Origin of the sequence: Streptomyces sp. CB00316, assembly GCF_001905595.1 — a bacterium.
GTDB lineage: Bacteria > Actinomycetota > Actinomycetes > Streptomycetales > Streptomycetaceae > Streptomyces.
On sequence record NZ_LIXI01000015.1, the window covers coordinates 1 to 57671 of the forward strand.

General features: G+C 69.4%; 42 protein-coding genes and 3 pseudogenes. 21 read left to right on the forward strand and 24 right to left on the reverse strand.

Annotation, left to right across the window (positions count from 1 at the left end):
* Positions 1–278: 278 nt before the first annotated feature.
* The 4 genes from AMK21_RS31045 (at position 279) to AMK21_RS31060 (ending at position 7346) form a co-directional block, all read left to right on the forward strand.
* Positions 279–1136, forward strand: a complete 858-nt coding sequence (locus AMK21_RS31045; RefSeq protein ID WP_143194889.1) for an ETEC_3214 domain-containing protein — start codon at positions 279–281, stop codon at positions 1134–1136.
* A 269-nt stretch (positions 1137–1405) separates the two neighbouring features.
* Positions 1406–3388 carry a pentapeptide repeat-containing protein gene (locus tag AMK21_RS31050; protein ID WP_324613928.1) on the forward strand — a complete coding sequence of 661 codons (1983 nt, stop codon included), beginning with the start codon at positions 1406–1408 and terminating at the stop codon, positions 3386–3388.
* 155 nt (positions 3389–3543) lie between these two features.
* Complete coding sequence (locus AMK21_RS31055; RefSeq protein ID WP_073882490.1) at positions 3544–5541, forward strand: ATP-dependent nuclease; 1998 nt, start codon at positions 3544–3546, stop codon at positions 5539–5541.
* Positions 5538–7346 (forward strand): UvrD-helicase domain-containing protein, encoded by a 1809-nt coding sequence (locus AMK21_RS31060; RefSeq protein ID WP_073882491.1) that lies wholly within the window; start codon positions 5538–5540, stop codon positions 7344–7346. The genes AMK21_RS31055 and AMK21_RS31060 overlap by 4 nt, the downstream gene beginning before the upstream one ends.
* Before the next feature lie 39 nt (positions 7347–7385).
* Here the strand turns inward: AMK21_RS31060 and AMK21_RS31065 are convergent, their stop codons facing one another.
* Both AMK21_RS31065 and AMK21_RS31070 read right to left on the reverse strand, forming a co-directional pair.
* The gene (locus AMK21_RS31065; RefSeq protein ID WP_079181282.1) at positions 7386–7997 is read right to left on the reverse strand and encodes a hypothetical protein; all 612 of its coding nucleotides are present in this window, start codon (positions 7995–7997) and stop codon (positions 7386–7388) included.
* A 383-nt stretch (positions 7998–8380) separates the two neighbouring features.
* Positions 8381–9856, reverse strand: coding sequence for a DNA cytosine methyltransferase (locus tag AMK21_RS31070; RefSeq protein WP_073882493.1), 1476 nt, complete (start codon positions 9854–9856; stop codon positions 8381–8383).
* Positions 9857–10144: 288 nt separating this feature from the next.
* On the opposite strand from AMK21_RS31070, the gene AMK21_RS31075 reads away from it, so the two are divergent.
* The 4 genes from AMK21_RS31075 to AMK21_RS31095 all read left to right on the forward strand — a co-directional run bounded on the left by AMK21_RS31075 (position 10145) and on the right by AMK21_RS31095 (position 13491).
* Positions 10145–10519 (forward strand): hypothetical protein, encoded by a 375-nt coding sequence (locus AMK21_RS31075; RefSeq protein WP_073882494.1) that lies wholly within the window; start codon positions 10145–10147, stop codon positions 10517–10519.
* 268 nt (positions 10520–10787) lie between these two features.
* The gene (locus AMK21_RS31080; protein WP_073882495.1) at positions 10788–11432 is read left to right on the forward strand and encodes a hypothetical protein; all 645 of its coding nucleotides are present in this window, start codon (positions 10788–10790) and stop codon (positions 11430–11432) included.
* A gap of 400 nt (positions 11433–11832) precedes the next feature.
* Positions 11833–12444: a hypothetical protein gene (locus AMK21_RS31085; RefSeq protein ID WP_073882496.1), complete on the forward strand. Its 612-nt coding sequence runs from the start codon at positions 11833–11835 to the stop codon at positions 12442–12444.
* A gap of 825 nt (positions 12445–13269) precedes the next feature.
* Positions 13270–13491: a hypothetical protein gene (locus AMK21_RS31095; protein WP_073882498.1), complete on the forward strand. Its 222-nt coding sequence runs from the start codon at positions 13270–13272 to the stop codon at positions 13489–13491.
* 86 nt (positions 13492–13577) lie between these two features.
* On the opposite strand, the gene AMK21_RS31100 is transcribed toward AMK21_RS31095, so the two are convergent.
* The 6 genes from AMK21_RS31100 to AMK21_RS36410 all read right to left on the reverse strand — a co-directional run bounded on the left by AMK21_RS31100 (position 13578) and on the right by AMK21_RS36410 (position 29172).
* On the reverse strand, positions 13578–25343 hold the full coding sequence (locus tag AMK21_RS31100; protein WP_073882499.1) for a DEAD/DEAH box helicase family protein: 11766 nt from the start codon (positions 25341–25343) through the stop codon (positions 13578–13580).
* Positions 25344–25411: 68 nt separating this feature from the next.
* Positions 25412–25702 (reverse strand): hypothetical protein, encoded by a 291-nt coding sequence (locus tag AMK21_RS31105; RefSeq protein WP_143194891.1) that lies wholly within the window; start codon positions 25700–25702, stop codon positions 25412–25414.
* A gap of 476 nt (positions 25703–26178) precedes the next feature.
* Entirely contained in the window at positions 26179–26919 is a 741-nt protein-coding gene (locus tag AMK21_RS31110) for a hypothetical protein (protein WP_073882501.1), read from the reverse strand.
* A 278-nt stretch (positions 26920–27197) separates the two neighbouring features.
* On the reverse strand, positions 27198–27473 hold the full coding sequence (locus tag AMK21_RS36975; protein WP_324613929.1) for a DUF6233 domain-containing protein: 276 nt from the start codon (positions 27471–27473) through the stop codon (positions 27198–27200).
* A gap of 52 nt (positions 27474–27525) precedes the next feature.
* The gene (locus tag AMK21_RS31120; protein ID WP_073882620.1) at positions 27526–27879 is read right to left on the reverse strand and encodes a hypothetical protein; all 354 of its coding nucleotides are present in this window, start codon (positions 27877–27879) and stop codon (positions 27526–27528) included.
* Positions 27880–28833: 954 nt separating this feature from the next.
* Positions 28834–29172, reverse strand: coding sequence for a hypothetical protein (locus AMK21_RS36410; RefSeq protein WP_234422086.1), 339 nt, complete (start codon positions 29170–29172; stop codon positions 28834–28836).
* 184 nt (positions 29173–29356) lie between these two features.
* Between AMK21_RS36410 and AMK21_RS36415 the strand changes: the two genes are divergently transcribed.
* Positions 29357–29632 (forward strand): hypothetical protein, encoded by a 276-nt coding sequence (locus tag AMK21_RS36415; RefSeq protein WP_234422087.1) that lies wholly within the window; start codon positions 29357–29359, stop codon positions 29630–29632.
* 183 nt (positions 29633–29815) lie between these two features.
* Here AMK21_RS36415 and mobF read toward each other — a convergent pair.
* Positions 29816–30651: pseudogene (gene mobF, locus AMK21_RS36420) on the reverse strand (MobF family relaxase).
* Positions 30652–31003: 352 nt separating this feature from the next.
* Between mobF and AMK21_RS31135 the strand changes: the two are divergent.
* A complete protein-coding gene (locus AMK21_RS31135; protein WP_073882503.1) occupies positions 31004–31306 on the forward strand; it encodes a hypothetical protein in 303 nt (100 codons plus the stop codon).
* A 57-nt stretch (positions 31307–31363) separates the two neighbouring features.
* On the opposite strand, the gene AMK21_RS31140 is transcribed toward AMK21_RS31135, so the two are convergent.
* Positions 31364–32172, reverse strand: a protein-coding gene (locus AMK21_RS31140; protein WP_420712532.1) for an IS5 family transposase whose coding sequence is annotated in 2 segments (ribosomal slippage) — positions 31364–31824 and positions 31824–32172 — 810 coding nt in all. Because the reading frame shifts where the segments join, the coding sequence is not laid out codon by codon here.
* Positions 32173–32692: 520 nt separating this feature from the next.
* Between AMK21_RS31140 and AMK21_RS31150 the strand changes: the two genes are divergently transcribed.
* Together AMK21_RS31150 and AMK21_RS31155 are read left to right on the forward strand one after the other, a co-directional pair.
* Positions 32693–32875, forward strand: a complete 183-nt coding sequence (locus AMK21_RS31150) for a hypothetical protein (protein WP_143194893.1) — start codon at positions 32693–32695, stop codon at positions 32873–32875.
* Positions 32876–33371: 496 nt separating this feature from the next.
* Complete coding sequence (locus AMK21_RS31155) at positions 33372–34241, forward strand: helix-turn-helix domain-containing protein (RefSeq protein WP_234422108.1); 870 nt, start codon at positions 33372–33374, stop codon at positions 34239–34241.
* A gap of 386 nt (positions 34242–34627) precedes the next feature.
* Here AMK21_RS31155 and AMK21_RS31160 read toward each other — a convergent pair.
* From AMK21_RS31160 to AMK21_RS35590, 10 genes and pseudogenes are all read right to left on the reverse strand, one after another.
* Positions 34628–34918, reverse strand: a pseudogene (locus AMK21_RS31160) (HNH endonuclease); the annotation flags it as partial.
* Positions 34919–35290: 372 nt separating this feature from the next.
* Entirely contained in the window at positions 35291–36562 is a 1272-nt protein-coding gene (locus AMK21_RS31165) for a hypothetical protein (protein WP_073882507.1), read from the reverse strand.
* Positions 36563–36931: 369 nt separating this feature from the next.
* Positions 36932–37858 carry an ankyrin repeat domain-containing protein gene (locus tag AMK21_RS31170; protein ID WP_073882508.1) on the reverse strand — a complete coding sequence of 309 codons (927 nt, stop codon included), beginning with the start codon at positions 37856–37858 and terminating at the stop codon, positions 36932–36934.
* 30 nt (positions 37859–37888) lie between these two features.
* Positions 37889–39949: a hypothetical protein gene (locus AMK21_RS31175; protein ID WP_073882509.1), complete on the reverse strand. Its 2061-nt coding sequence runs from the start codon at positions 39947–39949 to the stop codon at positions 37889–37891.
* Positions 39946–40281, reverse strand: coding sequence for a helix-turn-helix domain-containing protein (locus tag AMK21_RS31180; protein WP_073882510.1), 336 nt, complete (start codon positions 40279–40281; stop codon positions 39946–39948). The genes AMK21_RS31175 and AMK21_RS31180 overlap by 4 nt, the downstream gene beginning before the upstream one ends.
* A complete protein-coding gene (locus AMK21_RS31185; protein ID WP_324613930.1) occupies positions 40275–41351 on the reverse strand; it encodes a tyrosine-type recombinase/integrase in 1077 nt (358 codons plus the stop codon). Before AMK21_RS31185 ends, AMK21_RS31180 begins: the two co-directional genes overlap by 7 nt.
* A 220-nt stretch (positions 41352–41571) precedes the next feature.
* Positions 41572–41955 (reverse strand): annotated as a pseudogene (locus AMK21_RS31190) (HNH endonuclease); the annotation flags it as partial.
* A gap of 444 nt (positions 41956–42399) precedes the next feature.
* Entirely contained in the window at positions 42400–43254 is an 855-nt protein-coding gene (locus AMK21_RS31195) for a hypothetical protein (protein WP_073882511.1), read from the reverse strand.
* Positions 43251–43823, reverse strand: a complete 573-nt coding sequence (locus AMK21_RS31200) for an RNA polymerase sigma factor (RefSeq protein ID WP_073882512.1) — start codon at positions 43821–43823, stop codon at positions 43251–43253. The genes AMK21_RS31195 and AMK21_RS31200 overlap by 4 nt, the downstream gene beginning before the upstream one ends.
* On the reverse strand, positions 43820–43975 hold the full coding sequence (locus AMK21_RS35590; RefSeq protein WP_199863315.1) for a hypothetical protein: 156 nt from the start codon (positions 43973–43975) through the stop codon (positions 43820–43822). The genes AMK21_RS31200 and AMK21_RS35590 overlap by 4 nt, the downstream gene beginning before the upstream one ends.
* 549 nt (positions 43976–44524) lie before the next feature.
* Here AMK21_RS35590 and AMK21_RS31205 point away from each other — a divergent pair.
* Together AMK21_RS31205 and AMK21_RS31210 are read left to right on the forward strand one after the other, a co-directional pair.
* On the forward strand, positions 44525–45256 hold the full coding sequence (locus tag AMK21_RS31205) for an HNH endonuclease family protein (protein WP_234422089.1): 732 nt from the start codon (positions 44525–44527) through the stop codon (positions 45254–45256).
* A 92-nt stretch (positions 45257–45348) separates the two neighbouring features.
* Complete coding sequence (locus AMK21_RS31210; protein WP_073882514.1) at positions 45349–45564, forward strand: DUF6207 family protein; 216 nt, start codon at positions 45349–45351, stop codon at positions 45562–45564.
* 234 nt (positions 45565–45798) lie between these two features.
* On the opposite strand, the gene AMK21_RS31215 is transcribed toward AMK21_RS31210, so the two are convergent.
* Both AMK21_RS31215 and AMK21_RS31220 read right to left on the reverse strand, forming a co-directional pair.
* Positions 45799–46803 (reverse strand): NADP-dependent oxidoreductase, encoded by a 1005-nt coding sequence (locus tag AMK21_RS31215; RefSeq protein WP_073882515.1) that lies wholly within the window; start codon positions 46801–46803, stop codon positions 45799–45801.
* A 139-nt stretch (positions 46804–46942) separates the two neighbouring features.
* Positions 46943–47635, reverse strand: a complete 693-nt coding sequence (locus tag AMK21_RS31220; RefSeq protein ID WP_073882516.1) for an SDR family oxidoreductase — start codon at positions 47633–47635, stop codon at positions 46943–46945.
* Positions 47636–47756: 121 nt separating this feature from the next.
* On the opposite strand from AMK21_RS31220, the gene AMK21_RS31225 reads away from it, so the two are divergent.
* A complete protein-coding gene (locus tag AMK21_RS31225) occupies positions 47757–48338 on the forward strand; it encodes a TetR family transcriptional regulator (RefSeq protein WP_073882517.1) in 582 nt (193 codons plus the stop codon).
* Positions 48339–48389: 51 nt separating this feature from the next.
* Here the strand turns inward: AMK21_RS31225 and AMK21_RS31230 are convergent, their stop codons facing one another.
* Positions 48390–48992: a TetR/AcrR family transcriptional regulator gene (locus tag AMK21_RS31230; RefSeq protein ID WP_073882518.1), complete on the reverse strand. Its 603-nt coding sequence runs from the start codon at positions 48990–48992 to the stop codon at positions 48390–48392.
* A 134-nt stretch (positions 48993–49126) separates the two neighbouring features.
* Between AMK21_RS31230 and AMK21_RS31235 the strand changes: the two genes are divergently transcribed.
* Both AMK21_RS31235 and AMK21_RS31240 read left to right on the forward strand, forming a co-directional pair.
* Positions 49127–49651, forward strand: coding sequence for an RICIN domain-containing protein (locus tag AMK21_RS31235; RefSeq protein WP_073882519.1), 525 nt, complete (start codon positions 49127–49129; stop codon positions 49649–49651).
* Positions 49652–50320: 669 nt separating this feature from the next.
* Entirely contained in the window at positions 50321–50770 is a 450-nt protein-coding gene (locus AMK21_RS31240; protein ID WP_073882520.1) for an SRPBCC family protein, read from the forward strand.
* 36 nt (positions 50771–50806) lie between these two features.
* Here AMK21_RS31240 and AMK21_RS31245 read toward each other — a convergent pair whose 3' ends face one another.
* Positions 50807–51712, reverse strand: coding sequence for a DNA-3-methyladenine glycosylase family protein (locus AMK21_RS31245; RefSeq protein ID WP_073882521.1), 906 nt, complete (start codon positions 51710–51712; stop codon positions 50807–50809).
* 171 nt (positions 51713–51883) lie between these two features.
* Here AMK21_RS31245 and AMK21_RS31250 point away from each other — a divergent pair, with 171 nt between their 5' ends.
* The 4 genes from AMK21_RS31250 to AMK21_RS31265 all read left to right on the forward strand — a co-directional run bounded on the left by AMK21_RS31250 (position 51884) and on the right by AMK21_RS31265 (position 57642).
* Positions 51884–52819: a Ku protein gene (locus AMK21_RS31250; protein WP_073882522.1), complete on the forward strand. Its 936-nt coding sequence runs from the start codon at positions 51884–51886 to the stop codon at positions 52817–52819.
* A 43-nt stretch (positions 52820–52862) separates the two neighbouring features.
* Positions 52863–53798, forward strand: coding sequence for a non-homologous end-joining DNA ligase (gene ligD / locus AMK21_RS31255; protein WP_073882523.1), 936 nt, complete (start codon positions 52863–52865; stop codon positions 53796–53798).
* Positions 53799–53899: 101 nt separating this feature from the next.
* Positions 53900–57352: a DNA polymerase III subunit alpha gene (locus tag AMK21_RS31260; RefSeq protein ID WP_073882524.1), complete on the forward strand. Its 3453-nt coding sequence runs from the start codon at positions 53900–53902 to the stop codon at positions 57350–57352.
* On the forward strand, positions 57349–57642 hold the full coding sequence (locus tag AMK21_RS31265) for a hypothetical protein (protein WP_073882525.1): 294 nt from the start codon (positions 57349–57351) through the stop codon (positions 57640–57642). Before AMK21_RS31260 ends, AMK21_RS31265 begins: the two co-directional genes overlap by 4 nt.
* The last annotated feature ends 29 nt before the right edge of the window (positions 57643–57671 follow it).

Here is a 57671-nt window from a genome sequence, read left to right on the forward strand (position 1 = left end):
ACCACCACACACCCCCACAACGAAGCGACGACCACCCCCTGGGTGAACCCGCACCGGACAGCGCACGAGCAACCCGCGCCGCAGCGGCGGCGCGCACCGGGAAGCCTCGAAGCAGCCAGGTGTCGGACAACTGCCGAAGGGCCTGGAAGGTGCGCGCCAAGGGCCCGGGGGGCACCACCTTCCGTCGCGTTCGGCCCCGCCGCAAAAGCTGTCTCTCCGAGGGGCTAGCCCGTCAACCCCGTGAGCGTGTATGCAGGACGGCACGGCAGGATGTGTGCGTGCCCTTCTCTCCCGTGGTCGACACCAAGTTGAACGTCTGGACGCTGGCAGCCGTCCTCACCGCCCTTTACGGCCTTTACGGCATCGCACGGGGGTGGTGGCATGCCTCCCTCGGGAAGCGCCACCGGCTGATCCGGGCCTACCGGCGCATCGCACCGTACGTGCGCCACGACTACGTCACAGAGCAGTTCGGCGAGCCCGCCTGGCTGCACAAGCGGACGGTCCGGATGTACGGGAGCGGTGCCGAAGAGGATGAGTCCCCTGTCGTTCTCGAAGACGTCGAGCTGACGGTGCGAACATGGCCGCTGGGACTGCTCGGCTACCTCGTCACCTGGTGCAACGAACACGACGAAGTGCTGATGTACTCCCTCACCACCCGCAGCCGGCTCTTCCGTCCACGAGTGCCCATCGGCCCCCACAGGATCACGCTCGGAAAGACGCCACTGTCCGCTCTGCCCAGCACGGCCCCGGAGGACGACGGACCGTGGCACGCGCTCGGGGCCCGCCGCTTCAGCTACGCCGAGCAGCACTACTACGGGAACCCAGGCGGCTACCTCCACTGGGCGGTGGGAGTGAGCGATGCGGGCTCCCCTCTGGCGCCACCGATCGGCTGCCAGGGAGACTCATGGGCTGCCGAAGATGTTGCTGCCTACCGCCGCACGGCCCGGATCAACTCCGTACTCATCGTCGGCCCCGCGATCAATCTGGAGGACGTCCTCCCCCGCGGCATCGCACCCGATCTCGACACCGTCCGGCTCCTCGAACTCCGACACCCCGCCCGCGTCGCGCTCGCCTCGCGATACCACTCCGCACGGAGAGCAATCGAGCAACGGATGACCCGTAGCAAGAACGAGTAAGGCAGGAGCCGGAGGGAGGTGCCAGACCCAGCGCTCCTGGACTCCTCCTGGGACCACACGCAACCTGCTGTTTCCCGGGGGGCAGTGACGTCCCTCGGTGAAACGACTGTCCGGAAGGGATCACATCACCGGATCGGGCTGCGTGTTCCTTCACGCTGCGGACTCGGGCGGAGGGTGGGCAACTATGAGCCGCACCAGCTCGTCCTCCGGGTATGACATACCCGACCCCTGTACCGTCTTTGTGGCCGCGCTGCGGTCACGGCCCCACCGTGGAAAAGCCAGCTGGCTGCCCCGGCGTCGACGTCCGTGGCCAGGCCACCTGTCTCGCCCACCTGGCGGACGCCGACCGTGACGGCTACCTGGCCAGCCTGACCGCCAGCAGCAGAATCGACCACCGTGGCACCCCCTTCACACAAGACCTGCTGAACCGGTTGCTCGGCGCCCTGATCGACCCCGCAACCGGGCGCCCTCGCCTGGGCGACGCCAAGTTCAGATCGGCGACCTTCGAAGGCAACGCTGGATTCGAGGCGGTGACTTTTGAGGGCGACGCCGACTTCCATTCGGCGACCTTCAAGGGCGATGCCACGTTTGATTCGGCGACGTTCGCAGGTCGAGCTGGCTTCGACTCGGCGACCTTCGAGGGCCAAGCAGACTTCGGTTCGGCGACCTTCGAGAGCACTACCGGCTTTGAGTGGGCGACCTTCAAGCATGCCGTCGGGTTCGATAAGGCAAGATTCGAGGGACACAGCGGGTTCAGGTCGGCGACCTTCGAAAATCATGCCCACTTCCTGTCGGCACTCTTCAAGGACACCGCCCGGTTCGTGGGGGCAACCTTCAGAGGTCCCGCCTGGTTCCACAAGGTGGTGTTCGAAGGCGTTGTCGCCTTCGACTCAGCGGACTTCGAGGATTACGCCGACTTCACTTCAGCGGCCTTCAAACGTACGGCTTGGTTCGAGTCGACAGCCTTCGAGGACGACGCCGGGTTCAAGGAGGTGGCTTTCGAGGGCGATGCCAGGTTCGATTCGGCGGCCTTCAAGGGACGCGCTACGTTCAAATCGGCGACCTTCAAGCACGTCTCCGGGTTCGAGTCGGCGACCTTCACGGGGGATGCCGGGTTCGAGTCGGCGACCTTCGAGCGCTCGGTCAGCCTCGGGCCGTTGGTGTGCCTCGGCGGGGTGGTGTTGTCCGGAGCGACGTTCAACGGCCCGGTGACGATCCTGCTTGCGGCGCGTCGCCTCGAGTGCCGGCGAACGCGCTGGTCGACTACCGCGGAGGTACGGCTGCGCTACGCCTCGGTGGACTTCGCGCAAGCAGTCTTCGAGTACCCCCTCACGATCGCGGCCGAAGCAGACACCTTCTTGCTCCCTGGCGGTGGAGCGGTGGACGAACAGGATCTTGCGGGTGCGCCCGATGCCATGGTGCGGATAGCTTCGCTGCGAGGCGTGGACGCAGCCCACCTGGTCCTGTCCGACGTTGACCTGTCGGGGTGTCTGTTCACCGGGACTGTGCACCTGGACCAGCTCCGCCTGGAGGGAGCCTGTTCCTTCGTCGGAACCCCGCACGGCTGGCACAGGCGGCAGTTGCTTCACAGGCGTCCCTCCTGGTTCACCCGGCGGCGCACCCTCGCCGAAGAGCATCACTGGCGCGCGGGCCAGCCGAACGCGGTACAGGGCTGGCATGCGCCAGTGGTGGGCGCCGGCCAGGTTGGGCCCGCGCAGCTCGCACCGGTGTACCGGGCGTTGCGCAAAGCATTCGAGGACGGCAAGAACGAGCCGGGGGCTGCGGACTTCTACTACGGCGAGATGGAGATGCGCCGCCATGACACCACCGGCACTCCCCGTGCCGAGCGCGGTCTCCTGTGGGGCTATTGGTTGCTGTCCGGCTACGGCCTGCGGGCTTCCCGCGCTCTCATTTGGCTTGCCCTCGCCATGTCCGTCACCATCCTGATGCTGATGTGGTGCGGGCTCCCGCAGAGCGCCCCAAAGCAGGTAGCGACCGGCACCGTGCCACCAAGTGGAGGCAGGATCACCTTCGAGATCGACAAGGCCGACCCGCAGAACCCCACCGGGTGCTGGGTCACCGGCGAGCGCTTCGAGAAGGCTTTGAACGTCACGCTCAACTCTGTGGTGTTCCGTTCCTCCGGACAGGACCTGACAACCACCGGCACCTACACCGAGATGGTGTCCCGCGTGGCCGAACCCATCCTGCTGGGCCTGGCCGTGCTCGCCATCCGCAACCGCGTCAAACGCTGACCACTCCGAAGGCTCTCGGCTGGGGTTGCCGTCCTCCACCATCCGCACCCCCGCGTCGAAAGCTGAGGAAGGCGCTCGAACACCCACTCTCCCGTGAATATGACAGTTCTAACCTGCCCGGGCGTTGTCCCCAGTACGCTCCAGCTCTGGGGACATTGGGGGAGAAGTTGTATCTGAGGACAGTCAAGGCCGAGGGCTTCAAGTCGCTGCTGAACATGCACGTCCCGTTGCGTCGAGGCGTCACGGTCATCGTGGGGGAGAACAACGCAGGAAAATCGAACTTTATCGATGCTCTGAGACTGCTGACCGATCCGCTCGATGGCCGGCGAAGCCGCTGGTGGGAGGTCGAGGACGTACACCCGTGGGCGGGTGGCAATGCGCACTTGACTGCTGTGTATGGAGGCTTGGAGGACGTCGAGGCGGGAACGCATCTTCAGGCGCTGGTGTCTGCGCAGGACGAGCCTGTGGTGGATCAGGGGTACCACGCCCGTTACTCGGTCAGTTTCGCCCGTCCTGTCGAGGGCGAACGCCCTCAGCGGCCGGTCTGGTCGGCGGGGCGGCTGTTGGATGATCCCGAGCCCGATGCGCGCCGTAGTGTGAGGCACGTCTATCTCCCCCCGATGCGCAATGCCCAGCAAGAGCTGGCTTCGAGTTCCGGTAACCGCCTCAGGCTCATCCTCGCCGCCGAGCTGGGGAGCAAAGATGCCATCAAGGCCTTCGAGGCCGAGCAGGCCAAGCACTTCCACGACCTGGAGGACCACCCCAAGATCGCAGACGTGCGTAAGCGGATCAATGCTCCGTTGAACCGGTTGACGGCTGGGGCGCATCCTCAGCACATGGGGTTGTCATTCGCAGAGCCCTCGCTGGTCTCCATCGCTCGGGCTCTGCGGACTCGCATGAGTGACGAGGGCCTGGACGTCGAGGACATCAACCGGTCAGGTCTGGGATACGCCAATCTCTTGTACATCTCCACCGTTCTGGCCGAACTTGAAGCCGCACGCGGAGCAGATCTGACCCTTTTCCTGGTGGAAGAGCCAGAGGCGCACCTTCATCCCCAGCTGCAGAATCTGCTGCTGGACCACCTGCATACACGGGCGTTGCAGTCGCACGAGTATCAGCCTGAGACCGAAGGGGCGCCACTGGGCCGGATTCAGGTGGTCATCACCACGCACTCCCCCGTGCTCGCGGCAGCGACCAGCGTGAAAGACCTAGTCGTCCTGAAAAGGCAGCGCACCCGCCTTCCCGAAGTATCTTCGGGAACTACCGCCACCACCGACTCGACTATGTCGGAAGTGAGTCCCTTTGCCTTCACTACGGCTGCGGTTCCCGTCGCTGCGATCCCTTTCACCAAGCATGAGCCGGCCAAACTCGATCGCTATCTGGACATCACCAAGAGCGCCATGCTGTTCGGCACACGGGTAATTCTGGTAGAGGGACTGGCCGAGGCGCTACTGGTGCCAGCCTTCGCCCACATCGTGCTGGACACCATTGCCGACGATGCTGCCCGCACACGCGCTAAGGCGGTGTTCCGGGGCAGCTGCATCGTCGCCGTTGACGGAGTCGACTTCACTCCCTACCTTCGGGCCTTGCTGGCCGACGTAGGCGGCGTGCGAATCGCCGACCGGGTGGTCGTCATCACTGATCAGGACCCCACGAAGAAGGCGGGCGAGCCGGATGACGACCTCGTGCTGCCCAGCCAAGGCGAAGCGGCCGAGGAGGCCGCTCCCGTCCCTGCCACGGAGAAGGAGCAGGCAGCGGAGGAGGAAGTCCCCGGATTCAACCGGGTTGTCTTCCTGAAAGGCCACCTAGATTCCTGGAACGTGCCGGAGAGCACTTACCACCTCGCGGAGAGCAGACCCACGCTCGAACCCGAGCTGATGCGAGCCGAGAACTTCAATCTGCTCGCCGAAGTCTTCTACGACCTGCGTCCTAAGTCCGGGCACCGCTGGAAGACCGTCGCTGAAGCCGAATCAGCTGAAGCGCGAGCAGTAGCGTTCGGCGATCTATTCACCACTGGTACCAAGCTACCTAAGGGCGATTACGCCTACCGACTCGCGGAGCGACTGAGCACCAAGCCCGACGGCTTCATTGTGCCTGAACATCTGGCCGCCGCGATCCGATGGATCGCTGATGGGGACGGTGGGCGCCCGTGAACGCCATCGACGATCGACGTACGCAGGCCGAACAGCGCCAGCACCAGGCAGTGCACGCTGCAGCCCCCCTGTTCATCCGTGCCTGCCCCGGGGCCGGGAAGACCCGGGTCCTGGTTGACCGTCACTACCAGACGCCCCCCGGCCCGAAGCGTGCCGGCAGGGCCATGCTGTCCTTCACCAACAGGGCCGCCGACGAACTGAGAGACCGCTGCTCCGGCAGCCGGCCCGATCTGACAGCGTTCCCTCACTTCATTGGCACCTTCGACAGTTTCCTCTGGCGTTACCTTGTCCGTCCCTTTCTCCCAGCGACGCCTGCTTGGAAGCATGTCCTGTCGTGGGATCAGGTTCCGGCTGCCGTCGTCGGATACCGCAAGGTCCCCCTGTCGTCCTTCGACTTCCGCTACAACCCAATCACCCGGGCTACACAAGTCGACTGGCCCGAGGCCGCCAGATTTCTGACCAACTCGAACCAGTCCAAAGCCGACTACATTCGATTTGCCAAGAACCGGCGTGACCTGCTGTGGCAGAGCCGCGGCTACATGACAGGGCATGAGACCCGCATCGCCGCGCTCGACCACGTCAGAGATTCTTCGGTGACAAGGCTGCTGCGTCACCGCTTCTTCGAGATCGTCGTAGACGAGGCGCAGGACTGCTCGGAACTCGACCTCGCCATCCTCGAACAACTCCGTCACGCAGGTCTGCCTCTGGTCGTGGTAGCCGACCCCGACCAGGGCATCTATGAGTGGAACGACGCCCGTCCGGACGAGCTGCGCGACTTCACCGACCGGCTAGCCAATCATCTCGAACTCGATGGCAACTGGCGTAGCAGCCCGCCAGTGTGCCGGGTAGCGGCCACCCTCCGTCCTCACTCTCGTGGTATCCAGGACGACCCGGTGGGCGACCACCACGAAGTGGCCAGCCCGCTGCTCCTTCTCCCGTATGGCACTCATCGGTCCAAGGCTTCAGCTCTTCTCGATGTCGTTTCCTCCGCAGAGGCGTTCGTCGCCTACGCCGCGCTCGAAGGCATCGCTGCTCGCGATGTCCTTGCCTTGGCATACCGCAACAACGCCATCCCCACAGCGCGGTCCCGCCCCGCGCCACGTTTCCCCAAGGAGATTGACGCCACAGCCTTAGCCTGGGCCGTGGCCGTCTTCCACACCCCCGAGACTCCCGTAGCCGCGCGCAAACACGCGCTGATGATCGCCAGCACGCTGTTGCGCGACTACTGGTATCCCGATGCCGAGGAATCCCTGGCGGAGAGTCTGATGACCCACGGCGTCTCACCCGCGATCATGCAACGCAGAGCTGCACGGCTGCTAGCTGCGCTGCCAGCCGTCGACATCACTCCCGCTCGGGACTGGCGCAGCACGGCACGCACCGTACTCAAGGCCCAGCTTCCAGCCACCGGAGACCAGCCGGCCACACCGCGGCTCTTGTCGCTGCCGACCAAGAACTTGGACACGGCCATCGCCGCTCTCATCGGCGTGCCAGAGGGAAACGGTCAACAGGTAGCCCAAGCCACCATGCGCAGTTCCACTATCCACCAGGCCAAGGGGGGTGAGGCAGATGCAGTCCTGATTCACCTGCCCCAGCCCAAGAGCGTCTCAGAGTTGCTTCAAGCATGGGCGGACCCGCTTACCAGTACCGAGACCAGCGAGCTGCTGCGGACCTACTACGTCGCTATCACCCGAGCGCGCCGCTTCATAGCACTGACCTACCCAATCTCGCAGCACGGCAGCATGACAGCCCATCTGGAGACGATGAAGATCGAGTATCGCTCCGCTACGAGCCCTCCCACGCCCTGACGAGCCACCCCGTGTGAGGGTGCGAGCCTGGCGTAGTTGTCAGGTCTCCGTGCGGGCGTGAGTGCGGGCTGCGGCGAGGAGCCGTTGCGCGGTGCGCTCCCCCACTCCGTAGCGCTGGGCGACGTCGGCGGTGGTGAGGGGTGCGTGGGCGGCCAGCTCGCCAATTTCCGCGATACGGGGGTCGTGGCGGGGGCGTGGTGCGCGGTTGCGGGGGTCGCCGGGCTTTCGGCCGGGGGTGCGGTGGTGCTGGTCGCCTGCGTCGCGCCGGGCTTCAGCGGTGCGACGGGGCCACCATGTGCGGCCGTGGCGTTCGATGCCGACGGGCAGGTGTCCGGTGGTGGCGTAGGCGCGGACGGTTGAGTCGCCGACGCCGAGAACGTTGCCGGTCTCCTTGTCGGTGAGGAGGTCGTCGGGGTGTTCTTCCCCGTGCGGGACGGCCGTCGGCCACTGCGCGTCGTCGCCTGCTGCGCCCTTCGCGCCGGGCGGCCAGGGTTTGCCGCTCAGGAAGGCGTGGGCCTGCTCCGCGTCGTAGAGGCGGAGGCGCTCGCCGGGGTTGACCATGGGTACACGGGCGCGGAACGCCGCTCCGTGGCGGCGGCGCCAGGTGTGGACCGGCAGTCCGGCGGCGGCGGCGATGTCGTCCTCGGACATGGTGGGACGGCCTTGGGGGATCATCCGGGGTCGCTCTTTTCCAAGGGTCGATGTCGGCTGGGGATTCGCCGCGAGCGGACGGGAGGGGCGCGGTGGTGCGCGGCGGGGGTGCCTGTCACGGGCCGGGTGTCGCTCGGCGGCGGGTCGGAGGTCTCGGGGCGCGCTAGGGGTGCGGATTGTGGGCGGCCGTCGCGCACGCGCGGTGGCTGACGGGGTGGTTTCTGGCGGTGGGTCCCTCCCGCGCCTCTGGTGTGGAGTCGCATCAGAAGCGCGGGAGGTGCCGTTTCGTACGTAGAACTTAGTCAGCGCGGCGGCTGCCGGTGGGTGCGGCCGAGGGGGTCCCTCGGCCGCCGCTTTCCGGGTTACGGGTGGTGGGTTCCGGTCTAGAGGACGGCGGCGACGCGGGAGCCGAGCCACTGGGCGACGTTGCAGCTCACGGCGTTTCCGGCCTGCATGGTCTGCTCGGTCTTGTTGCCGCGCATGATGTAGTCGCCGGGGAAGCGCTGGGCGGCAAGCTGTTCGATGGGCTGGAGCATGCGGAAGTGGCAGTCCTCGACGCTCAGAGCCTCTTCGAGGTCTTTGCCGGGGGTGAGGACTCCGGCTGAGTCGCGGGTGGCGAGGGTGAGCAGGGGCTCGCTGGTGGGCTTGGCGCTGCCCCGGCGGTAGGGGATGACGAGTCCGTGGTGTCGGCCTGCGGCGGTGACGGTGGCGAGCGGGCGGTCCACGGTGTCGACGCGGCCGTTGCGGCGCATGGTGACGACGTAGGGCATGGTGACCAGCGCCTCGGTGTCGCGGGTGGTGCGCGTGCGCATCGGCTCGTGGAGGTCGGTGGTGGTGTTGTTCCAGGTGCCTCCGGCGGGGACGAGCATGCCGTGCCGGTCGGGGATGAGGAGGCCTTCGCCGACCTTGCGGGTGCGTGCGGGCAGGGGGCCCTGTTCCGGTGCGATGGCCCGTCCGTCGTGGCCGGAGTGGTTGAGGGTGAGGAGGCTGGCTCGCTGCGGGTACTGCGCGAGGCCCTTCTCGATGCGGGCGATGGTGTTGGCCGCGAGGGGGCGGGGGCGGTCGCCGATGCGCTTGCCGAGGTTGGTCCAGTCGATCGCGTCGGCGGCGGGGCGGACGTAGGGCTCGACGACGCGCTTGCCGCACCGGGTGTTGGGGCACCGGTAGTCGTACTGCTGGCGGTACTTGCCGACGCGGCGGCCGTTGCGCCATGCCTGGACGGCGTCGACGTCCTCGTCGCATTCGGGGCACCGGGCCAGCGGGCGGGGGCTCAGGTCGGGCATCCGGATGCCGGTGCGGGTGAACACGATGTAGATGCGGTCGCGCCACTGGGGGGCGTGCTCGTTGTCGTCGCCGCCGACGTGGGCGGAGGAGACGGAGACGATCTGGCTGTTGTAGCCGAGGAGTTCGATGCCCTGGCGCCACCACTGGAAGAGCCTCCAGTCGGTGGCGAACTCGGTGACGTTCTCGCAGAGGATCGCCTTGTAGTAGTGGACCTCGGCGGCCCGCATGACGTCGTAGGCGGTGGCGCGGGTGCGGACGAAGCTTTCCGGGTCGGCGGGCTCGTAGCCGTCGCCGATGCCGATCTGTCCGGCCTGCGCGCTGCGGCGGGTGCCCCCGGCGGGGCTGATCTCCGTGCAGATCGGTGAGGCCCAGAGGATGTCCGTGGTGGGCAGGCGGCGCATGTCGTAGTTGTTGATGTCGGCGCAGATGTGGTCGGCGTCGGTGTGGTTGGCGCTGTGGGTGTCGATGGCGATGCGTGAGTGGTTCGCGGCCAGCTTGAGTTCGTATCCGGCGGCGACCAGGCCGGTGGAGCTTCCTCCGGCACCGCAGAAGATGTCGGTTGCGGTCAGGGTCATGTCATCTCGCTGTCTGCGTGGTGGGGCTGACGGGTTGTCCGGGTGGGTACCGACCACCCTTGGCGACATGAACAACACTACAGCAACAGGCGACAGGAATGACGTAACGGCCCTGTCGCGAACGGGACTTCACCCGATCGAGTCGCCGGGCGCCGTGCGGCGCGTCGTGGCGGCTCGCAGCGCAAAACTTGACAGTATTGGCGGTGTCAGCAGGGGGCGGGAATCCCCGGCCGACGACGAGCCCTCGCGGGCTGAGCCAAGAATTCCAACAACCTGGAAGGACCACTCATGGACCACGCACACCGCCCCGTCGACCTGGCCAAGGCGACCGCCACCTACTACGTCATCGTCGATGACCAGGGCATCATCAGCGGCAAGAGGATCCGGCCGGGCTGGACGCCCGAGCGTGACGTCCTGGACGTCCAGCGGGCCTCGGAGCACTCGGTGGAGCGTGAGCTCCAGCGGGTCGACTTCACCCGGGCCTGCTTCGGTTCGCTGGCACCGATGCAGTTCCTCACCGTCGACGCCGTGAGCCACGGCCACGCCGCCTGGCTGGTGAAGAACCAGTTCGCGCTGGACCGGGCCTTCGCTTCGCTGACCGAGGTGTTCTACGCGGACGAGCTCGCGTTCGACGCGGCGGCCTTCGACAAGGCCACGGGCTGACACGTCCTCGCCGAGATTCCTCCAGGGGGAGCGGGATCCCGCTCCCCCTGGAGCCGTTTCGGGCCGGACCGGCCCTGCCTGTTCAGGCGGGCGCCGCTGCGCGAGATCATCGAGGGGTTCCCGCGCCGACACCGGGAGCGGGCAGTCAGCGGCCCGGCAGGGCGTGCACTGGGAATCCCGCCGGGCCGTACGTACGGTCGCCAAGGCTTCCAACAGGCCCGTGAACCGAACGTCGTCATCGTAGTCAGGAGAGAGAGGTAGACCGAGCATGCAGAGCCTGAATGGCCGCCAGTTCGCCGACCGCACGGATCTGATGGCGCACAGCGGTTACGGCGAGTCCTCTCTGCGCGCGCGGTGGAGCGACCGCGAGAACAACGGGCACCCACCCGCGCGGACCATCGACGGCGTCATGCACTGGGACCTGGTCGTATGGTCCGAGTGGTTCAGGGGAATGACGGAACAGCGGCCCCGGGACCTGAGACGGATCGACCGCACCGGCGACCCGGACGAGGAGCTGCCCCCGGTGAAGCAAGCGCGGGTTCTGGGCGTCGACACCAGCAAGATCACGGCGTACCGCAAGAATCCTCCGCCGGGCTGGCCGGCACCGGTCCGCGTCGAGAAGCTGCCGACCCGCGACCGCGAATACCGTACGCGCCGTCAGCTCTGGGAATTCGCCGACGGGGAAGGCTCCCGCGTCGGCACCGTCGGGGGCCGGCCGACCGGTCCCGACCCCAAGGTCCAGGCGGCGAAGCAGACACAGCCCGACCCCCGCGTGGCCGCGGCCCTCGATGCGCTGGCCGTGCAGCCCGACCGGATGGCGGGCGACCTGGCCCTCGCCCTGGCCGAGCAGCACGGCGGGTCGCTCCCGGTGTGGCGGCGGGCCGTGACCGCCGCCCGGAAGCAGACCCGGTAGGAAGCGGACCCCTCGCGCTCCAGTTCCACCGGCCGCTCGCCGAAGTGCCGGGCGAAGCGGGGTGGGTCCCTCGTTGGGCGGCGCTCTCGGTGGCCCTGCGGGCGGGTGGGGGTGGCGGAGCTTGCGGAGCCGGCCCCGCCCGGTCGTAGGGCATGGTGCGGAGGGGCGCCCGACGAGGGACCCACCCCGCGCACCACCACCCCTCCCCCACACAACCCGCGCGGACCATCCCGGGGCCCCTCAGCAGGGTGGTCGGGGTGTGGGGGCAGAGCCCCCGCTGCCCTGAGAGCCAGGTTCCACAGCAGCGCGTCACCTCAGCGTCGATCGCTGACTGGGCCACGCGTTCGGGCTGTTCGACCGCGCATCGGACGTTGTCAGCGCCCACACGGACAATCAGCGCATGCCGAGCCTGGAGTCCGAGAACCTCGCCGTTGACTTACGCGCGTACCTGACCGCTACCCACTTCTCCTTCGACGGATTGACCGCCAAGGAGGCAACCAGTCGCATCACGGACGCCGTCGCTCGCTGGGCTCGGACGGCCGGTTGGCGGCCCGTGAACGAGGCGCCCGTGCGCTACATCGATCCCCCGACGATGAAATTCGGAGGGTGCATCACGTACTGGGAGCCGCCCTGGTCCGCCTATCTGGATCTTCAACTGTTCCGGGAAACCGGTCCGCCCGTCGCCGTCGAGATCGACCGCGAGGACTTCGGCACCGCGACCGACAAGCTCCGGGACGAAGCTCTGCGCGGACGCCCCGCTCTCTGGGTTCGCTGGCACGGCGCACTCCGGGCCGATGTCGCAGCCGGCGTTGCCCGTCTCCACCTGCCGGGGCGGTCCACCCGCTCCCCAGTCAGGTACTCGATGCCTACGGTTACAGCCGCGGCCGCCATCACGACGGGCGGAACCGTACCCCTTGAGTCCCAAGAGAACGCGGTACTCAAGGACACGTTGCGGAAGGAAGCGGAGTGGCGTGCCGCTGCTCTGCCTGCGCCCCCTCACGTCGTCCGGTAGTCAACTGCCCAGGCGGCCCGGGACGGTGACCTCACAGCCCGCCGGTAGGATAGGAGCATGGGTCGGCTTAGCACTCCGTGGCGCGCCTACCTCCAGACCGCTCTCCCGGTCCGGAGGCACTCCGTCGCGAACTATGCCCTGAGCACCCTGGCCGACCGAATCATCGCGTCCCCCTCCCATGCCGGTGAGAGCCACCGCTTTCTCGAAACTCCACCCACCGGCTCGTGGCGGTACGAATGGAGCGAGGACATCTCCATGTCCGACTTCGTCGTGCATGACGGACAGCAGAGGCTCTCCGCGGCTCTCTACGCCGAGCGCATCTTGATGCGGACTAAGGTTGAGATCCGGTCGCGGAAGAACCTGCTGTCCGAGCTCCGGGCTCTCTTCAAGGCCGCCAGGGGGCGCGCCGAGATTCACGACGGCCCTACTCGGTTCTCTGTCGATCACGTTGCCCTGCCGCCCGTCTTTACTTCCGGCGCCCCCTGCCTGAATAGGCTCACTCGGGGACCGAGGGCTGTCGACTCGCGGCACACGCTCGTGTCGGCTGCCACCGACTGGGCATCTCTCCAGACCGGTCTGGCCTATTGGCGCCGGACAGCTGACGAGCTGTGGCGGGCCCTGGCCGCCCCCATGGCTCCGCTTGCCGAGCCCGAGGACATCGTGTCCCTGGATACGGCCCCATGCGGAATCCGTCGGCTATCAGCAGTTCTGGTACCTCGTGCACCGGGGGCAGAGCGTACGTCTCCGGTTCCCGAATCGAGTTTGCTCGCCGCTGCCTGACCGCACAGTCAGGCGCGCGAGCGTCCTGACTGAAGAGGTCTGAAGGTGCCCAACGTTATCGAGGTGCCCGTCTCATCGACGGCGCTGCTCGTCCTGATGCTGGCTTTCGCCGCGGTGGTCGGCCCGCCGGCCGTGAGCAGTGTGAAGTGCTGGTGGTCGATCCGGCTTCGCCGCTGGAGTCGAGGCCTGCGCGACGTGCGTGCGCGGCTTGTCGCCCGGGTGCGCGAAACGCTGCGCCACTTCCTGGATGGAGGTGGCGGCAGGTAGCAGCTTTGCCGGGGCCGCCTCCCTCTCGGAGGTGGCCCCGGCTGCTTCGCGGCTCGAATGATCAGTCGGCGTCGAAGGGGGTTGGGTCAGCGCCCGTGTCGGGGGGCGCTGTTCGGCTCGGCGGGCGTTCGGCGGAGGTGTCCGGGCCGGTCGGTGGTAGCGGGGCGGGGGGTGGGCGGTTTGCGGACGGTGGTGGAGCGGGCGCGGGCGGCGTTGACCTTGACCTGGGCGGCGGCCAGGCCGTTGCCCAGCTTGCGCATCTGCGCCTGGCTGTCGGGCTGGGCGGGAGGTGTCGGGGCGGGTCGGCTGTAGTCGTCGGCAGCGTGGTGGAGGCGGGTCATGGCGGCGGCCGGCTCCGGGTGGTCTCCACGGATCCGGTCGGCGGCTTGAAGGGCGAGGTCGGAGATGCGCTCGCACACGCGGATGGATGTCTTCTTCCACCATCCCTGGAATCGGCCGTCGCCGAGGAGCTTGTCGAAGTGGGAGCCGGTTTCCCGTTTGATGGCCTGCCAGAGGTTGCGGGTCGCCCCCCGCACGGTCTGGAGGTCTTGCCACTCGGGAGTGCCGTGCAGTGCGTGTTGATACCGGTCGGCGTCGGCGAGGGCGGTGTTGACTGCTGCGCGGTCCCGGTCGGAGAAGTGATCCCGGACCTGAGGAGTGTGGGAGACCGGGTTGTTCCCGGTGGGCGTCTCCTGGCCGGCTGGGACAGCTCCGGTGCCGTCGAGCGCTCGCTGGAGGGCGGTGAGCTCGCTGTCGAGCGCGGCCACCAGGTCGTGCACGGTCTCACGGTCGGGTGCGGCGGCCTCCCAGGCTTCCTGGAGGGCACCGATGTTGCTCAGGATCCCCCGGTCGTCGGCTTCGAGGTCCCCATACGGAACGGCATCGTTTTCCGGCTCCAGCCCTGCCCACAGAGGGAGTCCGTCCTCGGCTGCCGGGGAGTGGGGCTCTTCGAGGCGCTGAGCCTCGGGGGCCGGCGGCTTTTCTACTTCGGAGACGGTCTCCTGCACCGGCGGGTTCGGGATTGCCGGGTCCGGGACCTGCTCCGCGACCGCATCCGGTACGGCTTCGCGAGTCACTTCGTCAGCCGAGGGCGCCGGCGGAATGGTGGTGGTGGTCTGTTCGTCCGGGGCGTGGTGGTCCGGCTGGTCCCGCTCTGCCTCTTCTGCGGCCCCCGGCTGCTCGACCGTCGTCGGCGGCAAGGGCAGTGACGGGATGCTCTCCGGGGTGCCGTTGTCCTTCCTGTGCTGCGGGGTTGCCTCCGGTTCGGCAACCCCTTGCTGTTCTGCTGCTGCCCGCTCGGCGGTGACGGCGGCCGCGGTGACGTCCAGGCGGTGCGTGAGACGGTTCATGTCGTACACGAGAGCGGCCAGGGGGAAGCCCATGTTCTGGCGCACCCACTGCGTGTCGGGCAAGTCCTCGATCCGATCGAGCCAGTCGTTGGCCAGCCATGCCGCGTCATGGAGCTGGTCGTGCATCTGGGGGGCGGTGGGCTCGCGATCGACCGCTGAGCTGACGAGGTCCAGCTGCTCGTTGAGCTTATCCAGCATGTGTGGATGGGCGCATCCGTCCGGCCAGGTCTGCTGGACGGCCCTGTTGACGGTCACCCAGTGCGAGGTGGCCAGGGTGCGCATCTCTGCGCGGAGGATGTCGGCGCGGGTGGAGGTGTTGGTGTCCTGAGCGGCGGTGGGGTCGGGGCCGTAGGGGCGTCCGGTGATGGCCGAATTCAGGAGCGCCGCCCGGTGCGCCGCTTCTTCGGGGGTGTCTGCGGGTGAGGTGGTGTAGGCGGGGATGGAGGCGTCGGAGAGGTGGCCCTTGTAGCCGCCCACCGCGGTGTGGCTGATTTCGGCGATGAGGTGGGTTCCGGCCCGGACTTCTCCGACGACGAATCCGTTGCTGGGGTCTGCGGCCGGGCTCAGGCGGTAGGACGGGTCGTGGAGCAGGGCGGATGACTCCATCGCGGGCGGCGGCTTCTCGGTGTCGTTGTCCGTGCGGGTGCTGGGGGTGTTCGCGGTTGCGGGGTCCGTCGGCTCGGGCGGGGCGGCGGGCACGCTCGGCGCGGGAGTGGCCGGTGGCGCGGGTTCGCCTGCTGTGTTGCTGGGGCTGGGCTCCGGTGTGCTGGTCTGTGCTTCCGTACCGGGAGGTGTCCCGGGGGTGGTGCGGGGGGCTGTCGGCTCTTTCGTGCGCGGCTGGTCCGGCGCGGGCGGGGTGGGGTTCTGCGTCTGCCCCGTGGCTGCCCGTTCGGCGATCGTGGCGTCGACGGCTGCCTGGAGATAGTCCTTGAGCCTGCGCAGGTCGTAGGTCAGGTAGCTGAGCGGGAATCCCATGTGCTGCCGTACGCGGTCGCTGACCTCGGCGGGGAGGGTGGTGCCGAGTTGGACCGTTGCCTGGAGGGCGGCGTTCAGGTCGGCTTCCATCTGGCGTGCGCCCGCTCCGTCGGTGACGGCGGTCTGCATGTCGCTGAGGGTGTCGAAGAGGCGTTGGAGCTGGGGCAGGTCGCTGTAGGTCTCGGGCCATGCCTGGGCGGCTGCGGTGGCGATGCGGTCGTGGTGCGTGCCGGCGGCGTTGCGGACGGCGGTGCGCACCTTGTCGGGCCGCGAGTTTTCCCCGTCGGGCTGGGGTGCGGGTACGGGGCGGCCGTAGGGGGTGTTGGTGAGGGTGGAGAAGTAGATGGCGGCCTGGTGGGCTGATTCGTCCGGACGTGCGGTCAGGGGTGTGATGTCGCCGTTGGGGACGAGGCGGGCGAACCATCCCCCGCCCGTGCTCGGGCGTAGTGAGGCGATGAGGGTGTCGCGGTGGTACAGGTCGCCCGAGTCCGCCGGCTGGCCGTCCCATCCGTGGAGGCGGGTGGTGTAGTCGGGGTCGGCGAGGGTGGTGGTCTCGGTGTATCGCTCGGGCTCCGGCGGGTCCTCGACGTCCGGCGTTTCGGTGTCCGGTGCGGCGGTGGGAGCTTCGGTCGGAGCCGTCATGTCGTACTCCTGGGGTTCGGGGCGGTTCTCGGCGTCGTTCGGGAGATCGGAGACCTGGACGTGGGTTTCCTGGGGGGCCGGGGTGGGGCCGTTCGGCGGGGCCGTTGGCTCGGGTGCCCGTTGGGCGGCGGGCAGCTCGGCTTCGGTGTCGGGTGTGGTGCCCGGGTCGAGGTCGGATTCCGTCGCCGGGGGCGGGCCTGTGGTGATGTGGGCGCGTTCCGCGTCGGTGTACTCGGGCCAGGGCGTCACGTCGAGCCATTCGGCGATGTGCGGGTGCGGTACGCCGGGGTGGGCGTCGGCCCAGATGATCGCTGATTCGTGGGGTCGGCCGAAGGCGCGGCCGACGAGCTGGTTGTCCTGGTCGACGATGACGACGCTGAGCGTGGCCCGGGGGTGTGATCGGCAGAGGTCGGGAGGCAGGTGGGCGGCGGTGTAGGTGCGCTGTTGGTAGGTGTATCGCCACCATCCGTCGGCGAGGTCCTCGGTGGTCACGCGGGGCATGGCGGCTTCGGCGACGACTTCGGCGGCGGGGAGGGTGTGGCCGCTGATGGTGCGGATGAGCGTGCCGTCCGGAGAGACGCTGTCGACGACGTAGCGCATGGCGTCGTGGAAGACGCGGGACTGCGGGGCGATCGGGTGTCCGTCCGTGTCCGCTGTCGAGGCCGGTGAGCTCTCGTCTCGTGCGGCCGGAGCTGAGGTGGCAGGTGTTTCGTTCTGCTCGCGTGTGGGCGCCGCGGTGTCGGTCGCGGCGGCCGGTGGCGCCGTGACGGGCTCGGTGGGACCGGGTTCGGCCGGTGGGGGCGTATAGGGCGTGGCGTAGGGGTCAAGCTGGTCGGCTGGGGGGATGCTCGCGCCCCGGCGGCCTGTTTCGTATTCCTCGCGGTGGAGGGTGGTGATGGCGTTGAGGAGCACCGTGCGGTCGGCTCGTCCGGCGGCGGTGGTCAGGTCGCAGGCGTCGGCGGCGGTCTGGGCCGCTGTGCGGAGGGCCTGCATCTGGGCCACGCTCATCACGTAGCGGCGGTGGTCGCCGATCCACGGTGGCGTGGGCAGCTCGGACCCGTCGGGGTAGGTGCCGGTGAGGGGCAGCGTACGCAGGCGGGCGACTTGGGGTTTGGTGAGCTTGATCTCGCGGATTGCGTAGGGCGGGGTGACGACTCGGCGGGGGCTGAGGGAGTCGCGCTTGCGCTCGGTGCGGATGGTTCCGGCGGCCCGGACGGCGGGGTGGCCGGCGCTGGCGGGGAGGTCCTCGTGGAAGGGCATGTCGTCGGGAGGGCCGCCCCGGGCGTCCTGTGCCCACCAGTAGCGTTTCCCGTTGTCCCCGATGCGTGCCCGGACCCAGCCGATGACTTCGCCGGGCAGGTAGGCGTCTGTGTCCCGGTCGTAGATGTCGGCGGCGACGATGGTGCCGTGGCCGGCTTCGAGGTCCAGGTTGCGCAGGCGGTAGGAGGTGTAGCGCAGGTGGATGCCTTCGGGGGTGGAGGCTTTCGCGGCGTCGGCGGCGTTCTGCTGGCGCTTGGCCACGTCGGCGGGGTCGGTGAGAGGGGCATCGGGTCGGCCGGGGTGGTAGATCTCATCCAGCTGATAGACCCGCGTGCCGCCCGCGTCGGCACGGACCAGAGCGAGGTTGCCCGCCAGGGATACGAGGCGGCCGGGGCCGTCCGGGGTGATGACGACAGGTTCTGCCTCTTCCAGCTCGCTGTCCGCCTCGGCTTCTGTCCGGGGACCAGAGGCAGGGGTATCGGCCGAATCGGTGGCGGAGTCACCCGTACTCTCCGGCACGGGCTCTGGTTCCGGCACACGTTCCGCATCCGGCTCCGCTGGGGCGGTCTCGGCCGACTCGGTGGTGCTCGGTGCCGACGGGAGCGGGGTGGTGGCGGGGCCCGCGGGCTGCGGGCTGATGCCGCCCTGATCCTGGTAAGGCTGAGTCGGGCTCTGACTGTCCTGCGGGAGGCTGCCCTTCGCCGCTGCCCGCTTCGCCGCTGCTGCGGCCTGCTTCTCCCGGGCAACAGCCTCTGCCCGGGCGTCACGATCTGCGAGGACTTGAGCTTGGTGGATGCCGGGGCTGGCCTCGATCCCGCGGTCCCGGTCGCACGCGGCCCGCACGTCGGCGATCACCCGGTCCAGCCGGTGCCCGTCGACTGATCGCCACCTGCGGGGCGGAGGCCAGGTGAACGCCGTACCGTCCGCGGCGCGCAGCGCCTGGTCGAGCCTCCTGGCGAACTCCTCGGCGGGCCCAGGATCCGGGATGTCCCAGTAGGCGCCGTTGTGCTCACCAATCTTGATGCGTTGCCCGGTACTTGCGGGCACGACCTCCCAGCGGTCGGCCTTCGGCGACGTCCTCTCCACCAGGACGTAGCCAGGGGTCGCCATAAGGTGGATGCGCTGGCCGTTGCGCCCTTCCGCGACGGACTTGATCCGCCAGTCCTTCGACTGCAGCCATTGCTGCCGGATGGCCTCGACCTCCGGGTCGACCGGCTCGGCCGGTCCGTCGGGAACAGCCGGTTCTCTGCCCTGTGCAGGGGCGGGAGGGGCGCTGTCGTCCTGCGCGGAGGGCTGGCGGACGATGGCGTAGGCGGTCGATGCCGCCTGCGCCAGGATCCTCTCAGCGGTCTCCCAGTCCGCCCGGTGGACGAAGAAGCGGATGGGCATGGGGAGCTCGTCCGCCTCCTCGTCTTCGAGGAGGCCGGTCACCCAGGCGTCGGTCCACTCGGTGAACTGCGCGGCGAACGCGTCGGGCCTCGACTCGTTCGCCCAGCGGACGACTTCAGGGTCGGCCAGAGCCGCGTTGACGAGCAGATCGGCGACAAGGCTTTCGGCTTCACCGGATGCTTCCCGCAGCAGCGGTCCCAGCACCGGCTTCGGCGGCTCGATGCTCTGTGTGTCCGTGGCCGGATCGGCTGGCCGGGCGCCGGTCGTACGGCGGGCACGTTCCTGAACGTCGGCCGCCACCTGTTCAAGGAGTGCGGTCCGGGACCGGCCCCCGTCTGCGGCTAGTTCATAGGCGCTGGCCCACTCCGGCCACTCATCACGAGGGACTGTGGCCCAGAGCTGCGCGAACCAGGTGTCTGCCCAGGAATGGAAGGCCTCGGTGAAGGGGGACTGCCCGAGGTACCGCGCCTTGTTGGTGAGGGCATCATCGGCGTCCGCTGCTGCGGTGAGGTCGGTGATGGCCGACTGCCGGAGGTCGGGATCGGACAGCGACGGCCCGGTGTCCTGCTCAGCAGGAACGGGTTGGAGGCCCGCGTGGTCCGGTTCCGGGGACGAGGCGTGAACGGTCGCGTGGATCGCTTCGGCGACCTGGGCCACCAGGGACTTCCGGGTTTCGGCCGAAGAGGCGAAGTAGGCAGTCACCCAGTCGGGCCACTCCTCGCCTTCCACGGGGTCGAACCGGTCGATGAGGAAGCCGTTCACCCATCTCGTCAGCGGGAGCGCCAGGCCCTCGACGTCGTTGGCCTGCGCCCACGCGGTGACCTGTGCGTCCAGCATTCCGGCCGCTGCGAGTTCACGCGCGCCGGTCTTCCAGACGTCCACTGCCGGCGTTGTGGGATCAGGCCCCGGATATGTCTCGCCCACCGGCGCGGGGGCGGTGTGGTTCTGGTTCTCCGGCTCCTGGTCGGGTGGTTCCGGGGTCGGCGGCTCGGCGCTGTTCTTCTCGGCGTGCCGGTCGGGGGCCGGGCCGGCCGGACCGTCCGTGGCGGGCGTCTCGGCGCTGTCGGCGCTGCTGTCCGTCGCGCTGGGCGCGTCCTGCGAGGGCGGTTGTGGTTCTTGGGTCGTTTCGCTGTTCGCGGGGGCTGTCGCTGTGGGTGCGGGAGTGGAGCCGGGTTCCCCGGGCGTTTTCGTCGCCTGTTCCTGGATGGTGTGCTCGTCCGCGATGGAAGCGCGCAGTGCGTCGGCCTTCTCGGTCAGCTCCTCCAGCTCTTCGACGTCGCTCTCGGCGGCGCGCTCTCCGGCGTTGTCGATCCTGTCGGCGAGGGTGGCCTTCTTCTCGTTGACGATGACGAGCTGGGAGAGGAGCCGCTCTTCGCGTTCCTTGGAGCGGGCCTGGATCCGGTAGGGGTTTTCCTCGTAGGGGCGGAGGTTGTTGGCGGCGTCGTGCCGGTGGCCGCGCTGTGCGGTGATTTCCCGTTCCAGCTTCGCGGCGTCGTCTTCCAGCTTGTTGAGGAAGTTCTCCAGGCCGACGATCGCGCCGCGGCCGTTGGACTCGGTGACGCTGGTGGCCTGCCACTGGGCGCGGTCGTCCCGGTGACCGAGGGGCACGGTGTGGCCCCAGGCGAAGCGCAGCTTCAGCTGGCGGTGGCCGCTGAAGTCGTAGGAGATCTCTCCGTGGAAGGGGAGGCCGCCGAGTTCACCGATGGGCACCCGGTCGCCGGGGCGCAGGGAGGCGTCGCGGGCGAGGGTGACCATGCGGGCGCCGAGGGTTTTCGCGGCCGTGTCGCGGCCCCGCAGAGTACGGCCGTCGATGGTGAGGGCGAAGGCGTCCCCGGCGGTGGGGCGGCGCCGGGGTACGGCTTCGCGCATCCCGGTGAGGGAGGCTCCAGCGCGTTGCAGGTAGGCGTCGAGGTCCTTGACGGTCTGAGCGCGGTCGTCCTGCTGCCGGTCCCAGGTCCGGGCGAGGCCCTGGATGCGGGCGCGGTCGGCGGTGGCTTCGGCGAGTTGGAGGATGGCGGGGTCGCCGGAGGCGAGTGCGGAGAGCATGCCCAGGTTGATGGCCTCCTCGCCGATGTCCTCGATCTCGCGGACGGAGAAGTCCTTGCGCTGGATCTGGGCGATGAACTTCGCCTTGCGGGCCAGGGTGGTGAGGCGGAACTCGTCGAAGCTGCCGGCGGTGACGTAGTAGAGGATCCGGGCGTGATCGGGGGTGCCCTCGATCCACGGGGCGTTCAGGTTGCCCTGCCGCTCCACACGCCCGTCGCGCTGGGCCATGTCGGCGGGCCGCCACGGGTAGGACAGGTGGTGCAAGGCGACGGCCCGGTCCTGGATGTTGGTTCCGGTGCCCATCTTCTCGGTGGATCCGACCAGAACGGAAACGCGGCCGGCGCGGCAGTCCGCGAACAGCTTGTCCTTCTTGCGGTCGGTGCTCGCCTCGTGGATGAAGCGGATTTCCTCCCGCGGTACGCCCTGCTCCGCGAGGTGCTCGCGCAGGGAGTCGTACAGGTCGACGGGGTTGGCCGCGGCGGACCCGGGGGTGCCTTCGTCGAGGAAGACGAGCTGAAGGCCTCCGGGGAGTTTCTGGGGGGTGGGGTCGTCCTTGGACGTCGGGTAGACGACGTCCTTGGTGTCCCGCCAGATCTCGGCGATCTGCTCGGCGGCGTAGGGGAGCTTGCTGCCGGCTTCCTCGTCCTGCTCCCCCACGAGCCGCATGTCCAGGGAGGCTCGCAGGCCGAGCCCGAGCGCCTTGAGGACTCCCCCGGGCTCCCGGACCCAGGCCTGATGGGGCAGGGCTTTGATGAAGGCCCGCTGGTGCCCGGTGACGGGGAAGGCGATGCTTTCACCGCGCTGTCCGTCGGCTCCCAGCCGGATGGGAGGGACTGGCAGTCCGAGATCCTCGGCGTTCTGGACGTCGGCGAAGCTGCGGTAGGCGGCCATCAGCTCGGGGACGTTGAAGAATCGGGCGAAGCGGGCCTTGTACTTGTAGCCGTCTCCCTTGGCGTCGGGCTCAAGGGCGCTGACGACCTCGCCGAACGTCGCGGCCCAGGAGTCGAAGTTCGTGAGCCCTTGGCGGTCCAGCAGGTCGGGGGCGAGGTAGCGCTTGAGGACGTAGGCCTCGGTCACCGAGTTGGCGATCGGGGTACCGGTCGCCAGGGTGCAGACCCGCGCGTTGTCGTCGCTGCCGTTGGTCTTGCGCAGGTGGCCGAGGACCATGTGGAGCTTGGTGGCCTTGACCGAGCCCTGGATACCGGCGCCGGGGATCGCCGAGATCGTCCGCAGGTTCTTGTAGGCGTGGGCTTCGTCGACCATGAGGTAGTCGATGCCGGTGTCCTCCAGGAAGATCCCGGCCCCGTTCGCGGACTCGTCGACCTGCTTGAGCATCCGGGCCTCGATGGCCGCGAGATCGGTCTCGATCTGCTTGATGGTCCGCTCGTGCATGCCGGCCGCGCTGGCCTCGTCCAGCTGCTCTCGCAGGGAACTCAGCTCGGTGTCGATGTAGTCGAGCTGTGTCTCGGGGCGCAGGGGGACCCGGTTGAACGCTTCGTGCGTCATGATCACGGCGTCCCAGTCGCCGCCCGCCGCGCGGGCCATGAACTTCGCGCGCTGTTTGGCGCCCAGGTCGCTCGCGCTGATCGCCAGGAGCTTCGCGTTCGGGTAGACCTCCCGGAACTCCCGGGTGATCTGCCGCAGCATGTGGTTCGGGATGACCATGGCGGGCTTGCGTGCCAGACCTGTGCGGCGCAGCTCCATGACGCCGCCGACCATGGTGGCGGTCTTGCCCGCGCCGACGACGTGGGCGAGCAGGGCGGTGGGCTCGGACAGGATCCGGCGGATCGCGGCGTTCTGGTGGGGCCGCATCGTCCAGTCGCTGCTGCCCGGCAGCCGGAGAGGTGAGCTGTCGTACTCGGGCAGGACCAGGGCGTTGAACGTCTCGTTGTAGACGCCCGCGAGGCGCTCGGACCGGTCCTTGTCGGCCCAGACCCAGTCGTCCCACGCCTCTCTGATGAGGCGTGCTTTCTCCCGCGCCGCGTCGGTCGCGACCTGGTTGACGTGGGTGTTGCCCTCGTTGTCGCGGTAGGTGACCTGGATGGTGGAGTCGGCCTGGCGCAGGATCGACAGCACCAGGTCCTGCGCGCTGCGCTCGGCCGTTCCCCATTCGGAGCGTGCCAGGTCGCCGACGTGGGCGCCGCGGACCTCCCACATGGTGCCGCCCGCGTGGCGGACCTCGGCATGCTCGAAGCCCAGGTGGTTGAGGAACGCCTGATAGTCCTCGACGGGGATCCAGGGGGCCCCGCACCGTGCCTTGATCTCGGCGGGATTCAGGTCCTGGGGCTGCACGCGCTCCAGCGCGGACACGTTGACCGTGTAGGAGGGGTCCTCGGCGGCGCTCGTCCGGGCGAGGGCGAGCTTCTCCCGGACGTTCCCGGACAGGTACCGGTGGCGCGGCTCCCAGAAGCCGTTCTGAGCGGGGTCGCGGAAGGCGAGGTGGCCGCACTGGCGGGCGGCTTCGTCTTCATCGACGCCGAGGAGCAACGCCACCCGGGTCATGTCGAGCCGGCCGCCGTCCCACTCCTGGGCGATAGCGACCGCGTCCTCGGGAGTCTTCGCCGTGTCGGGGATCTGGCGCGGCACCAGGACCCGTTCGTGCAGGATCTTCTGCTCGGTGGCCGTGCCCGAGCGCTCGTCCCACGTCTCCAGGCCGAACAGGAGGCTGGCGTCGGGGTCGTTGTCGATGAACGAGAAGGCTGTGTGGGCTTTCCACTGGTCGGGAACCGTGGTCAGGCCCTCGCGCGCTGCGCGTTCCTTCGCTGCCTTCGGGACGAATGTGCGGCGCTGGCCCGGCTTTCCGGGCGGGGGGTTCTTCCTGCGGTAGGCCCGGTAGGCCTCGCGCAGCGCGGCCCGCATCCCGGCGAGCTGCGGGGTCTCCCCCGCCTGTTCGGTGTTCGCTTCCGCCTCGTACAGGGCGAGCGTGCGTTTCTTGAGGCCGATGAGCTGGACCAGGCGCTCGCGCTGGTCGGGGTGGATGTCCAGCGGTACAGGGACGCCGTCCTCGACGATCGTGGACCGGCCCTGCTCGTCCAGCCCGAGTGCGCCCTCGGTGAGGTACTCCGTCGCCAGCGCCGGCCGTTGGCCGCTGTCTACTGAGGACCTCGCGGTGAAGATCAGGCCCTCGGCGCGGGCCGCGTCCACGATGGCGGCGGTCGCCGCAGCCAGACCGGCGGCGGCATCCCGCTCCCCCACCACCGTCGGCTCGGGATGGTACTGGCCCATCCTGGACCGCAACTCCCCCAGCACGTGGTCCGGATGCGCGGTGATGTAGTCATTGACCGCCACCGGTTCTTCGAGGCCCGGGAGGATCTGCTTCGTTGCCGTCAGCCAACGGGAGTCCCCTCGCGGCTCCCCCTCGACGCGGCGGCGCAAGTACAGCACGTCGGTGACGACGCCCGTACCGGCTGCGTTCTGGTGAGCCCCGGCCGGCAGGCGCACGGCGCCCACCAGGTCGCCCAGGTCGTACATCCTTTGCCGAGCTGTGGGGTCCTCGTCATCCAGGGTGTAGCGGCTGGTGATCAGCGCGGTGATACCGCCAGGGCGGGTGAGGGCGAGCGACTTGAGGACGAAGTGGTCGTGGATGCTCAGCTTGAGATCGGCGTTGTAGACCCGGTCGTAGCGCTGGTACCGGCCGTACGGGATGTTCCCGATGACCGCGTCGAACGGGGTGGTGAAGGCGACGTCCTCGAACCCTGCGGTGATGATGCTCGCGTCCGGGTAGAGGTGGCGGGACATCGCCGCGGTTCTGCCCTCGACCTCGACCCCGGTCATCTCGACGGTGGTCTGCGTGTCCGTCGGCGCGAGGCCGATATAGATGCCACTTCCGGAGCTGGGCTCCAAGACGTGCCCACCGTCGAAGCCGAACCGGCGGACGCCTTCCCAGACCGCGGCCGCCAACGCCGGGTCGGTGTAGTAGGCGTTCACCGTGTTCCGGCGGGCGTCGGCCCACTCGGCGTCCGATAGCAGCTCGCGTAACCGCTGCCGGGCCGGGTCGAGGGCCGCCCAGCGGATCGCCGCCCGGCGCTTCGCAGGGTCCGCCCCCGGCTCGTAGTCGAGTTCGGCAGGTGCGGGTTCGAAGATCAGGGGCAGGGCGCCCCAGCCCGACCAGGCGGCGAGCGTCTCTTGCTCCTCGGATGTCGCTGTGCGCCCCGTACGCTCCAGTTCGGCCAGGAGGTACAGGGCACGCACGTTCGCCTCGGCGCGCTCACCCGGCCGCAGCGCGGTAGCCCGCCTCCCGGCAGGACGGAACCGGGTACCTACATCTCGCGGTGCTCGGTCCCCGGCTCCTTGGGCAGGAACACCTCCTGGTCGTACACCAGCTCCCGCGCCTGCGCCCGCACCGCGGCCCTTGCGCTCGCCCTCTCCTGCATCGGCACCTTCAGCAGCATCTGGTCCGCCATCTCCCCGATCCGCTCCGTCACCCGCATGTCCAGGGCCACGAAGTGCTCCAGCTGCGCCTGCGGAGTCCCCAGCTCCTCCAGAGCCTGGGGCCGGTAGGTCTCCCAATACTGCTTCGCCAACCGCCCGTGCCTGCTCATCTGCGTCATCCCGGTTCCCCTCGTCATCCCTACGGTGTGTCCGCTCTGCATTCTCGGTGGTCACAGGATCTCCCCGGCGGCATTCGGTCGACGCACGCCGCCCTTCCCGCAGGCAGAACAGACGTGATCAATGCGTACCGAGCCAGAGCACACAAGGACACGGGGACGTGATCAACCTGCCCGGACAAGCGCAAAGGGATCACCGCCAGGGGTGAGGTGCCCACAATTCCGACCGCGCGTGAACTGCGACCTCACGAGCGACCCGGTCCTCAGCGCATCCGGCACTCGCGCGGGCGTCACCACGCTCAGCCAGCTCCTTCCGCGCCTGGCCGGGGAAGTCCGGTACACGGCCCGCACCCGCGCCGGACGACTGCGCCACCCTGGCACCGGCTCCGCACTGACCTTGCCTGAAGCATTAGTACCTCAGACGCCGGAGGCTGACCGAAGCTGACCTGCTGGTACACGGCGGGCGCAGCGCACGGCCATCATCGCGGCGCCGAAGGGCTACTCGACGGTGATGCTCGGTGCCCATCGTCGCCCCACATCTCGGCCTGGAACTCCGCCACGTACTGATTACGTACGCGGTGAAACTTGCCCCGACCCTCCTCGTATCGCGCGCGATACTCAGCGACCTCCGAGTCATCGACCCGCGAGCTGTCCTCGTGCTCAGGGCCGTGATCCACGTAGTGGTCAGGGAACTGGGACCACATGCGTCCGACCCACTCGGCGCGATAGGCCGTCTGGACCACAGCGACGTATACCGCCCAGGCCTGGCGGTGCAGGTCCGGACTGGATGCCAGACGGATGTTCTCCAAGGCCATAGCGACCTTCTCGGCGGCGCCAGCCAGCTTCGTGGTCAGGACCGCCGTCACGGCGTCCACATCGCCCATGCTGTAGCCCCGACGATCGATGGCGCGCAGGGGCTCGGAGTGCGGTCGGGCGGTATAGGTATAGGCAAGGAAGTCAAGAGCACTCACCGCTTGCACGAACGCTTCATGGCGTTGGTACTGGGTTTCACGGCGCTCTGCAGCCAAGTCATGGCGAGCCTTCGCCGCCAGCTCGTCGCTCTGAGCGTTCAGCGTCTCCCGATGCAGGCTTACAGCGTGACGGCGGCCGTACCACGCGGCCACCAGCACGACAATGACGTTGAAAGCAACGCCGCTGATCAGGATGGGGTACGGGTTCAAGCTCGGTGCGCCTGCGGCGATGTAGAGGTCCGGGTTCATGGGGTCGATGGTGAAGCAACCGCAGACCCGACGAACGCGAGTTGAGCTAACTCGGAGGTTCAGGGGTAGGCAGCCGGCTCCGGGCGTCTTGGGCCACGGCGTGAATCTCAGAGCGTGCGCATGACAGCGACGACCCTGGTCCCGTCCGCTCTGGGGATCGGCTCGGGAAGCGTCCAGACCATGACCCGCAGCCTCCCGGTGTCCGGCACCATCCCCGGGTTCCGGCTCGCCGGACCGTCGCCTCGACCGCCCGGCAGCGGCACTGCCCCTGCCCGGGGTTACTCCTGGCAGAGGCCGGTCTCCGGCGCGCACACCTCGCACGGGGCGATGCCGGGCTCGGCGAGTGCGCTGATCGCGGCTTCACGGTCGATGAGCGCCCCGGATTTGTGCCGCAGCCGCCGCGGTGCAGCAGAGCGGTCTCGGCCGTGCGCTGGGACTGGATCTTCCACATCTGCTCGGCCCTGGCCCGTCCGGACCGGCGGCGCTCGGCCTGCTCGGCGCTCTCCAGCTCCCGGACCTGCTTCTCCGCACGTCCCAGCTGGTAGCGGAGCCACTCGACCAGGGCCCGGTTCTTGTCCAGGTCGGATATGTCCCAGCCCGGAATGGCTACGCCGCCGCCTCGCCCTGGGACTCAGGGGCGTCGTGCACGTGCTTCAGCTGCATGCGTGCGGAGAACAGGTCGTCGCCCTTCAGCGTCTCCCAGAAGGAGTGGGTCACTACCTGGGTGCTGAGCTCCAGCAGCCGGGCCCGGTAGGCCGCGACCTGCTGGCGCTGCTCCTCGGTGTACCCGGGGCTGTCCGGCTTGGAAGACCGGTAACCGGAGTGGAGCTGCTTGTCCCCCTCCCACCCGGTCATCGGCTCCGCCGACCACGGCAGGGCCTTGGCGTACTGCTGGAACTCGGACTGGGTCTGGTGAAGGGCGAGCTGGGCGTCGCGCAGATCCTGGGGGAAGTCGTACATGGTCACACTGCAATGCTACGTCTGTTCGAATTTTGGATGCCAGGCGGCACGCGCGACAGCCCACCGGGTCCCTCGATCAGCGGAGTAGCAGTGGCAGGGGCCTGGCGTGCATCGTTCCGCTGAGCACGGTGCGGTCATCTGGTTAAGGTCACGTACGGGGAAGTCGTCGCTGGGGGTGGCTGGGTGCGTGCACGAGGGTGGGCGAACGGAGTGGTCGGGGAGAAAAGTCGGAGATCACCCGGAAACTCACGACTGGACAAGGGTTGCCTTTCACTCGACCGGCTGGGGGGAATCCGGCCGCACGCCTGGTCAAGAGGTGTGCATCGAGTGCACCGCATCCGATGGGCCGTCACCCTCTGTGGCGCACCGGGCGGGGCCGCCGCCGGAGATGAGTGGCGACCACGGTGGTGCGGTTCGGCTGGTCCACTCCGGCGCGCCCCCACCGCGCCCCACTGGGTGGGGGCGCGCGGGACGTCGCGGCATCTGGTGCGCTCGGTGCGGTTCCGCGGGCGCACCGGTTGTACGCGCACCGGGTGGAACAGGCGGGAGTGGTGTCCACTCCCGCCCATGCGGTGCGGTGGTGCGGTGGTGCGGTGGGAGTGCGTAGTCGGGTAGTTCGGCCGGCCTCCGGGGTACTGCCGGGAGCAGCGCCGGGCGGGCGTCGGCTTCGGCATCGGGTACAGCGCCGTGCGCAGCCGTGCCGCGTCGGCGAGCCGCTCCAGGCGCTCACGCTGCGCCGGTGGCAAATGCGGCATCGTCGGGGCAACCATGAGGCCTCCGTGCTCGAAGAGAGCGGTCCCCCAACCCTCCCTGCCCCCGGTGATCTCGGCGGTGAGGGGACCGGTCGCGTCCCGGCGTCTGGCCCAGTGACTTCGCCGCCCGTCCCGCCCGACGGGCCCACGCGGCCTGTCACGGCTGGAAGCCTGGGCCGTGGTCCTGGCCGGGCTGCCGGTGCTACTGCTCGTGCTCCTGGCGGTGACGGTCGACCGGAGGACCCGGGTCGGCGGCCGGGGTCCGTCCGTCCTCGATGGCCTCGCGGCGGGCGTTGGCCGCGCGGGTGAAGGCGGCGAACCGGGCCAGGTAATCCGGCGTGCGCAGCCACGTCGCCGGGTCGGTCGTCCGGCCTCCCAGGTCTACGTCGGGCATCGCAGCCTGCTGGTGGGCGTGGACCGCGGCCGCCCGCTGCGCCGGTGCGAGAGCGGCGTCCCGGCCGGGGTGGTCGACGGCGTGCGGCGGGGCTGACGCCGGGGCGTGGTGGCGGTCGTCGGCCTGCCCGGCGGCCGCGGGCGGCACGGATCGCGTTCTGCGCGGCGAGGCTGGCGACCCGGGCCCGCTCGTACCGGGACGACTCCCGGGGCGGCCTGCCGCCGGTGCCGGCGATCCACCACCGGTCGGGCTCGGTGAAGTCGGCGGTGTAGAAGATCTGGTCGGCAGCCGGGGCCCGGCGGCCGGGCTGGGGCACGGTGGTCTGACGGGCGTGGCCGGTCAGCGCACAGCCCGCGATGTCGTCGTCCAGGCCGCGCGGGAACTCCTGTCCGCGCAGGGTCTCCAGGAGATGCCGGCGGGCTTCGGCCAGGACATGTCGGCGGGCGAAGTTCCTACGGACGGTGAAGACGACCGCGGCGACATCGACAGCGGCCAGCACGGTGTCCACATGCGGAGCCACCCGGGCCCGGATCGCCGCCCCGACCGCGCGGCAGCGGTCCAGGAGGCCGTCGACCATCTGCTTGCCGAACTTCAGCACCGCGGATGACCGCCACCACGCGAGCAGCTGCTCCAGCGGGCGCGGGGTCTTCTTATCGGGGCGGGTGTCCTGCGCCGCCTGCCACCCCAGGCTGTGACGGGCCTTCTCGCCGGGTAGCCGCCCGTGCTTCTGGACGTACGTGTAGGTGAGGCCCTCCAGGACGTCCTCGATCCGCTGGCGGCGGGTGGAAGACTAGTCGATGAGCACCTGGGCGACACCGGCTATCTCCATCACCGGGCGCAGGCCCGGCGTCACCTCCCGAGGAACCGTCGCGAGCCCCAGCTCCTCACACACCTCGGTCGTCATCGTCAGGGTGTAGAGCGTCCCGGCCGCTACCACATGCTTGTAGAGCCGCGTCGTATCCAGCGCCCCCACTTCGGCTCGCCGTGGTCGTCCAGGCGTTGCGCGGTTGAGGACCAGGCAGTGCTCGTGCAGGAGTGGGAATCCGTCCCGGTTGTCGAAGTGCCGGAAGCCGCGACCACGAGAGCCGGTGTTCGCGCGCGGCCGCGGCCCGAAGCCCAACGGGTCTCCGCGACCTCGTCCTCGAGCCAGCGAAGCGCAGTGGCGATGGCCCGCTCGTGCGCCCGCTCGATGACCCTCCGGGTGTGGTCGTCTCCCAGCGCCCACAGCACGATCAGGGACGCCTGCGCCCGGAAGGTGTAGTCGAGCGCGAACAAGGGGGTCGCCTTGCGCCGCTCGATCTCTTCGACCGGCTGCCCCAGGACGGTCGCCAGCCGGGCCGCCTCCGCGTCAGCGCCGTCACCCAGGAGCTCGCGCTCGATCCGGTCGGCGTCCGGGTGCCGGAGCTGCCCGAAGACCAGCTCCATCTGCCGCTCGGACACCTCCGCACCCTCGGTCAGCCCGAGCGCGGCCAGGCCGCGCCCCCACCACCTCCCCGGGGGAAGGCCTGCCATCTCTTGGGCGTCCTTGAGGGACTGGCCGACCGGGCGGCGGCCGTCCCCGAACGCGACTCCGCGCACGTAGTACCGCCACGCATTGGGCCTCTGCACCTTCGCAACACTCAGCATCCCGGCAGCGAACAACGGATCCGACCTGGGAAAAAGGGCCGATCCCGTGAGGCGGGAGGGTTCACCGGAACTTCACGGTCGATCCCGCCGGGCGGGCATCTGCTGCGACGTCATGCCCGCCTGACGGACACCGCCTGGGCCAGGCAAATGCTGCGCGGCCACATGCACCACACGCCCCAAGTCGCATCAGTAGACGCCTCTATCGCCACCACGCGTACCTCTACGAATCGCTCCCCCACCCGACGGCCGAGAACGCCGCGCCCTGCACCACGTCACCGACTCCCTTTCAACCCGAGTAAGACCCGCCGCCCCCGGCCCGTGCCGGGGGCTTCGTGCTTCCCGGAGGACCGACGTGCCGACCTACGAGACCACGCCCCGCTTCACCACCGACCTGGATCGCCTCACCCCGGAACAGCGCTACCGCTTCCGCCAAACCGTGGCTGCCTTCGTCTACGACCTGCGCACCGGCTGCTTCCGAGCCGGGCTCCGCATCAAGCGCGTCCAGCGCGCCTCCGGGATCTACGAACTCACCTGGTCCATGGGGACTGGGCCCGCAGGCCGCGCCACGTGGGAATACGGCCCGTCGAAGCTCCCCGGTACCCCACACGTCATCTGGCGACGCATCGGCACCCACGACATCCTCACCGGACCGTGATCACTGGAGGAGCCGAGGCACGGCATCGTGACCTGCTAGTGGCTCTAAGAGGTCATCTCATTTGGCGAGCCTGCGGTAGCAGATGAGGGTGCAGGCGATGCTGGTGAAGGCGAGGAAGTGGTCGGCCTTGCGTTCGTAGCGTCGGTGGAGTCGTCGGCAGCCGGCGAGCCAGGCCATGGTGCGTTCCACGGTCCAGCGGTGGCGGCCAAGCCGTTGCGAGGACTCGATTCCCTTGCGTGCGATGCGGTGGGTGATGCCGCGTTCGCGTAGCCATCGCCGCAGGTGGGCGTAGTCGTAGCCTTTGTCGGCGTGGAGTTTGCCGGGCTTGCGCCGTCGTCGGCCGCGGCGCGAGCGAATCGGCGGGATGCCCTTCACGAGCGGGATCAGGGCTTGGCTGTCGTGCAGGTTGGCCCCGGAAATGCCAACGGATATGGGCAGACCCGACCGTTCCGTGATCAGGTGGATCTTCGAGCCGTACTTGCCCCGGTCGACAGGATTCGGACCTGTCAGGTCCCCCTTTTCAGGGCCCGCATGTTCACCGAATCGATCGCGCACCGCGACCAGTCCAGCTCGCCGCGGGCGCCGAGTTCGTCGAGGACCAGGCGGTGGAGCTTGGCCCACACCCTGGCTTTCGACCACTCCGAGAACCGCCGGTGGGCGGTTGCTCCGGACGGGCCGAACGAGGCCGAAGGCAGCTGCTGCCAGGTACAGCCCGACGTGGCCACGAACACGATCGCCGCCAGCACCTCCCGGTCGCCGTGCCGACGCCGACCACCACCCTGCGGCCGCGACGGCGCCTCCGGCACCACCCGCTGGAACAACTCCCACAACTCATCCGGCACCAGCCGCTCAACGATCCCCACCATGACTCACAGAATACCGAGCCTTCCAAATGAGATGACTTCTAAGCGGGCACGCCCAAGACCCGTACGGCGGTTCAGTGCGTCGGCGAGGGCGGTCCGACGGGATGCGCTGGCGTCCGGGGGACATCCGCGCTGCGGGGTGGGGGCAGCGCCTTCGCGGGTGTAGGCCTTCTTCGGCGACCGCGGCACTCGATGGCGGCCTTCGCTGGCAATACCAAGATCACGTTCCGAATGAGTGCTCTTATCGGAATTGCATGCGGATTGCCCGTCCGGTGGCGACGAAAGTGTCCGATCAGCCCGGACTTGTATAGGCAATGGGCGCATATGCCCGAATGGCGTTGGGCAGAGCGTGTCATTACGCTCACGGAGCGCGAACCCGCTCTTCTCACGGACCCGGGCTCGCGCTCCTAATGTGACGCCGACCCAGGAGGTCTCTATGCCTACGTCCCCGGATCGATCTCGAATCAAACGCCTCTGGCGCCGACTCGCAGGTGACAGTAACAAATTGGTCGCGGACAACAACATGTCTGTCAACAACTCAGAAGCTCCGGGCAACACCGCCCAGGCTTCGCCCGGTGCCGCGGCCGTCGCCTTTCCCCCACTGATCGTGGTTCCCGGGTCGCCCGGGTACGCGGCCCTGGCCATCATGGCGGCGCCCGTGGCTCTCTGGGCGCTCATGGTGTGGCTGAACACGAAGCGCCGCTGACTGCCCTTCAGACACACACCGGGTCGCTTCTCTGACGAAACGGCCGGGCGAGCACCCGTTTTCATCACGATTCCCCGGGCGGCGGAACCCGTTTCGTCGCCCGGGGGCGGACATGGCAGAAAGCGAAAGCAGCATGGTGGGGAACACATTTTCGCCTGACAACTGTAAATGGTGCGGGGGCCTGCGAACGGTCCGGCGCACCGGCCGGCCGGGCGAGTACTGCAGCACAAAATGCCGGCAGACAGCGCACACCCAGCGGCAGAAGCCGCCCCCCGACACCAGCCAGTTCGACACCTTCCTGCGCATCGAGCTCAGCGCGGTCCAGGCAGAGGTCCGCGACCTGCAGCGCGCCCTGAACACCCCGACGCCGGATACCGAGCAGCCGCTGGAGCGCCTGCTCCAGCTTCAACGGCGCATCGAGCAGCTCCTGCCGCCCGTGGTCGGCCGCACGAAGCGCATGGGCGCGTCGTGGGAGGTGATAGGGCGGCTGCTCGGCATGAGCAAAGACACCGTGCGCAAAAAGTACAGCTCCCCGGTGGTGCAACGAGCCCTGAGCCGCGCCCACGTCAGGGTGCCCGCGCCCCGTCCAGCCCCCCGAAGCTCTCCGTCGGCTGCGCTTTCCCCCTCCTCTCCCTTCGCTGTGCCGGCAGACCCCACCGAGACTTCCGAGGAGGAGAGCCCAGACCCGGCGCCGGAACCCTGTGCTCCCGGGCCTCAGGACTTCGCCTGCGTGCTGAGCAACCTTCAGCGGGCCTCAGGCCACAGCCTCCGGGCTCTCAGCAAGAGGACGTCGCTCTCTCCCAGCTTCCTGTCGAGAGCGATGAACGGTGAGAGGTTTCCCAGCTGGGAGGCGACCGCATCGCTCGCCCGCGCCTGCGGCGCGGACCCCGAGGTGCTCAGAAAGGTCTGGGAAGACGCCGAGGTCCGCCGCAGCCGCAAGGCGACGAAGCCCGAAGGGCTTGCCTCCGCCCTGCGGCATCTACACCTCCGGGCCGGAAGCCCGACCCCGTGGTCGGTGTACGTGAACAGCGGCTACGCGCTCTCCCAGGAACTCGTCACCGCGCTGCTCGAAGGAACTACCGCAGGGGCCTGGGAAGACGTCCAGATCCTCGTGCAGACACTCGACGGCGAGTACACCTACTTCGAACCCCTGTGGCACCAGGCCCTCAAGGCCTCGCCCGAGACCGGGTCCGAGACCGCGCCTGCGGCACCCCCACCAGTCTCCGGCTTGGGGCCCGCCGCCCGGGTCGAAGACCTCATCGCCGCCTTCGGGAAGGTCCTGAGCACAGCCGGCAACCGCACCCCCTCCCCCGGGCGCCTCCGACCCACCCCCATCCAGGCCGCAACCACCTGGACCAGCAGCTGATAGAGGAATGGGGGCACCGTGGCGCCCCCGCCGCACACGGCAGGAAGTGGCGACCCACGAACAGCGGGACCGGGCAGGGTGATCCTGTCCGGTCCCGCTGTTCTTTTCGTCAGCCAGCCACGGTGGCCAACGGCCGGTGGTTCATCGACTCGTGGCACCCACCAGGCGGCCAGCCAGCAGAATTCCGGGGGCGTCTTTCAGCGATACATGATCGCGGCGGTGAGCCGCTCCCTTGCCTGCCGGTACACGGTTGCGTCGCGAACCGGATTCTTTTCTCACTGCAGCGGGACTCGTAGATGTCGACGTCTTCGCCTGGCAGGGTCAGGGTGTACTCCTGGCTGCCAGCGTCGACTATCCAGCCGTGGGCTCGCGCGAGAACAGACAGGTCAGACGGCCTGCGTGTAGCGGACGATGGTGTCCTCGCACGGCCCCTCGGCGAACACCTTCAGCGCTTCGAGCTCGCGGTCATCCGCGGTGAGTTGCCAGCGGAGCTTGGTCGACACCCACTCACCTACATACCGGCACTGCGCCTCCGGGGACGGCGGCATCCAGTCGGCCGGATCCTTGTCCGACTTCGACCTGTTGGTGCGTGCGGCCACCGCGACGAGGGAAACCTCCGACCCCTGGTCATTCGCATACGCCTCACGCCGCGCTGCCGTCCAGGCCGAGGCACCAGCTGGCGGGGAGCGTCATTCGAACCGTGCAGTATTCCCGGCTCCGAAGCAGCTGACAGGCACAGGCGGAAACGTTCAGCGGCCGTCGCGGCGCCATTCGTTGGCTTTGTCCACGAGAATGGACAGCAATTGTTCAGCACTTCGGACAGCACTGGGGGGAGCTCTCGAATCGAACAGCGAGCAGTTGCAAGGAGCGGCGTTACGGCATCGAACCGATCGCCCAACTGCGCGATACTCCTCGGCTCTCACCGCGCCAAGGGCGGCGCGGTCCAGTTCTCTTCGCGCGCCGCCAGATGGGTGACAGACACCGGTAGGCCGGGGCGGGTGGGGCCCCTGCCGACCGGTGATCAGGACCGGTCGGCGGGAGCGCGGTGATCAGCTGGCGTCTTCCTCGGCGGCGATCTGTGCCTGCACTTCGGCGCTGTCGGTGCCGGCGGCGCGGTTGCCGTAGCCGCGGTGGATGACCATGAGTTGGTCTTGCGTGCCGTTCTTGTCGCGGTAGACGACGACCGCTGGTCCGGCGCCGCTGGTGTGGCCGGGGAACTTCTGGTCGTCGGTCCAGGGGCCGCTGCCGGGCTTGTAGCTGGTCCACCACAGGTTCTGGTCCCCGTTGCCGTGGCCGCGGTGGACGCAGTAGAGCCTGTTGTCGAAGACTGCCAGGCCGGGCCCTTCCAGGCTGGAGTGGGCGCGGAACCGGTTGTCCGAGCCCCAGCCCCCGGCGCTCGTGTAGGTGGTGTGCCACAGGGACGTGTCGTTGCCGCTGCCTCGGTGGACCATGTGGAGGGTGCTGCCATACACCGCCAGTGCGGGGTTCGAGGCTGTGGAGTGGCCGGGGAGCGGGGTGTCTTGGGTCCAGCCCCCCGAGCTAGTGAAGGTGGTGTGCCACAGCGTGCTGTCAGAGGTGGCGCCCTTGTGGACGCAGTGCAGCTTCTGGTCGTACACCGCCAGAGCCGGGCCGACAGAGCTGGAATGGGCGCCGAGCGGCCTGTCTGCGGACCAGCCACGGCCGTCGAAGGTGGTGTGCCACAACTTGGTGTCGCTGCCGTGCCCGCGGTGAACGCAGTGCAGTTTCCCGTCGTACACCGCCAGAGCCGGGCCGGCGGCGCTGGAGTGGGCGCCGAACTCCGTGTCCACAGACCAGCCGTTGTCGGGGTCGAACGAGGTCCACCACAGCTGCTGGTCGTCGAAGCCGCGGTGGACGAGGATCAGACGGCCGTTGAACACCGCCGCCGCCGGGTTCGCGGCGCTGGCATGGGCCGGGAACATGGTGTCCTCGTTCCACTGAAAGTGACCGGTATCCGCGCTTCGGCCGAACACCGTCCACCACAAGTTGGGGTCCTCGGAGGGATTGATACCGATCGGGATGAGCATCGTCGGCGAGATCCACGGCGAGACCAACTTGCAGCCATACCCCCTCGACACCGCCTGCACCCAGACCTTCTGCGCCATGGCCGCCAGAGTGACCAGCGTCGACAGGGGCTCCTTGAGAGCTTCGCCGAGGATGTCCGCGAGGAGGTCCTTGATCTCCAGGTACGCGTCCACCGCCGCCTGGTTCAGGTGAACCTCAAAACCCCACCACTTCGCCTCGAACCGAACGGTGGCACCCAGCGCCTCCAGCTCCGTGCGTGCGTGCTCCGCCCTTTCCACCAGCTCCGGCGGTGGCGTGTCGTAGAGCCCGCTGTTCGCGGCGAGCTGTCCTGGGACTCGGTGGACTGGTCAATGGCCATGGTTTCCCTCTCCACTGGCGAGTGTCGTACGAATTGGCCTTGTCCACGAGTTTGGACGGCAATTGTTCAGCACTCCGGACAGCACTCAGCCCTGCCGGCGTTCGATTTGAGGGCAGGGTCGGGGCAGTCGGGAACAGCCAGTGGGAGCGGACCGCCTGGCAGGAAGGGCCGTGGCTCGGCGCGGTGCCGGGGCTCAAGGCCATGTAGAGCGCCGCCGTGGGCGGGCGCGTGCGCCCTCGCTCCCGTCCGCGGCAGGCGGTCTTCCGTACCACCGCGTCCGGATCGGCCATCAGCCCCCGGCTGTCGCCAGGCGCGGATCGGGATGGCCGGCGTGCGGCAGAAGGGCTGTCTCCGCGCGGGGGTCGCTGTGTTCTCCAAGAGCGACCAGCACCTCGGTGAGGACGGCGACGTCCGTCTCTGCGGCCGCCCAGCCGGTGAACAGGTCCAGAGCGGGACCAGCGAACGCGTCCTCGTCGCTGTCGTCGAACAGATGAATAAGGCGGAGCACCTCGGCACCGAACAATCGGCGGGATGGGTCCGGGCTCGTACGCAGTACCGCCGCAGCGGCCCAGGTCGCCTCCTCTCGCCGTCCACTCAACTGGAAGCTGGCACGGCTCCACGTTGCATGGTCCTGCTGATCGACCTGGGCCAACGCGCGGTCCATCAGCTCCTCGAACGAGGTTCGTACCCCGAGCAGTTCCTCGACGTACGTGAGGATCGCCCCATGGCCGTCCCGCGCACTCATGCCACCAAGGGTGAACTCGACGACGCTGTCGTACTCGCCGTCTTGAACCCGCTTACGACCGACAGCGTCCCGGGATCCGGTACGGCGTCGCAGCTCGGCCTCGACCCCCGTCTCGTGCCAGCGGCGCGCGAGGTCCCGGGCCTCCCGGAGTTCGATCTCGGGATACCTGCCGCGGATCTCGTGGTCCAGGAGCGCCTCGAACAGAGCGGGCGAACCCGAGTCGACCGCCTCACTCAGAGGGATGAGGTCATCGGGTCGGCTCTGGCCCGAATCCGCACCATACTGAAGCAGCAGTTGGGCGATGCGCCCGGCGTGCATCCGGACGGCCAGGCAGAACGCGGCGTCCAGGTAGTCGGAGTCGCTGTGCTCGTGGAGAAGGATCCTCACCAGGTCCGTGTCTCCAGCCTGGACCGCGGAGATCAGGGAGGACTGGCCGTCCACTGCATTGCTCGTACCCGTACCCACGCCCATGATTCTGTTCCCCCGTAGCGTTCTCGCAGCTCAGTGTAGATCTGCCGAAATCGGCCCGACGGGGCGGATAACAGCCGGCACGGCCTGGCGGACTTGCCTGACGACCGAATCAGGGCCGGGGTATGGAGGCCCGTCAGCAAGGGCACGCTGGCGTGCTTGGAGGTAGGCGGTCCAGTCGGTGGCGGCACGGCGGCGCCACTGGACGGCTGTGATCGGGTGGAGGCCGAGCATCGGGCCGAGGACTGCGGGCGGCAGGTCGCCAGCGAGGGCCACCAGGGCGGTGGTACGGGCGGGCCGGTTGGGGATGTGACAGGCGGCCAGGCGTCGGCTGAGAGCCGCGGCGGAGATGTGGGCACCGGGCAGGTGGCCGGGGAACAGCCAGCCGGCACTCGTGTTCACGGCCCAGCCCTGGGGAGAGGGGCGGTCGGCGAGGGTGGTCAAGAGGTCGGCCAGAGTGGTGGGGAGCGGGATCGGGGTCCTGCCCAAAGTGAGGAACGTCGTCCCGTCTCCGGTGGTCAGGGCGGTGGTGGGTAGGGCAGCGATCCGGGTGAGGTGTTGGCCGAACAGCAGGAGGATCGCGCCGGCGGCCCGGACGTCGAGGTCGAGGCGGGTGTCGGTGAGGCACTGGTGGAGGAGGTCCCAGTGGGAGTCCTCGTCCAGGCCGACCGGGTCGGCCTTCGGGCGGTGCGGCACGAGGAGGTCGCGGGCGTGGTGGCGGCGGTGGGCCCAGACGACGAAGTCACGGACTTCGTAGCGTGTTCCTGGGTTGGCCGCGAGCCAGGTGTCGAGGCGGCCTTGGTCGAGAGTGGCGATGGTCAGGCCGTGGCCGGTGATGGTGGTGAGGAGTTCAGCGGCGAGATTGATGCGGGTGTAGGCCCAGCGGATCCGGTGCTTGACCCCGCCGGCCCGGACGGCCTGGTGGCGTTTGGCACGGGGCAGCAGGGACCAGCGGACGTAGGCGCGGAGCAGGGCTCCGTGCTCGGGATGCCGGGCGACGGTCCGCTCCAGGTGCCGGACGATCCGCACCGCGAGTTCGTCCCGGGGCTCCAGAACCTGGTAGGCGATCAGCAGGCCGCGCAGGTACTCGGCGGTCATCGCCGTGCCACGGCCGTCGATCGTGGCATCGAGGTCGGTGTGGGAGGGCGGGCGGCCAGTGGCCATGAGGTCGCGCAGGAGGCGGGCAGACCGGGAGCCGCGCAGCCAGTTCAGGACCGTTCCCGCATCTGGAGCCTCGGCCAGCGCCGCCCGCATCGCCGCGAGCGGCCCGGTGCCCACCGCTTCGGGCACGTCGGTGAACAGCTCCTCCAGGTGGTCGGCGACGGCGCAGCGGTTGCAGACTCGGCCGACCTTGTAGGAGCGCGGTCCGGCGCAGCGTTCGCAGGCGTAGGGGTCGGGGACGCCTGCGCAGGGCCCGCAGACCCGGCGGTGCTCGGCGCGACCGATCAGTACCCGGGCCCGGTCACAGTCCGGGCAGGGCATGGGGTGGCTGCGGGCGGTCCGGTAGCAGGGGGTGCAGACGGGGCCGAGCGGCCATCGTGCGGTTACGGGGGCGGTGGTGTGGCAGAGCGCGCACGGGGTCGCCGGCCGGGGGCGGCAGTTCGAGCAGGGGTCCAGTTCGGCCGGTTTGCCGCAGGCTGAGCAGGTGCGGGTAGCCGCGGCCTGTCGGCGGCGGCAGGCCGCGCAGGTGTTCCTGCTCGGTCGTGGTCCGATGGTTCCGCAGAGCGTGCAGGCGCCGATGTTGCCGCGGTTGGCGAGGGTCCCTTCGCAACCGAGACAGACCCGGCCGCCTGGGACGGCCCGGCGCAGCGGCCGGACGCGTCCGCAGCGCAGGCAGGCCGGGGCCCGCACTCCGGTGACCCCGTGGTCGGCCAGGGTGGTGATGAGGGCCTGGACGGAACGGGGTGCGGCGGATGCTCCGCTGACCAGGGCGTCGGGGTGGGCGATGAGGTGGGCCCGGATGCGGCCGCGGGCGGCAGGGGTCAGGTCGGCGACGATCCGGGCCGCATCCGGATCGGCAAGGTCAGGGAGGGAGGCTGTCATCAGACGGGCGAGTTCCCGCCAGGTGTCCGGGGCAGAGGCGGGGGCCGTCATCGGTCTCCCGGCCGGGTCAGGCGTACGCGGCGAGCCGGCGGGGCCTTCGCGACGGCGGTAGTCTCGCCGGTCGCGGTCGGCTTGGCGACCTGGACGTGGGTCTCGGTGACGGTGATCAGGTCCGCCGGGGTGACGTGGAGGATCGAGCAGAGCGCGGCCAGCACGTCCATCGACAGCCTCTGCGGGACCTGGGCGACGAGACGGTAGACCTGCTCGCGGGAGAGATGGACCCCGTGCTCGGCCAGGGCCGGGATCAGATCGGTGGTCTGGAACATGTCCCGCTCGGCCATCAGCCGGCGCAGGTTCCACACGATCCCCATGCGCTTCACCACGACAGCGCCCCCTCCTCCTTCGAGCCGGGCTCCAGCCGTCGCCGCAGCGCGCTCTCGATCAGCCGGTTGCGGTACTCGTCAGACACCCACGTGTACAAGGCTGTCGTCGAGCCGTAGGCGTGTCCGACCTGCTGCTGCACGAACCGCTCCGGATAGCCGAACTCGACGAGGTGCGTGATGTAGGTGTGCCGCAGGCAGTGCAGGTCCAGCTCGCCCGGCAGCCCGGCACGCTCGCGCACCGAAGCGAACACCTCGTCCAGGCGCCGCACCCCGATCCGACCACACCGCTCCGTCACCCACAACGCCTGATGCCGACCCGGAGAGAAGCCGAGCCTCACCTCGGCCACCCACTCCTCGATGAGGGGGACGATCCACTCGACCTCCGGAACCGTCAGCACCGTCCGCCGCTTCGGCGGGCTCCCCCGCGACGCCTTCCCGAACCGCACCTCCACCGCGCCCACCCGCCCGTACTGCGGCGCCCGCGGATTCCGCCGCAGGTCGGCCAGATCCAACATCACCGTCTCCCGGCGCCGCGTCCCGTAGGCGTAGACCTGTTTGAGGAGGATCGCGTCCCGCCACGCCGCGAGCACCCCCTTACGCCGCTTCCGGCGGGTCTCCTCAACCCGATCATCGGCGGCATCAAAGAACATCTGGAGCTCGTCGAACGTCAGCGCCCGCCGTCCGGGCCGGCCCTCGTACTCCACGACGTGAGCCGCGGTGTTCCAGTCGTGACACACCTGAACCGGGAACCGGCCGAACTCCTCCGAGCAGGCCGCCGCCCAGCCGTACCGCGCGTCGGTGATGAACGCGCAGAACATCTCCAAGTCGCCCTGCTGCCCCCGCACCGTCGACCACACCAGCTCGCCGCGCGAGAGCCTGGCAGAGAAGTACGCCTCGACGTCCTCGGGCGCCCAGTCCCAGGGGTAGGTGCCGGTGAACTCGGCGAACCGACGTACCAGACTGACCCGGTCGCCGATCGTCTTCTTCGTCAGCAGCCGACTGCGCTGCTGGTGTTCCCACCCGGTCAGCATCGCGGCGAACATCGCCGCCTCCGGATCCAACGCGGCCACCTTCGCCGCCCGCACAAGCCGGACCGCCCCAGGCAAACTCGCCCTGCTCAATGCCGCCTCCGAGAGTTGCATCAGATGCAACATCGTGGCGTTGAACGCCCCTCCGCAGGTCAGAACGCACCTACCGTCACCTCTACGAGTGACAACCCCATCCCCGACCTACCCCGTGCCGTCAGCGTGCAGGAGCAGAATGATGCGTCGAGCCCAACTCCGCCTACTTGGAGTCCCATGCCTCGGCGAGCGGCACCATGTGGTCGATGTCGAGGGAGCTGGCGCTGGTGACTTCTTGGCCGTCGTAGTAGCTGACCCAGGTGCCGCCGGTCAGCTTGCACCCGGGCTCCACAGTCGGCGCGACAACGGCTTCGGCCAGGAGCACCTCGTTGCGAGTGTTGCACCCGTCGCCAGCGTCGTCGCCGCCGTTCCAGTGCTTGAACTTGGTGCGGGTGTAGCCGGTGCGGTCCTCCTCGGTGACCGTCACCAGGGTGACCGCGTCGGCCAGCGTCGTCACCTCGGGTGCCGGGGCTGCCTGCGCGGCCGCAGAGAAAAGAAGGGGAACAAGGGCAAGGGAGAGTGCACCGAAGCCGCGCACAAGGTTCTTGATCACCACGGCGTTCTACCGGCCGCGTCCTACCCTGGTGACCACCTTCCCTCGGTGCTCACCCAGCCGGGGGAAGGTGGTCACCGGAGAAACGCTCCGGCAGCCCCGCTGTCCCACTCGCGTACACGCACCCCACCCCACGGGCCTAGGCATTACGGCGGTGCCGGTGGTGGACCGCGACCTCGGGGGCAGCCGGCCGGGCCGGCTCCCTGCAGTCACGGACCCGGGTGTCGACGTACGGCCGCGCGAACCGCCGGCTCAACCGCCCCAGCAGCCCTGACCGTCACGGGGAGCGGGGGCGGATTATTCAGTCGTGGCCGACGCCGCTCACGGCGATCGGCTCCTCCGCCCTCTTTCAGCCGCCGGAGTGCTTGCCGCGGCGTGGGACGCAGCGCGAGTGCCGGGGCGAGCACGGGCCCGCCGTCGGGACGGGTTCTCTGGGTTGTTGGCTCATCCCCATGCCCAGGTGCGGTGGCGGCGGGAGGTCGCGATCAGGGGCCTGGAGGTCTTGGGTCGTGGTTGGAGTCGGTTGCGGATGCGGGCGGGGGTGGTGTCGGTGGCGATGAGGGTGCGGATGTGGTCGGTGAAGTCGGGGTCGGTCAGGGGCAGATCGAAGTCGTCGACGTAGCCGACGGCGGCCGGGGCGTAGTCGATGACGGCTCCGACGGTGGCCGGGACGGGGGCGGGGCCGGTTCTGAGAGCGCCGAGGATACGCAGGGCGGTGGGTAGCAGGCTCGCGTCCGTGGTGGAGACGTCGTTGAGTGCGGTGGTGACCGCGTGGGGGACGTGGTCGGTCTGGGTGTCGGGGTCGTTGCGGGTGATGGGCTGGTCGGTGGAGGGGGTGTTCTGGAGGAGTTCGGTCTGGTCGTGCCACCAGCGGGCGGGTGCGTGTTCGCCGAGGGCGCGGTGGTGGAGGTAGAGGCAGTAGGAGGCGGCGGGGTCGCCGGCTCCGGCGGCGTACTGCCACCAGAAGCGGGCGTTCTCCTCTGATTCGGCGAGCTGGAGGATGCAGCCCAGGACCCGGGCGCCGGGGGGCTCGGGGAGTTGGGGGGTGAGGAAGGTGCGCAGGGTTCGCAGGGCGGTGGTGTGGGTGACGACGGCCGCGCAGAGGTTCTTGAGGTTCTGGGCGGCTTCGACGGAGGTCGGCTCGTCCGCGGCGGTGACTGCGGCTGCCGGGGCGGGGGCCGGGTCGGGGGTGTGGAGGCGGGCGAGGACGCGGGCTTCGGCGGCGTCGATGTCGGCCTGGGTGTAGGGGGCGGAGACGAGGCGGGCCCGGGAGAGGAATTCATCGATGTGCGGGGTCATCGCTGTCCTTCCATGGTGCGGTCGGGTCCGAGGATCTCCCGCAGCCGGCGCAGGGAGTGGCGGACCGTGGAGCGGACGGTGGCGCTGGTCATTCCGAGTACGGCCGCGGCCTCGGGGGCGTTCATGCTCTGGAGGTAGATCATCACCATGACGTCCTGCTGGCGGTCGGTGAGCTGGCGCAGGGCGCGGAAGAGGGCGAGGGATTCGGTGATCTGGCCGATCGGGTCGACGGCGTCGCGCAGCGCGACGGTGTTGAAGGCGGCTTCGTCGATCAGCGGGGGCCGGCGGGTGCGGGCGCGGGCGTGGTCGGTGACCTTGTTCCGCATGATGGTCCAGGCGTAGGCGGCGGGGTTTTCCGTGAGGAGGACCTGGTCCCAGGTGCGCAGCAGGTGCTCGAAGGTGCTGTCGATGGCTTCTTCGGCGTCCTGGCGGTGGCGGAGGTAGGTCTCGGCGTAGCGGACGTAGCTGGGCCGGTTCATCTGGTGGAACGCGGTGAAGGAGAGGTCCGGGCGGCCAGGCGGGGTCACGGGAGGGGTGCCGGAGGTGTCGCGGCTTCGGTTCCGGGTCACCGGCCGTCCTCACGCTCGTGGCGGGTCATCTCGCTGACGCCGGCCCGCACGCCCACTGCGGCCAGACGCCGGAGCAGGAGGATGGCGTCCGCGCCGAAGACGCGGGCCGCGAGGGCGAGGATCATCAGGTCACCTACGAGTTGGGTCGTCACAGACGTTGGCCCCTCTCCTGGGAAGGTCCGGGCAGCGGCTGGGAAGTGCCCGGGAGTGCGCCGGAGTGCGCTTTCACCACAACGACGACCCGGAGCGCGCTGGTGTGCAGTGGCAACCTGAAGAATGTCACCCAGAGCGAGCCTCTGGTGACATACAGATGTTCCCGATTGCTTATCCAGCAGGAACAACCATTCCACGCCACCTGACCGCCAGCCCTGCCACCAGCAGACCCCCCCTGACGCCCATTCGACTGTAAATTTGCGCAAAGATAGCAAATGCGAGAGGTGACTCACGTCACCATCCGCCGGAGCCTGAGCCTTGTCCCGCCATTGCATACGTCCGCAAGGCCCTCTCTCGGAGTGGACCGCGCCACTCCACTCGATCGTCCGGCTTGCCGTGACCAAGGCCGCCCAGCAGATGCCGACGTAGCGAGGTGCCAGCCTGTGTGCATGGCCGGGGCGGGTCCGCTCGATCGGGTGACGGAGCCTCAGCGGTCGCCGTGAGCTGGGATCATGAGCGCGCATCAGCCGCTACCCGCTGGAGAATCCGTGAAGCTGCGCCGCCTCGGCTCCCTGTACGCCGCCGTGCTCACCGCCGCCGCCCTGACCGCCTGCTCGGCCGAGACGGTGGAGGCCGACGACGCCAAGCCCACCGCCACCACGTCCGGGAGCACCAATCCGTCCGGTGCGCCCGGCGGTACACCGGAGGAGGCGGGGCTCCCCCTGGTCGAAGCCATCGGGTCGATTCCCGTCGCCGAGGAGCAGCGGACCGGGTACGAGCGGGACAGCTTCAAGCACTGGGTCGATGAGGACGGCGACTCCTGCACGACCCGGGCGGAAGTGCTGCTCGCTGAGGCGGTCACCGCGCCCGAGCAGGGCGCCCGGTGTTCGCTGAGCGGGGGCAGCTGGCTCTCGTACTACGACGAGGTCGAGGTCACCGACGCGCGGAAGCTGGACATCGACCACATGGTCCCCTTGGCCGAGGCGTGGGACAGCGGCGCCTACGACTGGACACCCGAGCGCCGTGAGGCGTACGCCAACGACCTGGGGTCGGACAGGAGTCTGGTCGCGGTCACCGCGAAGAGCAACCGGTCCAAGGCCGACCGGGATCCGGCCCAGTGGATGCCGCCCGCCGAGTCCGCGACGTGCACGTACCTCGTCGACTGGACCGCCACGAAGCTCCGCTGGGCCCTGGCCATGGATGAAGCCGAGAAGGCCGCACTCCTCAACCTCGCCGAGCCGTGCACCGACTCCGTCGTCGAATACGAGTCGGTCTCGTAGCGCCACTCACCCAGGGGAGGCGGATTTCGCCCCCTCGGTGAAGGCGGATTCGACTCTGGATCGTGCGGGGGGCCGCAGCGTCAGGAGCAGGCATGAAGGAAATCGACGAGCAGCACCTCATCGAGTCGGGCCTGGTGGTGCTCGACATCACCGCGGCCGATGAGGAAACCGCGCACCGGGTCGTAGCCGAGTTGGGCCAGCGCTGGGCAACGTCCGGCCCGCCCATTGTCCGGCGGACACCTGGCGTTCCGGGCGTCAGCGCCCGTGTCTACGCCGACATCCGGCGCACCGGGACCGAAGAACCGTAGAGATCGGAGGACAGGGCTGGGCAAGAGCGACGTGGTCACCGGGCGGCTGTTTGTCCCGTACGAGCTTGTCGTGCTGGTTGTCCGGCCGGGTCAGCTTCCACTTGTACGTCGCCCGGGTGGGCGTGGGGGAGCTGGGCGGTGTGCTCATGGTGGGGGGAGGGGGGTGCAGGGAGGGGGGGCTTCTCGTGGGTGAAGGGGCGCCCCTCTGGTGTCCGGCGGGATCGGTGCCCGCGCTCACGTCATCGAGACGACGACCTTGCCGGCCTTCGCGCGGCCCTTTTCGACGTGCTCCGTGGCCTGGAGGGTCTCGTCGAACGGGAAGACCCGGTCGACGACGGGGCGGATCTGTCCGGCGTCGATGAGGGCGGTGAGTTCGCGCAGTTGGTCGCCGCTGGCCTTCATGAAGAGGAAGGAGTAGGTGACGCCGAGGCGCTTGGCCTGGCGCCGGACCTTCGCGCTGAGCACGGCGACGCCCAGGCGCATGACCGCGTTCGCGCCGAGGTCGACGCCGGTGGCCGGGTCGGGCGGGCCCGCGACGGAGATGACCTGGCCGCCGGGCTTGAGGACGCGCAGGGACTTGGTGAGGGTTTCGCCGCCGAGGGAGTCCAGGACGACGTCGTAGCCGTGGAGGATTTCGGAGAAGTCCTGCGTGCGGTAGTCGATGACCTCGTCCGCGCCGAGGTCCTTGACGAGGCCGACCTTGGCGGTGCTCGCGGTGGCGGCCACGTGCGCGCCCAGGGACTTCGCCAGCTGGATGGCGATGGAGCCCAGGCCACCGGCGCCCGCGTGGATGAGGACCTTCTGGCCCGGCTGCACGTTCGCCCGCTCAACCAGGGCCTGCCAGGCGGTCAGCGCGACCAGGGGGAGGGAGGCGGCCTCGGTCATGGTGAGCGTGGCGGGCTTGAGGGCCAGGTCGTCCTGGTGGACGGCGATGCGTTCGGCGAAGGTGCCGATGCGGTCCTTGTCGGGCCGGGCGTAGACCTCGTCGCCCACCGAGAAGCGGGTGACGGACGATCCGACGCGGACGACGGTCCCGGCGAAGTCGTTGCCCAGGACGAGCGGGAGCCGGTACGGCACGATCGCCTTCAACTCCCCCTTGCGGATCTTGTAGTCCAGCGGGTTGACGCTCGCCGCGTCGATCCTGACCAGGACATCCTCGGCACCCACCTGGGGCTCGGGTGCATCCCCGGCGCGCACCGTGGTCGGGTCGCCGTACTTCTCGACCATGAAGGCCTTCATCGTCATCTCCGTTCGTTCGGTCTCCCGCGCGAGCGGGGACGAGGGGTGTGTCCGTTACGGGCTTCTGCCGGTAAGGGGGAGTCTGTGGCGTCGTCCGTGCCGGCGTATTCCGCGTCGGCACAGATGGGTGGGGCGGGCGTCAGGCCGCGGCCGTCCCGGGGGTGCCGGCCAGGCCCTGCTTGACCTGCCGGGTGATCTCGTCGGCGAGAATCTCGGGCCGGCCCGCCTCGATGCCGAGCAGTGCCTGCGCCGCGACGTCGGCGGGGGAGACCTTCTGGTCGGCGGGGACGGCGGCGGCCATGTCGGTGTCCATGTAGGCGACGTGCAGCGCCGAGACGGTGATGCCGCGGGGCGCCAGCTCCTCGCGGGTCGCGTCGCTCATCGCCCAGGCGGCGGCCTTGGAGGCCGCGTAGGAGCCGGCGCCGGCCGGGTGGTACCAGGACAGGGCGGACAGGACGTTGAGCACGGCGCCGCCGCCGTTGCCCTCGATGACCGGGGCGAAGGCCCGGGTCGCGATGAGCGGGCCGATGTAGTTGGTCATGATCTCGCGGTGCACGTCGTCCAGGTCACCGCCGATGAGCGTCGCGCCGGTGGCGAGGCCCGCGTTGTTGATCAACAGCGTCGCATCCGAGGCGATGCGGGCGGCCTCGTGGATCGACTCCGGGTCCGTCACGTCGAGGCGCAGCGGGCTTACACCCGGCAGGTCCACCGTCTCGGGGCGGCGGGCCGCCGCGTAGACCTTCGCGCCGCGCTCCACGAGCTGGGCGGCGAGATGCCTTCCGAGGCCCCGGTTGGCGCCGGTGACCACTGCGACCGCGTTCTTGAGTTCCATGTCCGCTCCAGGTTCTGTCGGGCGCCATCAGGGCACCTCACCGTTTAGATTGCATTACCAATCTAAACACTAGATACGATAGATGCCAATCGACATCCAAACGGGAGAGCGGGAGGTGGCCATGGGCCGCGCATCGCAGGCGCAGGCGCAGGAGAACCGCAGGCGGGTGGTGGACACCGCGTCGCGGCTGTTCCGGGAGCAGGGCACGCACCTCAGCGTCGCCGATCTCATGAAGGCGGCCGGCCTCACTCACGGCGCCTTCTACAAGCAGTTCGCCTCCAAGGAGGCGCTCGTCGACGAGGCCACCGCCCACGCCATCGATGAATGGGTCCGGTCCCATGCGGCCCACTTCGAGCAGAACGGAGGGCGCCGGGACGCCGCTCAGCGGGACCTGATCGACGCCTACCTCTCCTCGGAACACCGCGACAACGCCGCGGACGGCTGCCCGGTCGCGGCACTTGCCGCCGATGTCGCGCGTGAACCCGAAGACCGCGAGGCCCGCCGCACCTACACGCAAGGTGTGGCCGAACTCGCCGCGTACCTCGCCCCCGCCGATGCGCACGGTGGCGAAGGTGGCGAGGAGGGCCTCGTCCGGCTGTGCACCTTGGTCGGTGCGCTGCTCCTCTCCCGGGCCACCCAGGGCTCCCCGCTCTCCGACGAGATCCTCGCCGCCGCGCGTACGGCCCTGATGGAGACGGCCTGATCGGGGGCACGCACCCATCCGGAGTCGCGGGCGCGGCGACCGCCGTCACCGTCAGCGCGGCAGCAGCACGCCGGCCTGGTCCCGGATCTCCCGCAGGATCTCGTCGGCGCTCGCGGCCGCGTTCACGGTCTGTGACATGGCGAGGAGCATGATGACGGACACGACACGCGCCGTCGTCGCGGCCTCGCTCTCGCCCGTCCGCCCGTCGCGGCGCAGGACGGCGGCGATGGCCTCCTCGGTCTGTCCGGCGATGGTGAGGGCCTCGTGGTGGCGGGGCTCCTCGGGGTCGCCGAAGACCATCTCGCGCAGGTAGGTGCGCCCGTTGTCGACCTGGGTGCGGTTGCACTCGACGATCGGCCGGACGATCGCCATCACCGCGTCCAGCGCGCCAGGAACGCCCTCGGCGTCCGCCCGGCCCCGGGCGAGGGCCTCGACGTAGAGCGAGTTCTGGACGAGCAGGAGGAGCTCGCCCTTGGTCTTGGCGTAGAGGAACAGGGTACCGGTGCCGATGTCGGCCCTGTCGGCGATCTGCTGGGTGGTGACCTCGTCGACGCCGCGCTCGGCGAACAGCTCGCGGGCCGCGGCGGTGATGCGCTCCAGCTTCTGCTGCTTGTTCCGCTCGCGCCGGCCGACCGGCTGGGAAGCATGTGACATTCGGCCCTCCCTTCGGGGAGTAATCGCCGTACCGACCCCCGCTGCGAGCGCGGAACGTGTGCGAGATTCGTGGCGCCGACCGGAAAGGCGGCTCCGGGGCGTGTCTGTGAGAGCAGTGTGTCGTTGGGGCAGCCGTGAAGAAGATCCATTCCCTCGCCATTTCCGTCGGCCTGGTCGCTGCGCTGACCGGAACCGCGCAGGCCAACGGGCAGCCCGGCCGTGCACCGCTGCCGACCAACCAGATCACGAACGTCATCAGCGGCTACGTCATCGACAGCGCCGGGAAGACCGGCAGCGATCGGGTGCCCGTCTACATCTACAAGGACGCCACCAATCCCTCGGACAACCTGCGGTGGAGGTACGACCCCGCCACCCAGCACATCATGAACATTGCGACCGGCTACGTCCTGGACAGCGGCGGCGACACCAGCAGGGCCGTCGTACAGGTCTACGCCTACAAGAACGCCAACAGCCCGTCGAACAACCTGAAGTGGAGGTGGGACGCCGACAGGCAGCACATCGTCAACGTCGCCACCGGCTACGCACTCGACGCCGGACCCATCCGCTCGACCAGCCCCAGCTCGCAGTCCCTCTTCGCGTACTGGGACAACACCAGCACCTCGGACACGCTCAAGTGGAAGACCGACATCTTCAACTGACCCCAGTGAGCCTTACGTCCATTCCACGGATCGCGCCGTGACATGACGAGGGGCTCGCTTCAGTGCGGGCCCCTCGTGCCGAACGCGCGAAGGCGCGCTCAGGCGAGGCTGGCGGCCGTCCGGTCAGTCGCAATCGGCCAACGAGCGGCGACCTCACCTGCCCAGGACGCCGACCGCATCACCCAAGCCAGCGAGATCGTCCGGCCCCTCGGCGCCGGCAGCTGGAGCTGATGGCGGAGTGCCGCGTATTCGGCGGTGAGCTGGTTGAGAGACCGGACGAGCGCAGGCACGCCGTCGGTGTACGGCCGAGGGCGAGCGCCTGGTCAGCGAGCCGGATGCCAATCACCCCAAGGTGATCATCGCCCAACTGCTTATCCAGCAGCGACAACCACCCCACGCCACCTGACCGCCAGCCCTGCCACCAGCAGACCCTCCAGCAGCGTCCACCGGCGCGTGAATTCGCGCAAAGAGAGCAAAGAGCTGGAGTGACCTACATCACCACCAGCGTGCGGGAGCGGCCACGCGCCACCACGCCCCCGCACCGCCCGCTCGCCTGGTCCGTCGTCAGCAAGGGCTGGTCGTTGGGGTGAAGGGATGAGCGGGGATGTGAGGCATGCCGGGCGCGATCGCGGGCACCGCACGGGGACATCCCCCACGAAGGAGAGCGTCGTGTCGCAGGTTGAAGAGTCGATCGAGGTCAGCGTCCCGGTCAGTGCCGCGTACAACCAGTGGACGCAGTTCGAGAGTTTCCCGCAGTTCATGGAGGGGGTCGAGCGGATCGAGCAGCGTACGCAGACCCTGACGCATTGGAAGACGAAGGTGGCGGGGGTCGAGCGGGAGTTCGACGCGGAGATCACCGAGCAGATCCCCGACGAGCGGGTCGCCTGGACCAGCGTCGGTGGCGAGGCCAAGCAGGCGGGTGTCGTGACCTTCCACTACATCGACGACAGCACCACCAAGGTCATGCTGCAGCTCGACTACGCCCCCGAGGGCCTGGCCGAGACGGCCGGCGACAAGCTCGGCTTCGTCAAGCGGCAGGCCACCGGCGACCTGAAGCGCTTCAAGCAGTTCATCGAGTCTCGCGGCGCCGAGACCGGCGGCTGGCGCGGCACCGTCTGACCAGCACTCTGCAGGCTTCCGCCCCGCACGGTCGTGTCACAGATGGGCGATGCGGCTGTGCGGGGCCCGGTGGGCCCGGCGGTTGGGCAGCCGGCCGCCGAGCAGGATGAGCCGGGCGGCGCGGTGGCGCTGTCCGGCGTACGGCTCCAGGAGCTGGAGCATCTGTTCGTCGGTGCCGCCCCGGGCACCGGTGAGGGCGTAGCCGATCTGTACGGGCAGGTGAAGATCACCCAGGGTCAGGGCGTCGGGGGCACCGAGAGTGCGTTGCAGCGTTTCGGCGGCGGTCCAGGGTCCAATGCCGGGAATGAGCTGGAGCCGGGCCATCGCCTCGGGCAGCTCCATGGCTGCGGCTTCCTCCAGGCGCGGGGCGTAGGAGCAGGCGCGCAGGATCGCGGCCGCTCTGGAGCGGTGCCATTCCCAGCTCGGCACCATCCGCCACACCGCGGCCGGCGGCGGGATCCGCGTCCCCTCCGGTGCCGGGCCCGGGGGCTGCTCGCCGTACCGGTGCAGCAGGCGCCGCCAGGCGTAGTAGGCGCTGCCGGTGGTGATCCGCTGCTCCAGCACGCTCGGTACGAGGGACTCCATCACCAGCCCCGTACGGGCCAGGCGTAGCCCGCCGTGCTTGCGGTGCGCGGCGGCCACCACCCGGTGCCGGGGCCGGAACGCGTCCAGCTCATCGTCGGCGCCGAGCAGCGCCGGTAGCTGCTTCAGCGCCCAGTCGGCGCCCGGGCCCCACGCCGTGCCCGTGATCAGCCGTCCGGCGACCGCGTCCGAGCGATCGGTGATCCGGAGGGTCACCGGGCCGTCGGGGGTACGGGAGCACCGCCACCAGCTCCCGTCGGGCTCCTGCCGGCAAGCCGGGTCCCCACGGCCGCGCCGCAGCACCCGCAGCGTGCGGGCGAGATCGTAGGGCGCGGGCGGCGCCCAGGTACGGCTGGGCATGGCTTCCAGAGTACGAGGGCAGCTGATGCGGTGGTGAAGGTGCGGGCCGCCCGGCCTGGCGTGAGGATCGTAGGTGCGGGCAACAGCCCGGCGCGACCATTGCCCGATGGGTATGTCCGCGTTCCGGTTCGCAGCCTGGTCCGACACCGACGCGGGGGTCTGGAGGTAAGTATGCCGAGGCCGCTATGGGCGGGTGCCATCAGTTTCGGGCTGGTCACGATCCCGGTGAAGATCGTGTCCGCGACCGAGGACCATGACGTTCATTTCCACCGGGTTCACCTTGCGGACATGGGGCGGGTGCGGACGCGGAAGGTCTGCGAGCTCGACGGCGAGGTCGTGTCCCAGGACGAGATCGGGAAGGGCTACGAGATCGCGAAGGACGAGACGGTCCCGGTGACGGACGAGGAGCTCGAGCAGATGCCGCTGCCGACGGCGAAGGCGATCGAGATCGCCGCGTTCGTCGACGCCGACAGCATCGACCCGGTCCGCATCAGCGACTCCTACTACCTGGCCGCCGACGGGCAGGTCGCCGCGAAACCCTACACGCTGCTACGCAAAGCCCTGGAGCGGTCCTCGAAAGTCGCGGTGGCGAAGTTCGCGTGGCACGGCCGAGAGCGGCTGGGCCTGCTGCGGATCCGCGAAGGCGCGATCGTGCTGCACTCCATGAAGTGGCCCGACGAGATCCGCAACCCGCAGGAGCTGGCCCCGCGCGAGATCGAGGTCGGCGAGGAAGAGATCGAGCAGGCCATGGAGCTGGCCGAGCGGATGACGATCGAGGACCTGTCCGGCTTCCACGACGAGTACCGCGAGGCCCTGGAAGACATCATCGCGGCAAAGGCGGAAGGTAAGCCCCTCCCCGTCGCGGCCGAGGACGAAGGCAAGGAAAAGGGCGAGGTCGTGGACCTGATGGCCGCCCTGAACGCCTCAGTCAAGGCCGCGAAGGAATCGCGCGGTGAGGATGGCGAAGACGCCACCGTGCACGAGATGCGGCCGACGAAGAAGACCGCCCGGAAGGCACCGGCGAAAAAGGCGGCCGCGTCGAAGAAGTCCACGGCGTCGAAGAAGCCTGCGAAGAAGACGGCTGCGAAGAAGCGCAGTGCCTCCTGACCCTCCTGCTGCTGCGGGTGCCGTGCTGCCGAGGATCGAGCCGATGCTCGCTACGCCCGGCCCGCTGCCGTCCGCGGCTGTCGAGGACCGGTGGGCGTTCGAGGTGAAGCAGGACGGCCAGCGGGCCATGATCTACCTGCCGGGTGACGGCACGATCCTCCTTCGTGCTCGTTCGGGTACGGACATCACCGCCGCCTACCCCGAACTCCTCCCTCTCGCCGACGCCCTCGGCGCACGGAGCGCCGTCCTGGACGGGGAGATCGTCGCCCTCGACGATCAGGGACGCAGCGACTTCGAGCGCCTCCAGCAGAGGATGGGCCTAACGGACTCCCCCGCAAAGGCCGCGCGCATGGCGGCCCGGGTGCCCGCGCACCTGATGCTCTTCGACGTCGTGCACCTCGACGGCCGGCTCCTGACCGGGCTGCCGTACGCGGAACGGCGCGAACTTCTGGAAGGCCTCGGGCTGGACGGGCCCGCCTGGTCGACGCCCGCTGCGATCGTCGGACACGGAGCCCAGGCCTGGGAGGTGGCTCGGGAGGCCGGGCTGGAGGGGCTGATCGCGAAACGGCTCACCTCCCGGTACGAGCCCGGGGCACGGTCGAAGACCTGGCTGAAGGTCAAGGTCCACCGCCTCGCCGACGTCGTGATCGGTGGGTGGGTCCCCGGGCGCGGCCGGCTGACCGGCCTGCCCGGAGCGGTTCTGGTCGGTGAGCGGCGCGACGGATTGGTGCATTACGCGGGCAGCGTCGGCACCGGCTGGAGCCATACCGAACGCACCCGCCTCGCCGGACTCCTCCAGGCCGCGGCCACCGGCACCTGCCCCTTCGCACAGGTTCCCCCGGTGGCCGGGGCCCGGTGGGTCCTCCCCCGCCTCGTCGGCGAGGTCCGCTACACCTCCCGTACCCGCGCCGGACGCCTGCGCCACCCCTCCTGGCACCGGCTACGCCCCGACCTCACCCCAGACGACCTGGCTGGCTGAAATTCCGCGCTTCGAACTCGCATGTTCGAATTAATGTTCGATACAGTCGAGGGAGAAGAGTTCGATTAGTAACGCTTTGGGGGTTATGGGCGGAGGATGTCGTGCGGGAAAGCGTCCCTCACCTGCATGTCAGCAGTGGATTTTCGGCCCGCTACGGTGCCTCGCACCCCCATGACCTCGTCGCGCGGGCGTCCGAGCGCGGGATCGGGGTGCTGGCGCTGACCGACCGCGACATGGTCACCGGCACGGTGCGCTTCGCGAAGGCCGCCACGGCCGCCGGGGTGAAGCCGCTGTTCGGCGTCGACCTCGGCATCGCCCCTCATGTGCCCCCATCCGAGGCCCGCCGCCGTACGCCCGTGCGCGGAGGAATGCACGTAGCCGAGGCGGCGGTCCGGGCAACGTTCATCGCCCGGGACGCGGCAGGGTGGGCGCGGCTGTGCCGGATGGTGTCCGCCGTGCATGCCGAGGCCTTTGCTGCGAGTGCGCCGCCGGCGGCTTCGTGGGAGGTGCTCGGCCGGTTCGCGGGTGAGGGGCTGGTGGTGCTACTCGGTCCGGCGTCGGAGCCGCTGCGGGCGCTCGCCGGTGGCCGCCCTGACGTCGCCGAGCGGCTCCTGGCACCTTGGCGTGAGGCCGTCGGTGGCGGGCTGCGGTTGGAGGTCGTGTGCTGGGGCCTGTCCGGCACCGGCCCGGGATCAGTCCGTCTGGCCGCGCACACCCTGGCGCTCGCCGATCGCCTCGGTATCCCTGCGGTGTTGACCAACGCCGTACGGTACGCCGACCGGTCCCAGCACCGGGTCGCGGACGTGCTGGACGCGGCCCGCCTCCTGCGGCCCGTCGACCGGCGGCGGCTGGACTGCGGGGAACGCTGGCTCAAGGACGGGCCCGCGATGACCGAGATCGCAGAACGGGTGGCGGCCGCCGCCGGGGGCGGCCGGGCGCGGGCCGTGCAGCTGCTCTCTGACACCGTGGCCGTCGCGGACGCGTGCGAGGTCGACCCGGTGAGGGACCTGGGGCTCGGGGTCCCGCACTTCCCCGAGCCGTCCGTCGTTGGCGCCCAGGCGGGGGCGGGCGGGGCGATGCGGCTGCTGCGGCAGCGGTGCGAGAGCGGCATGGCCGCCCGCGGCCTCGACCGGGACCGCCGTTCGATGAACCAGCTCGACTACGAACTCGGCGTCATCGGCCGCCTGCACTACGAGCCGTACTTCCTCGCCGTGGCGCAAGTCGTCGCCGATGTGCGGGACATGGGCATCCGGGTCGCCGCCCGCGGCTCCGGAGCCGGATCCATGGTCAACCACAGCCTCTTCGTCGCCACCGCGAACCCGCTGGAACACCACCTGCTCTTCGAACGGTTCCTGTCCGAGCGCCGCTCATCGCTGCCGGACATCGACATCGACGTCGAGTCCGCGCGCCGGCTGGAGGTGTACGACCGGATCATCGACCGGTTCGGGCGAGAGCGGGTCGCGGTCACCGGGATGCCCGAGACCTACCGGGCCCGGCACGCCCTGCGCGACACCGGCCTCGCCCTCGGCATCGCACCGGCCACCGTGGACCGGATCGCGAAGTCCTTCCCCCACGTTCGGGCCTGCGACATCCGCTCCGCCCTCTCCGAGCTGCCGGAGCTACGGGAGCTCGCGGCCGAGGCCGGGCGGTACGGGCCGCTGTGGGAACTCGCCGAGAGCCTGGACGCGCTGCCGCGCGGGATCGCGATGCACCCCTGCGGAGTGATCCTCTCCAACACCAGCCTGCTGGACCGGCTGCCCGTCCAGCCCACCCCCGGCGGCGAGTACCCGATGCTCCAGGCCGACAAGGAAGACGTCGAGGACCTGGGCCTGCTCAAGCTCGATGTGCTGGGGGTGCGGATGCAGTCGGCGATGGCGCACGCCGTCACCGAGGTCCGCCGTACGACCGGCCGGGTCATCGACCTCGACAACCCCGACCACGTGCCCCTGGACGACCGGTTCGCGTTCGCCCTCATCCAGGCCTCGGACACGGTGGGAATGTTCCAGCTGGAGTCCCCCGGCCAGCAGGACCTGGTCGGCCGGCTCCAGCCCCGCGGCCCGCAGGACGTCATCGCCGACATCTCGCTGTTCCGTCCGGGCCCGGTGCAGGGCGGGATGCCCGCCCTCTACATCGCCGCCCGGCACGGCGCCGCCCCCACCTACCCGCACCCGGACCTGGAGCCGGTCCTGCGTGACACGTACGGGGTGACGATCTGGCACGAGCAGATCATCGACATCCTCGCGGTCATGACCGGCTGCGACCGCGCCCTGGGCGAAGTGGCCCGCCGCGCCCTCAGCGACAAGGAGCGGCTGCCGAAGGTCGAGGCGTGGTTCCGGCAGCAGGCGGGCGCCCGCGGGTACAGCCCGGAGGTCCTCGATGAGGTCTGGGACGTCGTCGCCTCGTTCGGCGCGTACGGATTCTGCCGGGCCCACGCCGTCGCGTTCGCCGTACCCGCGCTCCAGTCCGCCTGGCTCAAGGCCCACCACCCCGCCGCCCTCTACGCCGGGCTGCTGGAACACGACCCCGGCATGTGGCCGGCCCGCGTCATCGTCGCCGACGCCCGCCGCCACGACGTCCCCATCCTGCCCGTCGACATCAACACCTCCCAGGCCCAGTACACGGTCGAGCGGACCGGATCGGGGTGGGGTGTACGGATCTCCCTGGCCACGGTCCACGGCATCTCCAACGACGAGGTCACCCGGATCACCACAGGCCAGCCCTACACCTCCCTCCAGGACTTCTACGCCCGCGCCCACCCCAAGCTCCCCACCGTCGAACGCCTCATCAGCATCGGCGCCCTCGACCAACTCAAGGGCAAAGCAACACGGCGGGACCTACTGCTCCAGGCAGCCGAGATCCACCGTCAGGCCCGCACCCGACCGGGGGCCGGGCAGCTGCCACTCGACACCACCCCGCACGCCGCCGGAACGTCCGGGCTGCGAGAGATGACCGCCCGCGAACGCCTCGACGCCGAGCTCGGCGTCCTCAAAATCGACGTCTCCCGGCACCTCATGGAAGACCACCACCGCCTCCTGCGCGAGATCGGCGCCACCGACGCCAAGCACCTGCGAGCGATGCACCCCGGAGAGCGCGTCCTGGTCGCCGGTGTCCGCGCCTCCACCCAGACCCCGCCCATCGCCTCAGGCAAACGCATCATCTTCATCACCCTCGAAGACGGCAGCGGGCTGGTCGATCTGGCGTTCTTCGAGGACTCTCACGAGCGATGCGCGCACACCGTCTTCCACCACGGGCTGCTCCTCGTACGCGGCACCGTCGAAGCCCGCGGCCTCCGGCGCACCGTTGTCGGCGAGATGGCCTGGGACCTCGACCAGCTCGCGACCGCCCGCGCCACCCACGGGCCGCAGGCTGTCCTCGACCTCCTTGGCCAGGCCCCCTCCCCCACACCCGCTCAACCCGCACCTGCGCCCGGGCGGACAATTCCCGACGGAACCGCGGGCGCCCGCTTGCACCCCTGGGCCGACCTCCAGCCCGCCGGATCCCGCTCGGCCGACCTCACCCGCTTCGGACACCGCAGCCCCGGGAGCCCGGGATGAACACCACCATTCGCCCGCGGCCGCGCGCGATCCTGCGGATCCACTTCCACCCCGCCGAACAGTCCGAGGAGTTGTACGGGCAACTCCTCGCCGTCGTCGACGGCATCAGCTCCCGCGTCGAACCGCTGCCAGCCGACTGGTCCGCCTACGTCGACCTCACCGGCGCCCTGACCTACTGGGGCCGCGACGTCGAGGGCCTGGTCGCCGTGCTCAGGCTGCGCCTGCTCGCCCTCCACGGCGTCCAGTGCTCCGCAGGCGCCGGACCCACCCGAATCCAACAGGTTCCGTGATTCTTGGAGGAGCTGTATCTCGAACCCGC

Excerpts from the sequence above, each read along its gene's own strand:
- AMK21_RS31110 (WP_073882501.1), bottom strand. The coding sequence starts at position 26,919 with ATGAACCCGGACCTCTACATCGCCGCAGGCGCACCGAGCTTGAACCCG.
- AMK21_RS31265 (WP_073882525.1), top strand. The coding sequence starts at position 57,349 with ATGAACACCACCATTCGCCCGCGGCCGCGCGCGATCCTGCGGATCCAC.
- AMK21_RS31170 (WP_073882508.1), bottom strand. The coding sequence starts at position 37,858 with ATGGGCGTGGGTACGGGTACGAGCAATGCAGTGGACGGCCAGTCCTCC.
- AMK21_RS31085 (WP_073882496.1), top strand. The coding sequence starts at position 11,833 with ATGCCGAGCCTGGAGTCCGAGAACCTCGCCGTTGACTTACGCGCGTAC.
- AMK21_RS31075 (WP_073882494.1), top strand. The coding sequence starts at position 10,145 with ATGGACCACGCACACCGCCCCGTCGACCTGGCCAAGGCGACCGCCACC.
- AMK21_RS31155 (WP_234422108.1), top strand. The coding sequence starts at position 33,372 with ATGAGCAAAGACACCGTGCGCAAAAAGTACAGCTCCCCGGTGGTGCAA.
- AMK21_RS31245 (WP_073882521.1), bottom strand. The coding sequence starts at position 51,712 with ATGCCCAGCCGTACCTGGGCGCCGCCCGCGCCCTACGATCTCGCCCGC.
- AMK21_RS31195 (WP_073882511.1), bottom strand. The coding sequence starts at position 43,254 with ATGACCCCGCACATCGATGAATTCCTCTCCCGGGCCCGCCTCGTCTCC.
- AMK21_RS31225 (WP_073882517.1), top strand. The coding sequence starts at position 47,757 with ATGGGCCGCGCATCGCAGGCGCAGGCGCAGGAGAACCGCAGGCGGGTG.
- AMK21_RS31065 (WP_079181282.1), bottom strand. The coding sequence starts at position 7,997 with ATGTCCGAGGACGACATCGCCGCCGCCGCCGGACTGCCGGTCCACACC.
- AMK21_RS31150 (WP_143194893.1), top strand. The coding sequence starts at position 32,693 with ATGTCTGTCAACAACTCAGAAGCTCCGGGCAACACCGCCCAGGCTTCG.
- AMK21_RS31105 (WP_143194891.1), bottom strand. The coding sequence starts at position 25,702 with ATGACGCAGATGAGCAGGCACGGGCGGTTGGCGAAGCAGTATTGGGAG.
- AMK21_RS31080 (WP_073882495.1), top strand. The coding sequence starts at position 10,788 with ATGCAGAGCCTGAATGGCCGCCAGTTCGCCGACCGCACGGATCTGATG.
- AMK21_RS31215 (WP_073882515.1), bottom strand. The coding sequence starts at position 46,803 with ATGAAGGCCTTCATGGTCGAGAAGTACGGCGACCCGACCACGGTGCGC.
- AMK21_RS31120 (WP_073882620.1), bottom strand. The coding sequence starts at position 27,879 with ATGTACGACTTCCCCCAGGATCTGCGCGACGCCCAGCTCGCCCTTCAC.
- AMK21_RS31230 (WP_073882518.1), bottom strand. The coding sequence starts at position 48,992 with ATGTCACATGCTTCCCAGCCGGTCGGCCGGCGCGAGCGGAACAAGCAG.
- AMK21_RS31220 (WP_073882516.1), bottom strand. The coding sequence starts at position 47,635 with ATGGAACTCAAGAACGCGGTCGCAGTGGTCACCGGCGCCAACCGGGGC.
- AMK21_RS31175 (WP_073882509.1), bottom strand. The coding sequence starts at position 39,949 with ATGACGGCCCCCGCCTCTGCCCCGGACACCTGGCGGGAACTCGCCCGT.
- AMK21_RS31070 (WP_073882493.1), bottom strand. The coding sequence starts at position 9,856 with ATGACCCTGACCGCAACCGACATCTTCTGCGGTGCCGGAGGAAGCTCC.
- AMK21_RS31210 (WP_073882514.1), top strand. The coding sequence starts at position 45,349 with ATGAAGGAAATCGACGAGCAGCACCTCATCGAGTCGGGCCTGGTGGTG.
- AMK21_RS31250 (WP_073882522.1), top strand. The coding sequence starts at position 51,884 with ATGCCGAGGCCGCTATGGGCGGGTGCCATCAGTTTCGGGCTGGTCACG.
- ligD (WP_073882523.1), top strand. The coding sequence starts at position 52,863 with ATGCTCGCTACGCCCGGCCCGCTGCCGTCCGCGGCTGTCGAGGACCGG.